Raw genomic sequence first — 56,796 nt, 5'->3', positions numbered from 1 at the left:
GCGTTCCGTGATGGTGTCGAGCTGGTCGTGATCGACCCGTACGCGGCCCGCCCTACCGGGTGCGCGGACAGCAGTCGACAAGTGGCACCTGAGCGCCGTCGCGAACCTGATGCTCACCCAGGTCCGGCAGCGGAACAGTCGGCGGCTCCACGGCCGCCGCGGTGTCTCCTCCGACAGGGTCTGGGCCTCCCGGACCTGTTGCTGACCGGCTACCAGCACCTCACCCCCAAGCAGGGCCGAGATGGACGAGACCACCCGCCTCGCGTTCCCGATCGAGACGTTCTGGCCGGCCGTGCTCGTCGCGCTCACCGACGACACCAACGCGCGCACCGAGGGCTTCAACCGGATCATCAAACAGACCAAGCGGGTCGGCTGTGAACTCACCAACATGGACAGCTACCCAGGGCGCATCATGGTCCACATCGCCTCACCCCAAGGCAGAGAAGAGCATGAAATCAGGTACCGCCCCGCCCAAGTGCGGAGAGCCCGTGACGCCGTGTTCAGGGCGCTGGTGCTGGCGCGGTCATCGAACTGAGCTCGACCCGATTACGGTGCTGGAAGAGTCGGGCCTACTGGCGCCGGCCTACCCTGAGATCAAGCGGCGGCTGCCGGTGCACGCGAAGGACGTTTCCCAACAATGGATCTCGGCCGTGGGCGCCGACCATGCAAATCGGTTTGCTGACCGACCATTCGGGGTTTGTGCTGATGCTTGAGGAGTTCGAGGGGAACAAGACGAGAGACGCTCACGTTGATCCCCTGCTCCGCTGGTTCACGACCGCCCCCGGGCCCCTCGACGTCACGATCTTCGCGAACGGCGGCATCCCCAGGAGCCGTACGTGACCACGGCCCGGGCCAAAGGCTCACGAACGCTTGGACCTGCCCGACGAGCGCGTCTTCACCTAGCCTCGGTCGGCTGGGCCCACTAGCGAGATCAGGAAGACACCGGCAACTACCAGTACACGGCCGACCGGGCCCGGCGCACGCTCGAGGGCATCGCCGTGCAGGCCGCCAACGCCGAGAGAGCCGTCGTCATCGGGGTCCTACCACCGGCTGTCCCCGCCCGAGAAGTCCTTCCGGACACGGCGCTCCAGCTGCTGTGTTTCGCGCCGGCCGGCCGCCGCATCGCGTTCGTGACGTTGGGGCTGATCCAGTTCATCACCCCCAGACATGCAGCTGCTCTGCGCGCTGCAGCTGCTCCGTGAGCACGCTCCCCCGCGAGCGCTGGATCAGCGTCGCCGTCGTCTGGCTCGCCCTGCTTGTGCTTCCGGACGATTCGCTCCGCGGCCGAAGTTCAAACTGCGGAGCAGGCGCCGTCGACTTTTACCTCGGCTGACGATCAGAGTCACCTCGCCTCAGAGCAGCACACGACCTCCGTCGGCTACCACCACGCCACGGCGAACGACAGTGCGCTGTGGCCCACAGTCCATAAGCGCCTCGGTGACCGTGGTGCCCTCGACGAGCAGCAGGTCTGCCGGCGCGCCCACGGCCAGACCGGATACCGCATCCTCGGTCATGGCCACTCGAGGTCGTTGGCTCGCGTCCAGTACAGCGCGCCCGCCGCGCGTCGCAATGTCAACGGCGAGCTCGATGTCCTCATCGTGGGACCAAGCCGAGCGCAGGGCCAGCTGCCGCGTGCGTCGCAACAGGTCACCGTCGCCCCACGGCGACCACCCGTCCCGCATGCCGTCCTGACCCAGACCGCAGCGGATGCCGGTCTCGCGCAGCAGCGCGTGCGGGAGCGGCGCCGTCTCCATCGGGGCAATCGTCGTGACCGCGATGTCCGCTTCGGCCAACCGGCCGAGCAGTCGCTGGAGCGGTCGGGGTTCGAGGGTGGCGAGGGCGAAGGCGTGAGAGATGGTGACCAGCCCCTGCATACCGAGCGCTGTCACCCGGTCACACACCAGCTCGAGCGTGAACTCTCCGAGTGGTCCGCGCTCGTGCAGGTGCAGGTCAACTCCGACGTGGTGCTTCTGGGCCAGGCCGAAGACGATATCGAGGTGCGCTCTGGCGTCTCGCTCAAGCCCACAGGGGTCGATACCGCCGACCAGGTCGGCTCCAGCGGCGAGCGCTTCGTCGACCAGCTGCTCACTGCCGGGGTCCTGGAGGTAGCCGCACTGGGGGAAGGCCACGATCTCGAACGAGACCACCCCGGCCAGCTCGTCACGCACCGTAGCCATGGCCTCGAATCGCTCCAGGCGGCACTCGGTGTCGATCTGTACGTGTGACCGGATCGCCGTGGCACCAGAGGCGATGGTGCGCACGGCGGCGATACGCACCCGGTCGATGAGCGGCACCGAAGACTCTCGCCACACCCCTCGTGAGTCGGCGATCAGCTCTTCAAGGCTGTCACCGGCCGTGTGGGGTCGAAAAGCGGCACCCAGACCGCTCGAGTCGAAATGCTCGTGCACGGCGGCCAGGCTCGGCACCAGCACTCGCCCACCCGCCTCGAGGCAGACCAGACCCGAAGCCGGTGGGGCAGCCTGCGCAGCAGTGGGGGATATGCCGCCGATGCGCCCGTCGACGATCTTCACGTCTACGAGAGGCTCGTCGGGGTGTCGGCTCCAGAGCCGGGCGCCCCTGATGAGATCAATGTCGTGCACGGTGTGTCCGCCTTCGTGTTCCTGTTCGGGTGGGGTTCAAGGTCAGCGCAAGTGAGAGAGGAACGTCTTGGTGCGCTGGTGACGCGGATCAGCGAGCAGCGACCGCGCGGGGCCCTCCTCGACGACGACCCCTTCGTCCATGAAGTGCACAGTGTCGGCGACATCTCGCGCGAAGCCGATCTCATGCGTGACGACCACCATTGTCATGCCGTCGGCCGCGAGGGCCCTCATGACTTCCAGCACCTCCCCCACCAGCTCGGGATCGAGGGCACTGGTCGGCTCGTCGAACAGCATGATCTCGGGCGACATGGCCAAGGCCCTGGCGATGGCCACGCGTTGCTGCTGACCACCAGAGAGCTGGGAGGGGTACTTGTCGGCGTGCTTGGCCAGGCCGACCTTGCCCAGGAGGTCACGCGACAGGGCGAGGGCCTCGGTCTTCGGCACCTTCTTGACGCCGACCGGAGCCTCCATGACGTTCTCGAGTGCGGTCATGTGGGCGAACAGGTTGAAGTTCTGGAAGACCATCCCGCATCGCAGCCGCTGTCGCGCGACGAGCTTCGGGGGGAGCCGGTAGAGGCGGCCCTGCCGTTCGCGCACGCCGACCAGCTCGCCCCCGACCCAGAGCCGACCGCGTTGGATCGTCTCGAGCTGGTTGATGCATCGCAACAGAGTGCTCTTGCCGGAGCCGGAGGGGCCGATCACGCAGGCGACGCTGCCCCGCGAGATGGTCAGGTCGACGCCGCGCAGCACCTCAACGTCGCCGAACCTCTTGTGCACTGCCTCGAGACGCACGGCGTGGTTGCCGGTGTCGGTGTCGCTCATCTGAAACCTCCAGACAGCGCGGCGGTCAGGGTGCGCCGCCGAACCCTGCTTCGGGTGACTCCCGCGACCCCGGCCGAGAACTTCCTCTCGATGCGGTTCTGCACCAGCGTCAGTACCGTGACGATGAAGACGTACCACGCAGTAGCGACCGTCAGCAGCGGGATCTGAGCGAGGTTCTGGCTGTAGATGGCCTGAGCTGCCGTCAACAGGTCGGGCAGCGCGATGACGAGCACCAGTGCGGTGGTCTTGAGCATGCTGATCGTCGAGTTGCCGATCGGCGGCACGATGACCCGCATGGCCTGGGGCAGCACGATGCGGGCGAGCACCCGTCGGGGACTCATACCCAGGGCCTCCCCCGCCTCGAACTGTCCTTTCGAGACACTCAGGATGCCGGCGCGAACGATCTCCGCCGTGTAGGCCGCCTCGCAGAGGCCGAGCCCGAGCACCGCAGCCGTGATCTGGGAGATCAGCAGACTCGTGTCGAAGGTGATCCACTCCGGGCCGAAGGGGATGCCGAGTCCGAGAGTCGGCATGACCGCAGCCAGGTAGAACCAGAAGAGCAGCTGCACGATCAGGGGGGTGCTACGAAAGAGCCACACGTAGAGCTGGGCCGCAGTGCGCACGAGCGGGTTCTCCGACATGCGCATGACGGCCACAACCGTGCCCAGCACCAGCCCGACGGCCATGGCGAGCACGGTGAGCAGCAGTGTCATCCGCAGCCCCGCCAGGATCTGCGGGTCGAAGAGGTACTGCCCCACAATCGCCCACTCCATGCGCGGGTTGTTGACGGTGGCGTTCCAGAGCATCGCCGACATGACGGCCACCGCTACAGCGGCGGCCCATCGACCGGGGTGCCGAACCGGGATGGCGTTCTCAGGCTCCATCCCGGTCGTCAGCGACGGGGATGGAGCCTGAGACTCACGGGTTGGCATTGATCATGGCCTTGTCGATTGCGCTCGACGGCAGGTTCCACTTCTTCCAGATCGGCTGGTAGTCACCAGAGTCCATGACATCCTGCAGAGCCTTCTGCAAGGCGTCGCGCAGGGCGGGGTTCGTCTTCAGCACCGGCATCCCGATGACCGAGGGCTGCAGCTGCTGCTCGAGCATCACAACCTTGCCCTTTGACTTCTGGGCGGCGTAGGCGATCACGACAGCATCTCCGAGCTGGGCGTCGCTGCGACCGGTGACGATCGCATTGTTCGCCGTGGCGTCGTCGGTGAACACGAGCACATTGACGGCGGCCTTGCCCGCCTCGGTGCACTTGGTCGACTGCGCCTTGAGGTCGGCTTCGTAGGAGTAGCCCCGAACGGCGGTGACCCGCTTGCCGCAGAGGTCATCCATGGTCTTGATCCCCAGGGGGTTCCCGCCGGCAACGCTGATGCCCGTACCCGTCTGCCCGTAGTCGACGAAGTCCATCTTGGTGCGACGCTTCTCGTAGTCGCCCATCGTGACCAGTGCCGTGTCGAACCGGTTGGCCTCCAGACCGGCGAGGATGCCGTCGAAGTTCGTCGACACGAGCTCGATCTTGACGCCCAGGCGCTTCTCGAGGGCGTCAGCGAGGTCACGCTCGACCCCGATGATCGTCTTTCCGTCAATGTCGAAGTAGTGCATGGGCGCGTACGTGCCGCCGGAAGCGGCACGGATCGTGCCACTGGTCTTGATCGCATCAGGCAGCAGGGCGTGGAACTTGGCCGTCGACGTCGCGGTCGCCCCGGCCGCGGCGGGAGCGTCTTTCTGGACGACCGCACCACACGAGGTGAGGAGAAGTGAACCGAGCGCCGCGACGATGAGGGCTAGGCGTTGATGAGACATATGGTTCCTCTACTAGGAGGGGCGTGGTACGTCACGCCGCTAAGACTGCAACAGGTGTCCTGTATACAAGAATTTTTCGTTTGGTATACCCGATGACGTGCGTCACCGGGGTTCGTTACCGAATCGGAATCAAGCTGAGGGCGATCGCGCATCGACATCGATTTTGACTTCGGCCCTGCGAAAGTGAGTCCGAGGCGCACTTCGGCGACGTGCGGTGCCCGTCTCACTGGGGCGATGGTCGAGGTCGCCCTCGACCCACCTGCCATCGTGGGTAGCCCGGAGCAGGTGCTCAGATGTCCCCGAGTGGGTTGGTGGCTAACGAGCAGATCGATCCCTGGTGCCGTGACCAACCCGGAGTCGAAGGCGACATCGGCGCGGATGCAGACATTCGGCATCGCCGGCCCGCACCTGCCGCTCCGTGACCGTGAGCCAGCGTCGCTCTACGCTCGTGAGCTACCCCTCGGACCACCAGTGCCCGCGGACCATTCTCAAATGGGGAAGGGTCGACGGCCTCCGCTGGACGATGGCACTGACCGCCCCGCTGCGACACTGAAAGTCCTCGATTCGCCTTCCTGCCTGCAACTGAGCACGGTCTCGCGAACGGTGTGAGCATGACACCTCGAACCACCCGAGGGTGAGCACCAGAAACCTGTCTCAGGCACCAGTCGGCCCCAGCGAATCGCCCCCCTCCGCTCGAGTACGACGGCGGCGCGAAGCCCTTGGGCCTGGCTTGCGAGTACTAGCCTCAGCGCATCGTCATCCGAAACTGCGGGGCTTTCTTGGTCCCTGCCCACTTCTTCCGACCCGAAATGTATACCAGCGGTCCAGCTGCCCCCTGGCGAGGCGGGCACGATGGACGCTGAGACTGACGACGAGACAGCTTCCGGGCAGCCCGAGTTCTTCACCGAACCTGACTCGATGGGCGAGGTCTCGGTGCCCGGCGCGGCACTCTGTGGCGCCCAGCCAGCGCGCGCCGTTGCAAACTTCCCGGTGAGCGGGATAGCAACGCCTCCGAGCGTCCTTCAGGCCCTGACCGTGTTGAACGCGGTGGCCGTCGAGGTGAACGCCGAGCTCGCGGTGGTGCACGCCGATGTTGCGGCGAACTCGTGCTCCAGCCCGAACAGCACTGACGTTAGAGCGGACCTCTCTCAAGGTCAACGACGGCCACGGCCCAAGAAGGTCGCGATCGCTGATCCAGACCGGCGGATTCAGACCCCGACTGCACCCTGTATTGTGAAGAGCCCGGTGTCACGGGCGAATCGTGTCGTCCTGCTCTTCGATGATCTCGGCGAGGTCGTCGGGGAACAGGGTGTGGATGTCCTTCGTGTACTGAGTCCCATCGCGCGGGACGGTCACATCGGATCCGATCACTCGCATCGGGGCGCTGACGCCGGAGTTGATGGGAGGGCCTGTGCCGCACTCAGCCCACACAAAGGACGCGGTTGCGTCCTGCCGTAGGAGACGCACGGAACAGGTGCCGAGCGCTCCGAGGATGGTGGGCGTTTGAGCACCGATGACGGCGGCCAACCGCGCCTCCTCGCGCTGGATCGTGTGATCGGCGCGATCGGGTAGCTTGACGCCCGGGCTGCTGCAGGCGCTCAGCACCCCGACAGCGATCACCACTGTCGTCAATCGCGACCCGCGAACAAGACTGTGTCCCACGCGTGAAGAATGCCAGACCCCCCTGGCGATCCGCGAACAGCAAGAAATCCTCGTCGAGCGGGGGCAATGCTCCTCTCGCCGGCGGCCACGAAATAGCACCCGCTCGTGCCGCAGATCGAGCCGATTCGCGGCGCGTCGTGCAGCACCTTGGCGATGATGTGCTCATGGAGCGCCTTGTTGTCACGGCCACGAGGATGGTGGTTGTCGGTGCCCGTGTCGCTCTGGCGGGTTAGGGCGATTCTCGAGACAGCGCTTCTGCGCCGCCACCGGGCGCAACTCCGCTCGTCGTCCCCGACCCGTACGTTCGCACGCTCCGGGCTGGGGACTGCGCCACCGCCCACGCCGCTGTGTCCCCCACCCGTTGCGGGTGCGTTCGACCCACGCCGTGGGTGGGCGGAAATTTAGGCAGCGCCGCTAGAAAGACCGATCCGGGACCAACCTGGCTATTCGCTGAGAAGGATGCCGCCTAGCGCACGAAGTGACGGTTCGCGTCCGAGCTCTATATGGGAATACGCGAGGGCAGCTGCGAGTTCCGGGTTTCCCTCCTGGATGGCCTTGCAAAGGCCGTGATGCTCCCGGCACTGCTCTTCAGGGTCCCTGTCCTTTGTGAGCGCAAACAGCCACATGAGTCTACCTACAATAGGTACCATCACCTCGGCCAACATGCTGTTACCCGACAAAGTGACAATCTCTGCGTGCAGGGCAGTGTTGGCTTCACGAATTCTTCGTTCGTCTCCGCTGATCGTAGCTTCGTCGGCGTTGAGCAGTTGAGCATTCAGCGCGTCCACATCCGCCCCCGCCATAACCCTTGTTGCTGCTTGCCTCGCGGCCAGCACCTCGAGACTTAGGCGTAAGTCGAAGAGCTCATCCATATCCTTGAGCGTGAGCTGCCGCACGAGTGCGCCCCGTCGGGGTCGGGTCACTACGAATCCTTCGGCCTCCAACCGTCCGAGCGCCTCCCGCACCGGGATACGGGACACGCTGAGCTCGACTGACAGGTCACGTTCACGCAGTCGCTGTCCTGGGCCGAATCGACCCGAGATCACGCCTTCACGAATACCCAGATAGGCGTGCTCGGACATGGAGGGAGGAGCGGGTGGTTCAGTCACTGAGGGCGACACGCATTCCAACTCCTAGGTCAAGGGCTGAATCGTAGAGCAGACGCGCCGATTGCCAAGTCTTGAAGCCCCAGCCCGACAGGATCGTACAGTGTGATCACGTCTGGACTCTGCGTCCCCGGCGCAGTTCTGACGATGAGCGCGCTGAGGTCAAACCGTGCAAGCAACGGGTGGCCAGCCGGCAGCCGTCGAAGCGTCCGAGGTGGTCTGCACTCGGACGCCGTCTGTCGAGCCGCTAGTGCGGGGAGCGTGGCTGCACCGGGTCAGTACCTCAACGTGGTGGGCGCACGCCCCGGGCCGGACGGTCGAGCGGTCGATGGCGAGACAATCGCCCGAGCCAGCGTCTTCGTTGACAGCCTGCCCACCGTACTGGCGAAGTCGGGCGAGACGCTTGCGTTCGCGGAGGTAGGCGAGGGGGACGGTCCGAGCGTCGAGCTGGGTCGAGACGTTGCGCCGAGGGCGCACGCGCAACCGACTTTTCCCACTCGGGTCTCAGAGCGCCATGAGAGTTCCGGAGGTACGGTTCCGCGGGCGGCTGGTCCGTCCGCGCCATCCGATACGGATCCGCCACGACGCCCTCATGCAAGGCCACGTCCGCCGGCGTTTCAGCAGTTCAGGAACAGTTCAGGAGTGGTGGACGTGAAGGGACTCGAACCCATGACCTCTCGCGTGTGAAGCGAACGCTCTAACCAACTGAGCTACACGTCCAGGCGCCCCGAGAACCATCCTCGGGCGACGGGGGAACAATAGCCGGTTGAGCGCGGCCGTTGGTAATCGACCACCGCCGTCACCCGCCGGAACCGTTCGGGTCAGTCGATCCCGGGCAGCTGCTCGAGGGGTCCCTGGATCCAGTCGGGCACCAGCTCGGGCACGCCCTGCCAGGCGAAGTAGGCCCAGAACAACGCCCAGACGAGCGCCAGCGTCGCGAGCGCCACCAGGCCCCGCACCCAGATGGGCTGGGCCATGACCCAGTCGTTCCAGCGACCGACCTGTTTGCGCGCGAAGTCGAGCACACGCTGGGCGAACTCGAACTCGCTGCCGAGGATGACGAGTCCGAAGAACACGACGAGCCAGCCGGGCCCGGGGGCCGGCACCATGATGAGGCCGGCCACGGTGACGATGCCGCCGACCACCCCGACCGTGGCGCGGTAAGCGAAATGGGTGGCCGGGTTGCGGCGCAGCTTCGCCCGCCAGGCCCAGCGGTCCTCGTCGGCGTCAAGGGTGTGGTTGCGGTCGCTGTAGTCGACCGTCGTCTGCTGCGGTTCCTCGCTCACGGGTCAAGCCTCCGGTCGGCCTCGCGGCTAAAGATGTCTTGGAGACGGGCGGTCACCGGCCCGGGGGCCGTGAGCTCACGATCGTCGACCGCATGCACGGGCAGGATGTCCTTCGTCGTGCTGGTGATGAACACCTCGTCGGCCCGACCGAGCACCTCGATCGGCAGGGCCGCCTGCCGCACGTGGATGCCATGATGCTCGGCCCACTCGATGGTCAGCTCACGGGTGATGCCCGCCAGCGCGCCCGAGTCGAGCGGTGGGGTGCACACCTCACCACCCACGACGACGAAGATGTTGCTTCCGGTGCACTCGCACAGCTCGTCACGAGTGTTGGCGAACACCGCCTCGACGGCGCCGACCTCCCGTGCACGGGCCAGGGCGACGACGTTCTCGGCGTACGAGGTGGTCTTGAGCCCAACCACGGCGGAGCGTTCGTTACGGGTGAACGGCACGACCGTGACCTTGCCGGATGCCGGCGGGCGGGGCACCGGCGCCGCGAGCACGATGTAGGTCAGGGCAGCATCGTCGCGGTCGGAGCCCAAGGGGCCCACTCCCCCGGTGACGCTGAAGCGCAACCGTCCAAAGTCGATCACGGGGCCATCGAGAACGGCGGCGACCCCCTTGCCGATGACCTCCAGGTCGGGGTCGGGCAGGCCGAGGCCGCGAGCCGAACGCATGAGTCGGTGCTGGTGGCGGGTCAGGGCGAACGGCTCACCGGCGACGATCTTCACGGTCTCGAACACGCCGTCTCCCACGGTGACTCCGTGGTCGAGGGCGGACACCGACGGCCCGACGGGGTCGACAAGATCGCCGTTGACCCACACTCGCGTGCTGCTGCTCACCCTGCGCCTCCCCTGCGTCGGAGTGATCATGGTGTCACAGCGAGGCCGCCATCCAGGTACGAAGGCGGCCAGGTCAGGGGTGACTCAGGGGTGACTCAGGGTGAGGCCGGCGGTGACACCGGCGTGACTCAGCGTTGGCTCAGGCATCTCACGGGGTCACGGTGCCCGCCGCCAGTCCGACGAGGCGGGCCGCCTTGAGCTCGGTCTCGGCCCACTCGCCCTGCGGGTCGGAGTTCCAGGTGATGCCCGCGCCGGTACCGAAGCGCAGCCAGCGTTGGCCGGCCTCGTCGTGTTCGGCCCAGAAGGTGCGGATACCGACCGCGAGCTCGGCCTCGGACCGGTCGGCGTCGACCCAGCCGATCGCGCCGCAGTAGGGGCCACGGGCGGCGCGTTCAAGGTCGGCGATCGCGGTCAACGCGCTCGACTTCGGAGCGCCCGACACCGACCCGGGGGGAAAGGCCGAGGCGAACACCTCTGTCCAGGAGGTACCGCGACGCAGGTGCCCGCTGACGGTCGAGACGAGATGCACCAGCCCGGGGTGCTCCTCGATCACGCACAGCTCGTCGACCGACACCGAGCCGGGGTCACACACTCCCGAAAGGTCGTTACGCATGAGGTCGACGATCATGACGTTCTCGGCGTGGTCTTTCGGCAGCATCTGCTCGGCCGTGGGCGCCGTTCCCTTGATCGGGCGGGTCACCACCCGGTCTCCGCGGCGTCGGAGGAACAGCTCGGGCGAGGCGCTCACCACGTCGAGGCCGGCTCCAACGCAGCGGATCCGCGCAGCGTGCGGCGCGGGGTTGCCGGCCTGCAGAATCCGGTCGAGCCCGTCGAGGTCAGCCTCCGTGCCGAGAGAGTGGCTGACCACCCGGCACACGTTGACCTGGTAGACGGTTCCGGCCGCGATCAGCTCGCGTACCTGACCCACGGCCGCGACGTACGCGGCCTGGTCGAGCGAGCTGCTCCAGTGACGGTCGAGCTGGGACCAGCCCACCCGAGCGGGTCGTGGCGGCCGGCCGAGGCGCACCTCGGCGAAGCGAACGGCGGTGACCGCCCCCTCGAAGGTGGCCACCACGGCCCAGAACCCATCCCGCGAGACCGCTTCGAGAGCGTCGGAGCCGTAGCGCACATCGACGACGCCCTCAGCGTGACGGTCGGCGAAGCGGGCGTGGTCCACCTCCGTGATCCTAGGCCCGAGCCCCCTGCGCTCTCGGCGCTCTCACCTGTCGGGTCAGCTGTCGAGGGCCTTCTCGAGGTCGCCCGCGATGGATGCCGGGTCGGTGTTCGGGGCGTAGCGCTGCAGCACCGTGCCATCGCGCGCTACGAGGAACTTCGTGAAGTTCCAGCGGATCTTGTTGCCGATGAGGCCACCCTTCTGCGATCGCAGCCACTCGAAGAGCGGGTGGGCGCCGCTTCCGTTGACCTCGACCTTGGCGAACATCGGGAAGCTCACGCCGTAGTTCCGCTGGCAGAACTCGCCGATCTCGTGCTCGCTGCCGGGCTCCTGCCCACCGAACTGGTTGCACGGAAAGCCGAGCACCGTAGGGCCCCGACCCCGGTACGTGTCGTAGAGCGTCTCCAGGCCGGCGAGCTGGGGGGTGAAACCGCACTGGCTCGCGGTGTTCACCACGAGAACGACGTCACCGCCGTATTCAGACAGCGAACGGTTCTCGCCGTTCAGGGTGGTCGCGGTGAAGTCACCGAGAACGGCCACGGGAGTACCTCCTGGGTATCGGGGTCAGGGCTCTCATCACGGTCGTGACCTGTGATGCTGGTTCGGTGCGAGCGTCGTATCGGATGCCGCAGAGGGTGACCGGGCCCAGCGCCGACGGGCTGGTTCCGGTTGGCAGGTCCACCGGCAGGCCACTCGTGCTTGGGGTGCGTACGAGAGTGGCCACTCGACTTGGGGGTGCGTACGAAAGTGGCCACTCGACTTTGGGGGTGGGTCAGGTCGTGGCGTCGGGCTCCGGCTCGGGCGGAAGGTCAGACCCGTCGCGCTCGTCGCGGTCGGCCCACTCGATGAGAGTCGTGAAGTCGAAGACGGCCTCGTCGATGCCGGCGTGCAGGTCGCCGAGCTCGGCGAAGCGGGCCGGCATGGTCGCGATGGTGAAGTCGTCGGGATCTACGTCGCCCACCTCGTCCCAGCTGATCGGAGCGGAGACCGTGCCGCGAGGGTTGCCACGCACGCTGTAAGCGGCAGCGATCGTGTGGTCTCGAGCGTTCTGGTTGTAGTCGACGAAGAGCTGCTTCGGCGAGCGGTCCTTGCGCCACCACGTGGTGGTCACCTCACCCGGCATCCGCCGCTCGACCTCACGCGCGAAGGCCAGCGCCCCGCGCCGCACGTCCTTGAAGCCCCAGTCGGGGCGGATGCGCACGTAGACGTGCAGGCCGGAGCCGCCCGAGGTCTTGGGCCAGCCCACCGCGCCGATCTCGCTCAGCACCTCCTGCGTCGTCACAGCGGCTCGACGCACCACGTCGAACGGGCACTCGGGCATCGGGTCGAGGTCGATGCGCCACTCGTCGGGGGCCTCCGTGTCGGCCCTCCGCGAGTTCCAGGGGTGGAACTCGACCGTCGACATCTGCACCGCCCAGATCACGTCAGCAAGCTCGGTGACGCACAGCTCGTCGGCATGCAGGCCATACCTGGGGAAGTGCAGACGAACCGTCTCCACCCACGCCGGCGCGCCGGCGGGCAGCCGCTTCTGGTGCACTTTGGGACCGTCGACGCCCTTGGGGAAGCGGTGCAGCATGCAGGGCCGCTCGCGCAGTGCGTTCACGATGCCCGGGCCCACCGCGAGGTAGTAGTCGACGAGATCGCGCTTGGTCTCACCGCGTTCGGAGAAGTAGACCCGGTCGGGGCTCGACAGGCGCACCGTGCGGTCGCCGACCTCGATCTGCTCGGGTGGCGTGCTGCGGGAGGTGGCGGCCATGCGTCGATTCCACCACGGATGCCGGCCGCGGCGGGTGGGCGCGAGGCGTCGCTTACAGACGGACGCGGCCCCCGCGCGCAGTGCGACGGGGGCCGGGTCGAGACGACGTGTGGTCTCAGTCGCGCTGGGTCGCACTCACTCGTGAACGGGGCGCGGGATGCTGCGGTTGGCGATGCGGTTCTCGGCGTCGATCATCCAGGCCAGCTGCTCCAGGCGCTCGAGCACGGTGTGGATGATGTCGGCGGTGGTGGGGTCGGCGGAGTCGATGACCTCGTGGATGTCGCGGGCCGTGCCGACAACCGCGTAGAGGGCCGCCGTGATCAGGTCGACCGTCTCGGCCGTGTCGATCTCGTCGGCGGGGTAGGGCGCGAGACTGGTCTGCGCGGCGATGGTCGCTGCGCGACCGTCGGGGGTGATGTAGACGGCACGCATGCGCTCGGCGACCTGGTCGGAGAAGGCGCGGGCGGCGTCGACGACCTCGTCGAGCACGAGGTGGGTGTCGCGGAAGTTCTTGCCCACCACGTTCCAGTGCGCCTGCTTCCCCTGCAGGTGCAGGTCGATCAGGTCGACGTGGAGACGCTGGAGGTTGTCGGCGAACTCCTGCGACGCGCGGAACGGCGGCTTCGCCTCGTGCTTCTTGGGGCTCTTGCGGGCGGTGGGCTTGATCGTGTCGGTCATCGAGATCCTCCTGATCGTCGGTCGGGCTAGGTCTGCAGCCAACCACGTTTTCTGGATCAGTTCCAGAAAGGAGAGCCTTACTCAACGAGCGCCACCACAGCGCGGTGCAGCCCTTGCGTGCCTCAGGGTGAGGGTCAGGGTGATGATCAGGGTGATGATCAGGGTGATGTTCGGGGTGGGCCGAGGGAGTCGCGCACGACAGGTAGGCACGGCAGCCAGCGCAGCCCGGTGGTGGCAGTGGTCAGGGTCGTGGTGATGGTGATGGTGGTGGTGGTGGTGGGCATAGCGGGCATGGCGGGGTCACGGTCGGGGCAGAGCAGCTGCTCGGCGGCCGCCCGACCCATCTCGAGGTAGGGCAGGCGCACCGTCGTCAGCGCCGGGCGAAGCGACGACGCCAGGCCGATCTGGTCGTCGTAGCCGATCACCGACACGTCATCGGGCACCCGGATGCCGGCCTGGGCCAGCGCGAGCAGCACCCCGACCGCCATCCGGTCGTTACCGCAGAGGATGACGGTCGGCAGCGGCCCGGTCGCGACGAGCCGGCGGGCGAGGGCGTGCCCTGCGTCGATCTCGTAGGGGCCGTGAACCAGCGTCTGGCGACGCGGGTCGAATCCGGCCGCTGTCAGGGCCAGGCGGTAGCCGGCCAGCCGCTCGACCGTGGCCCACGAGTCGGCCTTGCCGGCCAGGAAGGCGAAGTCGCGGTGCCCGGCGTCGATCGCGAGTCGGGCCGCGGCCTCGCCCCCCGCCTGCTCGTCAGGAAGCAGGGTGGGCAGCCGGGGCGGCAGCGTCAGCCGGCCGGGGCGACCCGGGTGGCCCGGGTGGCCCTCGAAGCAGTTGAGCAGCACGACGGGCAGGCGCCAGGCGCCGTCCGGCAGTGAGACGGCGCGGGTTCCCGAGGTCGCCAGGATGATGGCGTCGACCTGTCGGTCGATCAGGTCGTCGACCGACTGCCGCAACCGGTCGGGGCATCCTCCGGTGGTGACGAGCAACAGGCGCGATCCGAACTCGTCTGCCACGTCGTGGGCCCCGGTGACGGCCGGATCGGCGAACGAGCGCTCCGGGGTCTCGTGGGTGATGAAGCCGATCGTCGCGCTCCGTCGGGTCCGCAGGCCTTGCGCCGCCCGGTTCGGCCGGTAGCCGAGCGCCGCCACCGCGTCGTGGATCCGTTGCCGGGTCTGAGCCCCGATCGACTGGCCGAGGGTGTCGTTGACGACGAACGAGACGGTGGCCCTGGAGACGCCCGCCCGACGAGCGACGTCGGCCATCGTGGGCCGCCGGGGGCTGGGGTCGGGCCGGTTGCCGTCCATGCGCGCACTGTAGTGCGGCGGTCGGGCCCACGCCTGAGATCAAGTACCCTGATCAGCGCGCCGAGAACGCTCCCGGCGGGCGTCGCGCCGCCCGTGGGTCGCACGCTTCTCACCCACCCCCAGCGTGATCTACTTTCCCGGTGGGTGAGCGAACAACCGGTTCCGCCACGGAACCCAGTGCCGAAGGGGCCAGGATGAGCGGAAACGCAACGTACCGTCACACGAACGCGGCGGTGCTGTCCGTCTGCGCGGTCGACGCCCCGGTGGTGGTCACCTCCGACGACTTCGACCGGCAGCTCCTCTCGACCTATGAGCGCGTGGGACTGAAGCCCGGGATGCTCGCGAAGCTGGCCGGCATCCACGAGCGACGCTGGTGGCCCGAGGGCGTCAGCTTCACCGAGGGTGCGGCCACTGCGGGCGCGAAGGCCCTCGCCGAGGCGGGCGTCGACCCGTCACGCGTCGGTCTCATGGTCAACACGTCGGTCTCACGGGAGCACCTCGAGCCCTCGGTGGCCGTGGAGATCCACCACAACATGGGCATGCCGACGAGCTGCATCAACTTCGACCTCGCCAACGCGTGCCTCGGCTTCGTCAACGGCATGCAGCTGGCCGCCTCGATGATCGACTCGGGCCAGATCGACTACGCCGTGATCGTCAACGGGGAGAGCTCACGGCACACCCAGGAGGTCACCATCGAGCGCCTGGCCGGCCCCGATGCCACCGCCGAGGATGTGATGTCGCAGTTCGCCACCCTGACCCTCGGTTCCGGGGCGGCCGCGATGGTGCTGGGTCGGGCCGACCTGCACCCCGAGGGTCACCGCATCGTCGGCGGCGTAACGCGCGCGGGCACTGAGCACCACAACCTCTGCGTCGGTGACCTCGAGTGGATGCGCACCGACACCCGGGGCCTGCTCGACGCGGGCATCGCCCTGGCCAGCGACACGTGGAACGACGCCAAGGCCGAGTTCGAATGGTCGAACATGGACCGCTACGTCGCTCACCAGATCTCGCAGGTGCACACCAAAGCCATGTGCAAAGCTCTCGACATCCCGGCCGACCGGCTGCCGCTGACCTTCCCCACGCGCGGCAACATGGGCCCGGCCGCGATCGCCTTCACCCTCGCTACGCAGGTCGACTCGCTGAGCCCCGGTGACCGGGTCGTGCTTCTTGGCGTCGGCTCGGGCCTCAACGTGTCGTGCCTCGAGATCGCCTGGTGACGAGGGCGTCAGACGCGGCACGACTGCCCCCTCCCCTGGTGGGAGTCGACCCTGCGTGGTCGCGGCTCGTCAGGGCCGTCGACGCCGAGGGCATCGCTCGCACCTGGCACCTGCTCGACAACGGCGTCACCCCCACGATCGGCACTCTGCTCTGCGTGCACGGCAACCCGACGTGGTCGTTCCTCTGGCGGCGGTTCATCGCCCAGGCACCGCCCGGGTGGCGCGTCGTAGCCGTCGACCAGCTCGGGATGGGCTGGTCGGAGCGCACCACGCCACGAACGCTCGCCCAACGGGTCGATGACCTCGGCTCCCTGACCGAAGCCCTCGGCCTGACCGGGCCGGTCGTGACCCTGGCCCACGACTGGGGAGGCCCGATCTCGCTCGGGTGGGCACTCGAGCATCGTGACCAGCTGCGGGCGGTCGTGCTGACCAACACCGCCGTGCACCAGCCCGCGGATGCCGCTGGGCCCGCCCTCATTCGTCTCGCGCACACCCCGGGGGTTCGCCAGTCCAGCTGCGTCGCGACGCCCACCTTCGTGCGCGCCACGACCGCCTTGTCTCGCCCGGCCCTGCCACGAGAGGTGCGTGACGCCTTCGCCGCGCCGTACGCCTCCGCCTTCCGCCGCCAGGCCGTCGGTGACTTCGTCGCCGACATCCCCTTCGACCCAAGGCACCCGAGCGCGCCGCGGCTCGACGACATCGCGGCTCGACTCTCTGAGCTCGCCGACGTGCCCGCGCTGCTGCTCTGGGGCCCCCGCGACCCGGTGTTCTCCGACGTCTACCTGCGTGACCTCCGCAAGCGGATGCCGCACGCCGATGTGCACCGCTACGAGGGGGCCTCGCACCTGGTCACCGAGGACGCCCCGCTGGCCGCCACCCACGTGTGGCAGTGGCTCGCCGATCTCGCCGACCTGCCCGAGGCCGACAGGGAAGCCGACGCATCCGACCCACCGCCGACCGACCAGTCGGCCGGCGAACCCCTCTGGGCGGCGCTCTCGGCCCGGTCGAACGACCACGCCACGGCGATCGTCGAGCTCGGTGCCCACGAACGGAGGGTGTCGTTCGCCCAGCTGGAGTCGACCGTTCGAGACCTTGCGGCGGGACTGGTCGGCGCAGGCGTGCGCCCGGGCCACCGGGTCGCCATGCTCGTCCCGCCCGGCGCCGACCTGAGTGCGGCGGTCTACGCCTGCTGGCGCGTCGGCGCGTCCGTTGTGGTCGCCGACGCCGGCCTCGGTGTGCGCCGAATGGGTCGCGCCCTGCGTGGCAGCGCCCCCGACCACGTCATCGGCATCGCCAAGGGTCTCCTGCTCGCCCGGGCGGCTGGCGTGCCCGGCCAGCTCATCGCGGCGGGACCACTCGACCGCGCCACGATGGCGCTGGTGGGCGCCGCTCACAGCCTGGCCGACCTCGCCCGCAGCGGACGGTCCACGCCACTACCGGCACTCCCTTCGCCGGACGGCGACCCCGAGATGGCGGTGCTGTTCACCTCGGGCGCCACTGGCCCACCCAAGGGTGTCGTCTACCGCCAGGGTCAGCTGCGCGCCCAGCTCGCCGCCCTGCGCACGACCTACCGCCTCACGACCGAAGACCGTCTGGTCGCCGCGTTCGCTCCGTTCGCTCTCTACGGGCCGGCGCTAGGGCTGGGCTCGGCGGTGCCCGACATGGACGTCACCGCTCCCGACACGCTGACCGCAACGGCCCTGGCCGACGCCGTGTCGGCGGTCGACGGCACGGTCGTCTTCGCCTCACCCGCCGCGTTGCGCAACGTCGTGGCCACGGCCCACGACCTGACCCCGCAGCACCGGCATGCACTCGCGGGGGTGCGACTGCTCATGTCGGCCGGCGCACCGGTACCCGCCTCCTTGTTGCGTGCGATGACCGAAGTGCTGCCGGCGGCCGAGGCTCACACGCCGTACGGCATGACCGAGTGCCTGCCCGTCGCCGACATCTCGCTCACCGAGATCGAGGCGCTGGGCGCCGGCGACGGGGTGTGTGTCGGTCACCCGGTGGCGGGGGTCACGGTGGCGGTGATCGCCCTCGACGCGGACGGACGCGCCGTCGGCGATCCGGCCGTTACGGCAGGTGTCACCGGCGAGGTCTGCGTCAGGGCAGCCCACCTCAAAGACCGCTACGACCAGCTGTGGGCGACCGAACGAGCGAGCCGCCACAGTTCGGGCTGGCACCGCACGGGCGACGCCGGGCACCTTGACGACGACGGTCGGCTCTGGGTGGAGGGCCGCCTCGTGCACGTCGTGACCGGCCCCGACGGGCCGGTCACTCCGGTCGGCCCGGAGCAGCGCATCGAGGCACTCCCCCAGGTAGACACGGCGGCCGTCGTGGGTGTCGGTCCCGCTGCCACCCAGCAGACGGTGGTGGTGGTCGTACGCTCCGGTACCGCGCCGCCCGGCGAGCCCAGAGACGGGCTGGCTGCCCCTGACCTGTCCGCCGCCGTGCGGGCGTCGGCCGGGGTGCCCGTGGCGGCGGTACTGGTGGCTCGGGCCTTGCCCGTCGACATCAGGCACGCCTCGAAGATCGACAGATCTCGTGTATCTGACTGGGCCACAAGCGTTCTCGTGGGCAAGCGAGCGGGTCGACCGTGAAGGTTCTCGTGACCGGCGCCAGCGGGATGCTGGGGCGACAGACGGCGCTGGCGCTCGCCGCCCGAGGTGATGACGTGACCGTGCTGCAGCGACATCCGTCGGGCCTGCCCCTGCCCGAGGTGCTCGCCGACGTGGCCGACCGTGCAGCCATGAGGGCGGCCGTGGCCGGTCACGATGCCGTTCTGCACCTGGCCGCCAAGGTGAACGTCACCGGTCGCTGGGCCGACTACGAGCGGGCCAACGTTCAGGGCACCGCGTCGGTGGTCCAGGCGTGCGCCGCGTCCGGGGTCGAACGGCTGGTCCACGTGTCGTCGCCGTCCGTCGCCCACTCCGGCGCCTCCCTCGTCGGAGTGGGGGCCGAGGTGGCCGACCCGACCGGGGCCCGGGGCCACTACGCCCGCAGCAAGGCCTACGCCGAACAGGTGGCGCTCGGCGGCGACGGAGAGACGCTCGCGGTGGTCGCCATCCGGCCGCACCTGGTCTGGGGCCCCGGTGACACCCAGCTGGTGGGTCGCCTCGTCGAGCGGGCCCAAAGCGGGCGCCTGCCGATCATCGGTTCGGGAGCCGCCCTCATCGACAGCACGTACGTCACCAACGCCGTCGATGCCCTCGTTGCCGCCGTCGACCGTTGCCGCGAGGCGCACGGCCAGGCCCTCGTCGTGAGCAACGGAGAACCGCGGCCGGTCGGTGAGCTGATCGCCGACATCTGCCGTGCGGCGGGCGCCCCGACACCGACGCGCCACGTGCCCTTCCCCGCTGCCGCCCTGGTCGGCGGCCTCGTCGACGCGATCTGGGCCACGCGGCTCGCGCTGCCGTTCGGCGGCTCCCCCGGCGACCCGCCCCTCACCCGGTTCCTCGCCGAGCAGCTGTCGACAGCCCACTGGTTCGACCAGCGCCGAACCCGCGAGCTGCTGAAGTGGACGCCCGCCGTGAGCCTCGAGCAGGGGCTCGCTGAGCTGGCCGACTCCTTCGGCACCACCTGACCGCCGGCTGAATATTCGCTGACGGTTTTCCTTGACCCCGACCCCGCGAGTCGGGACCCTCATCGAGTGAGGACATCCCCACCCGACCAGAGGAGACGAACATGAGCGGTGGTCTTGCGACGTACAGAGGAAAGCGTCGCGCAGCATCCTTCGCATCGGTTGCCGTAGCCACGACAGCCCTTCTTGCGAGTGGCGGCACGGTGACCGTAGCGGCCGATGCCACGACGTCCTCGCCCGCCAGGGCCGCGTGCTCGACCGCCCCGGCGGCAGCCGGGGCCGATGCCAGGGTCATGGCCGGTTACGCCGGGGTCGACCCGAACTCCATGTCACTGGCCCAGTCGAAGACGTGGGACGCCGCCCTCCAACAGCGGGTCCAGCAGCGTGGCCTCGCCACGAGGGCAGCTACCGCCAAGTTCAAGACCATCACGATCGACGTGCGGGTGCACGTCATCACCCGGAACAACGGAACGGGCGGCGCAACGCCCAAGATGGTGCTCGACCAGATCAAGGTGCTCAACCGCGCCTACGCCGGCAAGACGGCATCCGGCTCGGCCTTCACCCCGTTCCGGTTCGTGCTCAAGTCGTACGACGTCACGCCCAACACCAACTGGTACAACTGGTCGGACAGCGATGACAAGCCCGCCAAGAAGGCGTTGCACCGGGGTGGCTACGACGACCTCAACATGTACGTCACGGGGCTGAGCGACGGCCTGCTGGGCTACGCGTACTACCCCCAGGACCAGGTCGGCTTCCGCGATGGCGTCGTGCTGCTGAACGAGAGCCTGCCCGGCGGGAGCGCCGCCCCGTACAACGAGGGCGACACGGCCACCCACGAGATCGGGCACTGGCTGGGCCTCGCCCACACATTCGAGAACGGCTGCTCGAAACCTGGCGACTTCGTGGCCGACACTCCCTACCAGGCCGATGGTGACAACATCTTCTACTGCGACGAGTCGCTGAACACCTGCCAGCAGCCGGGCAAAGACCCCGTGCACAACTTCATGAGCTACGGCGACGACCCCTGCCTCGACCAGTTCACCGAGGGACAGTCGTTGCGGATGCTGCTCAGCTGGCTCGCCTACCGCGACCCGGCCGTGTGACCGGCTGCGGGCTCGTCAGGTGAGGCGGGCGGGTAGCAGGCAGAACTCGTTGCCCGACGGGTCGGCGCACACCCGCCACGGAAGGTCTCCCCAGTCGGGATCCAACCGCTGACCGCCACGGTCACACACCTCCTTCAGCACGCACTCCAGGTCGTCGGAGGGTTCGAGTCGCACGTCAAGATGCAGCCGGTTCTTGACGTGCGGCTTCGGCCCCGGTTCATCGCCGAACTGCAGCAGCAAGCCGTGTCGTGACGGATGCCGCAAGGTCTCCGCCGCCTCGCCGGTGCCCGCCACCCATCCGGTCAACCACGCCCAGAAGCCGGCGTCGCGCTCGGGGTCGCTCGAGTCGACCGGCAGCGCCGCGATCGGACCCGTGTCGACGTAGGCCGGCCGGGGCGCCATGACGCGGAACGGGTTTCCCTCGGGGTCTGCCAGCACCACCCAGGGCGAGTTCTGCTGCCCGATGTCGAGATGGCTGGCACCCTGGCTCAGAAGGCGATCGACGACACGCGCCGGTTCGCGGCCCCCACACAGGTCGAGGTACAGCCGAAGCCCGTCCCCCGGCCGCTCGGCCACACGTTGGAAGCACAGGTCGAGGTCCGGCCCGTCCGGCACCCGCAACCGGGTCTCGTAGCATTCTGGGGTGTCGGTCAGCTGCTGGGTCCCCAGGGCCGCCTCCCAGAAGCGGCCCAGGCGTTGCGGTTCCAGGGCGTCGAAGACGAGGTTCTCGAGGTACACGGACTCACCGTAGATGCTCGGTTGCCCCGATCTGCCGCCTAGGCTGGCTCGATGGTTCCGGACACCCACCCCGATGTCCTTCGCCTTCGGGAGGCGAGACCGTCCGCAGTGTCGGACGCGGTCGCAGCAGTCGCCGACCCGGCCGTGGTCGTCACGGTGACGGCACTGCTGGTGTCGGTGCGGTCCGCGGCCTCGATGTGGTCGGGGCTGGGCTGGGCTCTGGTCGCTACCGGCTTCTGCGTCGGCCTGCCGTACGTCGCGCTCCTCGTGATGTTGCGACAGGGCAGGGTGGCCGATCGCCATCTGCTCGTTCGCGAGCAGCGCCGCGCGCCACTGGCGGTCGCTGCCGTCTCCGTCGTGACCGGGTTTCTGCTTCTGCTCGTGCTGAACGCCCCGAAGCCGCTGGTCGCCCTCGTGGCGGCCATGCTGGCCGGCCTGGTCGTCATGTCGGTCGTCACGCACCTGTACAAGGCCTCTTTCCACACTGGGGAGGTCGCAGGGTCTGCTGGTGTGCTCGCCCTCACCTTCGGCCCGCTCACTCTCATCGGGATGGCGCCCCTCACGGTGCTGGTCGCCTGGGCACGCGTGCGATCCGGTCGGCACACCATAGGTCAGGTTCTCGTGGGTGGACTGGTCGGGGCGGGCTCGTCACTGCTCGCCTACCCGCTGCTGGCCTGAGCCGGCGACCGGGTGCCTCGTCGGGCGCGGGAACACCGAGCACCGGCTCCGGCGTTGCCCCTCCCATGAGCGAACTGATGCAGGCAGTCTGGAACGGACAGGTCATCGCAGAGTCAGATGACACGGTGGTCGTCGAGAACAACCACTACTTCCCCACATCGGCTGTGGCCGAAGGGGTGCTGCACCCCACCGACTCGCACACCGTGTGCCCGTGGAAGGGCACCGCGTCGTACTACTCGGTGACGGTCGACGGCGAGACCAACCCCGATGCGGCTTGGTACTACCCGGAGCCGAAGGCGAAGGCGGAGTCCATCCGCGACCGGGTCGCGTTCTGGCGTGGCGTCAAAGTCTCCCCCAAGGTCTGATCAAGACGGGCCCTCGGTCTGGCGAACGGCCAGCCGGCGGCGTCACCGTCATGTAAGGCGCAAACCTCTGGTGGGCACCTCGCCCTGACAGCACCATGTCGGTATGCCCGATGTGACTGTGTCGCCCCGCGAGCGTCCCGCCGCTTGGCCCCGATTCAGCAGCCCGCTCCGTTCGACCGCCTTGACGGCGCGACTGGGGCGGATGCTCGCAATCTTCTTCGGCACCTGTTTCGTCACAGGCCTGCTCAGCCACTACCAGTATCAGCCGTGGGCCTGGCTGCCTGAGCCTGCGAGCCCTGTCTGGCTCTACCGGGTGACGCAGGGCACGCACGTGATCACCGGCATCGCGACCCTTCCACTGGTGCTGGTCAAGCTGTGGTCGGTCTATCCGAACCTGTTCCGCTGGCCGGCCGTCACGTCTCTGAAGCACGCAGCCGAACGACTCTCGGTGTTCGTGCTGGTCGCATCGGCGCTGGTTCAGCTGACCACCGGCTTCCTCAACGTGCTCAACTGGTACGCCTGGCCATGGGACTTCGTCGCTGTCCACCGCTTCCTGGCCTACGTGCTGATCGGCTCGATCCTGCTGCACGTGGGCCTCAAGCTGCCCGACATCCGTTACGGTCTCCAGGCCCGGCTCCCACAGGCTGATGTGCTGACCGAGACCCCTTGGGACCAGAACCCCTTGGCGCACAGCAACGCCGGAGAGGTGCCACCACCGCCGACACCAGCCCTGACTCGAAGAGGGGTGTTGGTCGCCGCCGGCGCCGGGGTCGGCGCGGTGGTGGTCACGTCGATCGGCCAGACCGTGGCGCCGCTCGAGCCGGTCGGGCTGCTCGCGGTGCGCCAGTGGAACAAGGGGCCCCAACGGGTGCCGGTCAACACCACCGCCCAACAGGCCGGCGTGCAAGCGGTAGCAGTTGACCAGCGTTGGACGCTTCAGGTGAACGGTCGCACGCCGTTCACGGTGACGCTCGCCGAGCTCGACGACCTCGCTCGGTCGGAGGCCGACCTGCCGATCACCTGTGTGGAGGGATGGAGCGTCGGCGCCCACTGGCGCGGCATCCCCCTGCTCGACCTCGTGGCGCGGGCGGGCGGCGATGCCGGCTCGCGGGTCGAGGTGATCTCCCTGCAGCAGGGCAGCCAGTTCGCGCGGAGCACAGTGCTGGGCCCTCAGGTGTCAGCGGCTCTGCTCGCCACCCACCTGAACGGCGAGCGACTGAACCTCGACCACGGATACCCACTGCGCCTGATCGCGCCCAACCGGGCCGGCGTGCTCAACACCAAGTGGCTGGCCCGGATCGAGGTGGTCTGAGATGAAGGCATGGCGCATCTCCTTCGCGGCCTCCGGCATCCTGCTCGGGCTCTTCGGGGTCTTTCGGCTGCTCACCGAGGTACCGGTCGGCAACCTGGTCGTGCTGGCCGGCTGGATGATCGGCGCCGTCGTGATCCATGACGGCATCCTGTCGCCTGCGGTGATCGCGGTCGGCTGGTTCATCGGGCGCGCCGTTCCGGCCCGGGGCCGCCGGTACGTGCAGGGGGGCCTGATCGCAGGCGGCCTGATCACCGCGGTCGCGATCCCCTTGATCCTTCGTGCCGGGCAGGAGCCGCCCAGCAAAGCCATCCTGCAGCAGAGCTTCGGGGGCAACCTGACGATCTTGCTCGGCCTGGTCGCGGCTGCGAGCCTGGTGCTCTACGCCCTGCGTGTCGCCCGTGACACCCGCAACACCCGTAGCGCCAAGACTGCTGCCGGGGCCGAGCCGTCGCCCGAGCGCCTCTAGCCCCAGTCCCGAGCCGTCGGCAGGTGGCGACGGGCTCGGACTACCGACGCCGGCCGGTGACCCAGTCGTATCGGTTGTCGTCGTCGACGATGGGTTGCCCCGCCCGCTTCCCGACCCCAGCCCCGCCGTCAACGGGCAGCACGGCACCGGTCACATAGCTGGCTCCTGACGAACACAGCCAGAGCACCAGGTTGGCGACCTCCTCCGGCAGGCCGGGCCGGGCCAGCGGCAGCGTGGGGATTCGTTTCGAGAGGCCCTGCGCCATCGAGGGCGGCAGCGGCTTGGGCTGGGTGTCGATCAACCCAGGGCTCACGCAGTTGACGAGGATCTCGTGTGGTGCCAGCTCGATCGCGGCCACCCGTGTGAAGCTCTCGGTGGCCGCCCGGCTGCTGGCGTAGGCGGCTGCACCGGCTGACCCCACGCTGCTGACACCCGACGAGAAGTTGACGATCCGTCCACCCTCGCCCTGCGTGATCATGATTCGGGCGGCGGCTTGGGTCATGAGAAAGGTGCCACGACAGTTGACGGCGTAGACGGTGTCCCACACCTCCACCCTCTCTTCGAGCAGGCTGGCGTGTGGCGCGACTGCGGCATTGTTGACGCAGACGTCCAGTCTGCCGAAGTGAGTGACGGCGGCGTGCACCACGTCCTGCGCACCGGCTGCCGTGCTGATGTCGGCGACGACCGGCAGCACCCGGTCGCCGTGCGGGGAACACGTCTCGCGCAAGCCCGCCTCATCGCGGTCAGCGGCAACCACCCGCGCGCCGGCGGCCACGAACGAGGCAACGATGCTTCGACCCACTCCCCGGGATGCACCGGTGACCACAGCTGTCCTGTTTGAGAACTCGTAGCGAACATCCATGGTGGGTTTCCTGTCTTGGGATCGGCGCGGTGCTCGGCCTGCGCCCTCCTTCACCGTCAGGAAGAGAGCTCAGCACCAAGTGATGTTGAGCGACCGTAGTCTGATTGTCGACAATCGGCAACGACTGGGAAGAAGTATACGAAGGGCCGAAGATTCTCGTTCACAACCGTTGACTGATTGTCGACAACCGACCTACAGTCACTTCTCATAGTCGCTGTGCTCGACCAGGGTGAGAGAGCAGCCACGCCAGCAGCACCACCATCTCAGGAAGGCGGGCCTCGCTGCCATGACCGGCAACGACGATGGGTTCCTCTTGCAGACCGAGGGATTGAGCAAGCACTACCCGGTGCGACGTACCCCCCTGGAGCAGGCTCGACGCGAGCCCGAACAGGCCCTCAAGGCGGTCGACGGCGTGAGCGTCGGGGTTCGCGCCGGCCAGACGCTCGGCGTCGTCGGCGAGACCGGGTCAGGGAAGAGCACCCTGGGCCGACTGCTGCTCAGGCTCGAGACACCCACCGGCGGCGACATCCGCTACGAGGGAGAGAGCATCCTGACCCCAACCCGGCAGCGGTCCGCGCAGCTGCGCCAGCGAATCCAGATCATCCTGCAAGACCCGTACTCGACGCTCAACCCCTACCAGTCGGTCTCCAAGTCCATCGAAGAGGTCTTGGTCGTGCACGGCGACCTGTCGCGCTCAGGCCGTCGCGACGAGGCCATCCGTCTGCTCGAGACCGTCGCCTTCCCAGCCGACCTCGCCGACCAGCGCCCCGACCAGCTGAGTGGAGGCGGTCGTCAGAGAGTGAGCATCGCCCGCGCCCTGGCGGTTCGGCCCCGACTGATCGTGGCCGACGAGCCCGTCTCTGCGCTCGACGTCTCCGTTCAGGCTCAGGTGCTCAACCTCTTCGAGAAGCTCCGCGCCGAGCTCGGCCTCGCCTACGTGTTCATCACCCACGACCTCGCCGTGGTCCGTCGCCTGAGCGACCGTATCGCCGTGATGTACCTGGGCCGGGTGGTCGAGGAGGCATCGACCATCGACCTCTTCCGCCGACCCCTGCACCCGTACACCAAGGCACTGCTCGACGCGGCTCCTGACCTCGACACGACCAGACAGGCGCGCACTCCGGCGCTCACCGGTGACATGCCCAACGCCATCACTCCCCCGTCGGGCTGTGTCTTCCACCCGAGGTGCCCACAGGCGATGGACATCTGCCGGCGCGTGGTGCCCGTCACGATCCGTCCATCGCCGGAACGAACCGTGGCCTGCCATCTGCACACCGGGCCACCGGCCACCCACAACGAGCTGCCCACCCCCAACCCTGCGGAGGAACCCCACCCCTAGACCCCGCTGTCAATCCGGCCCCTCGACGGCCTCGACGGCTTCGACGGCTCCCTCGGGACCACCGCTCTGACGCCCACCCAGCACCCCCACTCGCTCACAAGGAGACCAGCATGACAACTCAACTGCCCGGACTGGACAACTCCAGTCGTCGGTGGCGCCGCACAGGTCTGGCCGCCGCAGTGGTCGGCGCGCTTGCGCTCAGCGCGTGCAGCTCGGACCCCGGCACGCCCAGCACCAACCCAGGAACCGGCGGTGCCGGTGCCAGCGAGGTCGACACCCTCATCATCGCCAACCCGGTGAAGGTCGACACCCTCGACCCGCAGGTCGCCTCGGTCAACGAGTCGATCTGGCTCGACCAGAACCTGTACAGCGGCCTGGTGCAAGCCGACCCGGAGGGAAAGAAGATCGTTCCCGACCTCGCCACGGACTGGGAGGTCTCGAGCGACGCCCTCACGTACACGTTCCACCTGCGCGACGCCAAGTTCTCGGACGGCTCCCCGGTGCTGGCCTCCGACGTGAAGTTCTCCATCGACCGGGCCAAGGCCTACGACGGCGGGTGGGGGTTTCTGATCACCGCGGTCAAGGAGGTGAGCGCGCCCGATGCGAAGACGGTCGTCGTGAAGCTCTCGAAGCCCCACGCCCCCCTGTTGGCCGACCTCGCCATGTACGCCTACTCCGTGCTCCCCGAGAAGCTGGTGAAGGCACAGGGTGACAAGTTCTTCACCAAGCCCGTGGGCAGTGGTCCGTTCGCCGTCAGCACCTACGCGCCGACGTCGGAGATCGACCTGGTCCGCAACGACAACTACTACGGCACCGCGCCCAAGATCAAGAACGTCAAGATCAAGATCATCACGAACGACAACGCGCGAGTTCTGGCCCTGCAGAGTGGCGACGTCGACGTGATCGAGAACCCCCCGGGCAACCTCACCAAGCAGATCGAGGCGAACCCGAAGCTGCAGGTCGACCTCTTCCCGTCTACCCGCGTCGACTTCATCCAGATGAACACCAAGGACAAGCACTTCTCCGACGTGCGGGTACGGCAAGCCGTCCAGGCGGCCGCTGACCTCAAGCAGATCAACAAGCTGGCGTACAGCGACACCGGCACCCCGGCAACCTCGTTCATGCCGTACAAGATGCTCTACTGGAACGACCAGCTCCCTGAGCCGACGGTCGACCTCGCCAAGGCCAAACAGCTGATGGCCGACGCCGGGTTCCCCAACGGCTTCAGCACCAACCTGGTGACGGTGAGCGGCGACGCAGCCGGACAGGCCCAGGCGGTGTCGCTGAAGGACTCGCTCGCCAAGATCGGCATCGACGTGAAGATCGAGTCGTACGAGCTCGTCACGGCGTACGACAAGGAGCGCAACGGCGAGTACGGCCTGGGCGAGCGCTACTGGACCAACGACATCATCGACCCCGACGAGGTCGTCACCTTCGGCGTCGTCGTGGATGCCGGGTCCAACTCCTTCAACACCAGCTGGAGCGACCCGACGGCGACGAAGCTCGCCAAGGATGCACGGTCGGAGCCGGACGTGGCCAAGCGCGAGGAGATGTACCGGCAGATCCAGAAGATCGTCTACGACCAGGTGCCCTACCTGCCGATCAACTACCCCCCGTTCCGGTACGCCAGCGGCAAGTGGGTCAAGGGCTTCAAGGCCTCACCGTTGGGCAACTACAACGACTCGCTCCTGACCTTGACGGTCGACAAGCACTGACAACCATGACGAATCAGGAACGGAGGACACCATGGCCTGGATAGCGATCATCGGCCGACGGCTGGTGCAGATGCTGCCGATCATCTTCGGCATCACCATCGTGTCCTTCGTCCTGATCCGGATGGTGCCGGGCGACCCGGCCTCGCTCATCCTGGGCAACCACTACACCCCGGAGGCGGCGACGCAGATCCGCCTCAACCTGGGTCTCGACCAGTCAGTCCTCTCCCAGTACTGGATCTTCGTCACCAACGCGTTGAGCGGGCAGTTCGGGCATTCCTACTCCCTGAACGCCTCGGTCGGGCAGCTGGTCTCGGACGGGCTCGTCCCCACCCTGTTCCTCATCGCCCAGGCCGGGCTCTTCACGGCGGTCATCGCCATCCCCACGGGGCTCTACGTGGGGCTGCACCGGGGCGGCATCGCCGACCAGGGCAGCCGGGTCTTCCTGTTGATCGGCTACGCCCTTCCGAGCTTCCTGCTCGGGGTTCTGCTCATCCTCGTGTTCGGGGTCAAGGTGCCGATCCTGCCGATCAGCGGCTTCGGCGACGGATTCCTCGAGCACGTGCAACACCTGATTCTGCCGTCGATCACGATCGCCATCCCGTTCTCAACCGTGCTGGTGCGTTCGCTGCGCGCCAGCGTGATCGAGACGCTGGACGCCGACTACGTGACGACCGCACTGCTCAAGGGAGTGTCGTGGCGCCGGGTGGTCTCACGCCACATCCTGCGCAACGCCGGCATGAAGGTCGTCGTCGTCTTCGGGGTCAACCTGGCCTTTCTCGTGGGCGGCACGGTCGTCATCGAGAACGTCTTCTCGATCCCCGGCCTGGGCTCGCTGCTCGTCAACTCGGTCTCGACCCGCGACTACCCGGTGGTCCAGGGTCTGACCCTGCTCTTCGCGCTGTTCGTCCTCGCAGCCAACCTGCTCACCGACCTGGTCCACGTGGCCATGGATCCCCGACTCGCGGCGGCCTAGACCATGACCCTCACCCTTTTCGGACGACCGTCCACCCGAACCACTCCCCGTCGCCCGCTGCTGCCCGGGCTCAGCGGAAACGTGTCGCTGGCGCTCGGCGTCGCGATCCTGCTCGTGATGATCGTCGTGTGCTTCGGAGCTCCGCTCTTCACGTCGTACTCCCCGATCGCCGTGGACGCCACGAACCCCCTGGCCCCGCTCTTCTCCCCTGGCCATTTTCTGGGCACGGACGAGTACGGCCGAGACCTCTGGACGCGCGTCATCTACGGTGGCCGCTACGACCTCGCCATCGCGTTCGGCGCCACCGCTGTGACCCTGGTGGTCGGCACCGTGGTCGGGGTGGTGTCTGCGCACATCGGCGGTCGGACCGACGCCGTCGTCATGCGTATCGTCGACCTGTTCTTCGCCTTCCCGTTCATCGTGCTCGTCATCGCGATCATCGCTGCGCTCGGGACCAGCCTGATCAACCTGTTCATCGCCCTGTGGGTGGTCAGCTGGGTCAGCTACGCGCGCATCTCCCACGGGCAGACGCTCTCGGCCAACCAGTACGGCTACGTCGTGGCGGCGAAGGCGCTCGGGTTCTCCCACCTGCGGATCCTGTCGCGCCACCTGCTGCCGAGTGTGCTGCCCGGTGTGATCATCTTCGCCATGGTCGACGCCGTCGGCAACGTGCTGCTGGGCGCTTCGCTCGGCTACCTCGGGGTCGGCATCCCCGAGCCCACCCCGGAGTGGGGTTCGATGATCTCGTCGGGTCAGAACTTCATCCTGTCGAACTGGTGGCTGTCGCTGGTGCCCGGAGCCGCGCTGGTGGTGCTGGGCGTGGGCCTGAGCCTCGTCGGTGACGGACTGTCAGACCTGTTGAGGACCAAGCGATGAGAACCGACCACACCGTGACCGCCCCTCAGGCAGCCGTCCTGCTCGAGGCCAACGACGTCTCCGTCACGATCCCGACCTCCGGGGGCATCGTCACCCCCGTCGACCATGTGTCACTGACACTGCGGTCGGGAGAGGTGCTCGGCATCGTCGGCGAGACCGGCAGCGGCAAGACCGTCACCTGCCGGTCGCTGCTGGGACTGATGCCCTCGGCCCAGGCCCGCCACACGGGGTCGGTCACCTACCCCGGGGTGATGGACGAGAACGTGCTCGATGCCGGGCGGGGTGTCATGCGCAAGCACTGGGGCACCTACATCTCCATGATTCCGCAGAACCCGATGACCTCGCTCAACCCGGTGCACCGCATCGGCGACCAGATCGCCGAAGCCATCGCTGCGCACTCGTCGATGCCGAAGTCGCAACGGTTCGAGCGGATCGTCGAGCTGATGACCAGAGTGGGTATTCCGAACCCGCAGAAGCGAATGCGCGACTACCCGCACCAGTTCAGCGGCGGCATGCTGCAACGCACCCTGATCGCCATCGCGTTGGCCGGTGACCCTCGTGTTCTCATCGCCGACGAGCCGACCACCGCGCTCGACGTCATCATCCAGGACCAGATTCTCAGCCTGCTCGTCGACCTGCAGCGAGACCTGGGTACGAGCCTGGTGCTGGTCAGCCACGACCTGTCCGTGATCGCCCAGGTGTGCGATCGCGTCGCTGTCATGTACGGGGGTCAGGTGGTCGAGCTCGCCGAGACGGCCACGCTCCTGCACACCCCACGGCACCCCTACACGAATGCGCTCCTGAAGTCGCTTCCTGGCGCAGTGCCGCGCGACCAGCCGCTCACCGCGATCTCTGGCTCTCCACCGCGCCTCATCGACCTTCCCGACACGTGCCGGTTCCTGCCCCGCTGCACGTTCGCCGACGAAGGCTGCTCGACGTGGACGACGGAGCTGCTGGTGGCCGGCGCTGCAGGCTCGCCGGCCGGTGTCCGGTGTCGCAGGCACCAGGAGATCGACCTTCAACCCCCGTCCCGGTCGGGCCAGGAGACACCGCCCCGATCGTCCCTGGTGGAACCCATGGACTTCTGGGCAGCCCGCTGAACGTCTCACACCCAAGACATCGTCAAAGGAGAAACCGTGTCAGAGAAAAAGCTTCGCGTCGGCGTTATCGGCACCGGTCGCTGGGCCACCCGCTCGCACATTCCCGGCTGGCAGCGTGACCCGCGCGTAGAGGTGGTCGGGCTCGCCGACACCGACGCGGAAGCCCTCGCCAGCGCCGGGAAGGAGTTCGGGATCGAGCGGCTCGAGAGCGACTACCGCCGTCTGGTGGAAGACCCCGACATCGACGTCATCGATGTGGTGACGGGCGACCAGATGCACTTCGAGGTCTCGTGGGCCGCGCTCGAGGCGGGCAAGCACGTGTTGTGCGAGAAGCCGGTGCACTCGGACTATCACCAGGTCATCGCGGCAGCCGACCTGGCCGAGAGCAAGGGCCTGAAGACCAAGCTCGGCTTCACGTTCCGCTACGCCCCCGCCACCATGTACGCGGCCGAGCTGATCGCCCAGGGCTTCATCGGGGAGCCCTACATGCTCAACGCCTTCGAGCAGAACAGCCAGTGGCTGGACCCGCAGACTCCCCTGCGACAGCTGCGCACCACCGACGACGACGCAGAGATCGCGGTGTCCTCCATCGAGGGGTACGGGGCGCCCGTCATCGACATCATGCACTGGTGGATGGATGCCCCCCTGGAGTCGGTCGTGGGCACCATGCGCAACTTCGTGCCGAACCGAGTGGTGCGTGAGACCGGCGAGATGACGCGGGTGAACATCGACGACGGTGACATGTGGATCGCCGAGTTCGGTGGTGGCCGCCTCGCCTCCGTGCAGTCCTCGTTCGTGACCGTCGGGAACTATCCGGGGATCGAAGTGCGGATCTACGGGTCCGAGGGGGCGATCATCGTGCGTCTGGTCGAGGAGGCCGGCATCTGCCAGACGATCAGGACGGCCACGAAGGATTCCGTCGAGTTCGTCGAGCGCGACATTCCCGAGCGCTTCTTTCCCGCCGGTGGCACCTCGAAAGAGCCGTGGCCCTTCCTGTTCTACTCCAACGTGCTGCGTGACTTCACCGATGAGATCCTGGGAGGCGGACCCGTCAACCAGGGTGACTTTCGTCAGGGCGCCCTGGTGCAGCAGACGATCAACGCGTTCGAGCAGGCCCATCGCACCCGCGCCTGGGTGGACTTCCCGCTCGCCGCCGACGGGCGCTGACGTCACGATAGAGCCCATCGACCTGCCTTCGCGACAACAAGGAACTTCATGACCACTTCTGCCATCACCGCCCCTGGCCCCGGGAACAGGCAGCGCGCGGTGCTGCAGCACCGCTCACTGCCCGAGTCGGTTCACGACATTCTCCGGTCCCAGATCCTCAGCAACGAGCTGCCGGCCGGGACGCCCCTGGTGGAGCTGAACCTGGCGGCGGAGTTCGGCGTCTCCCGCACGACCGTTCGCGCTGCACTGCGCGAGCTGCAGACCGAGCGGCTGATCGAGGTGCAGCCGAGACGCCGCACGATCGTGTCGCGGATGTCGGCCGAAGACGTGGCCGAGGCCTGCTACACCCGGTTCGTGCTGGAGTCGGCGTCGCTGACTGACGTGTGGCACCTGGTGCGGCCCGGTCTCCTCGCGGACATGGGCGACGTGGTCGACCTGATGCAGCTCGCGGCCGACACAGACGACGTGTCGGGCATCGTCGAGCTCGACACCGAGCTGCACCGGCTCATCATGGACGCCAGCGGGCATCCGCGCCTCGTCGAGCTGTGGTCGACGCTGAACGGGCAGATGGGTGCGCTGATGCGCTCGACCCTGGATCGCCAGGGCATGTCTTTGGACGAGACCGTGGCCATGCATCGCAAGCTGCTGACCTCGTTCCGGCGCAAGGACCCGACGGTTGCGGTCGCCGCGCTGCGCGACCACTACGTGGGGTCCACCCATGCCTGATCCGATGAGATGGGGCGTGCTGGGAACGGCGAACATCGCCGCGAAGGCGTTCCTCCCCGCGCTGCGCGAAGCGGGCGGAGTGGCCACCGTGGTCGGCAGTCGCTCGGAGAACCGCGGCCAGACATGGGCCGCCGAGAACGGGGTGACGCGCGCCGGCACCTACGAGTCTGTAGTGGCGGCTGACGATGTCGACGCCGTGTACGTGGCGCTACCCAACGACCAGCACTCCGTCTGGGCGGCCGCCGCCCTCGCAGCGGGCAAGGCGGTGCTCTGCGAGAAGCCCATTGCCCTGAACGCCGCTCAGGCTGAGCACCTGGTCGCCGCGGTCGGTCCTGATGACCTGCTGTGGGAGTCGTTCGTCTTCGCGTTCCACCCCCAGACCACGTTGCTGGAGCGCCTCGTGGCCGAGGGACGCATCGGTGACCTCACCGAGATCGTGTCGGAGTTCCACTTCGACATCACCGGTGCCACCGGGAACATCCGCCTGAGCCGCGAGCTCGGTGGCGGGGCGCTGTACGACGTCGGGTGCTACCCCCTTCGCCTCGCCCGACACCTGTTCGGTTCGGAACCGGTGCACGCTGCGACCGCGCTCACCCCGAGCCCCGGCGGAGTAGAGCTCGACATGGCGGCCGTCGTCGACTTCCCGCAGTCACGGCGGTTGATCATGTCGGCCGGTATGCGCCGCCCGATGTCGACCTTCACCCGCATCGTCGGTACGACCGGTGAGCTGCGAGTGACCAACCCCTTCCACCCCACCGCCCGCGACACGGTCGAGCTGTGGGTTGGTCGGGAACACGTCGAGACCTGGCCGGCAGCCTCCGGCTCGGCGTTCCGGCACGCCATCGACCACATCAACGCCGTCATCCTCGGCCAGGCGACGGCGCAACACACCGCCGTGCAGGATGCCGTCCAGCAGGCTCGGTCGCTCGACCTCGTTCGCGCCGCCGCCACGACAGGAGAAGCACGGTGACCCGACCCACCCAGCTGCCCGACCGCCCCTCGGTTCTCATCTCGACCCCACTCGAGCCGGCGCTGGTCGAACGGATCAGGCAGAGCGCCGACGTCGAGGTGCTCTACGCGCCAGAGCTGCTCCCCGTGCCCCGGTACGGCAACGACCACGGCGGGACGCCACCGACCCTCTCGCCGGCCCAGGAACGTGAGTGGCTGCAGATGCTGGCGACCGCCGACGTGGCCTTCGACTTCGACTGGCGCGATCCTGCACAGCTGCTGACCAACGCCCCCAGGCTGCAGTGGGTGCAGGCGACCAGCGCGGGGATCGGGGGTTTCGTGAAGCGGTACGGCCTGGATGGTGGCGAGCTCACGCTCACCACCGCCGCCGGCACGCACGCTGCACCGCTCGCCGAGTTCGCCGTCACCGGCGTGCTGCACTTCGTCAAGGACGTGCCGCAGCTGGTCTCGCGCCAGCGTGAGCACCACTGGGAGCGACACGTCAGTGGTCAGCTCGCCGGTCGACGAGCCACCGTGGTCGGGCTCGGCTCCATCGGACGCCAGGTCGCCACGGTCTTCCATGCGCTCGGCGTGCAGGTGACCGGCGTCGGTCGCTCGGGCAGCACGTACGACCTGCCGAACGGCGTAGCCACCATCGACATCGAGAACCTCGACGACGTGCTGGAGGCGACCGACATCCTCGTGCTGGCGGTTCCCCTGACGCCCGAGACCCAGAACCTCATCGACGCCTCGAGGGTGTCCGCGCTCCCCGCGGGAGCCATCGTCGTCAACGTTGCACGGGGGCAGGTGATCGACGAGAACGCCCTGACCGAGGCGCTCTCGGCCAGGAAGCTGGGCGGCGCCGCGCTCGATGTCTTCGACGTCGAGCCGTTGCCGTCCGCCTCACCGTTGTGGGACCTGCCGAACGTGCTGGTCTCACCGCACTCGGCCTCCACCGCCGCCGTCGAGAACGAGGTGCTCACCGACCTGTTCATCGACAACTTCCGTCGACTTCGGGGCGGCGAGCCGCTCCGGAACGTCTACCAGGCCGGCCGAGGCTACTGAGGTGGCCCTCGAGACCGACGGCGAGGGGGCAGATCGCAGCCAGGCACACGACTGGGGCGATCTCGCCGACGACGGGTCGGCGACGAGCCTGCTGGAGCAGGCGCTGGCTGTGCTGCCCCGCGACGTCGAGTTCGCTGACGTGAGGCTCGTCGAGGCGGAGGAGCTTCGCGCCTACCACCGCCACGAGGGTGACCCCGACGAGCGCCGGGAGTACAACGTGGGGATCGGCGTGCGAGTGCTGGTCGGCGGCGCCTGGGGCTTCGCGTCCCGCCCCTTGGGAGCGTCCGGCGACCCGGCGGCGGCAGCTCGGCGAGCCCTCGCCGTCGCTCGGGCCGGTATCGGCGTCGGCGCTCGCTCGCGTCTGCCGGCTCGCGAGGGCATCTCGGGTCGCTATGCCACCGAGGTCAGGCTCGACCCGTTCGCGGTGGACGACGCGAGCCGTCACGGCCTGCTCGCAGACGTGATGGCCACCATGACCGGTCCGGCCGCCGTTCGAGACGCCCAGGCCGGGGTCAACGCGAAGCGACAGCATCGGCACTACGCCGACACCGAGGGCTCCCGCCAGCACCAGCACCTGATGGAGTCGGGCGCGATGATGGTCGCCACGGCATCCGACGGCCACGACATCCAGCGACGCAGCTACCCGAACTCCTTCCACGGCGACACTGCAGGGGCCGGCTGGGAGTTCGTGCTCGGCCTCGAGATGGTCGCCAACGCCGGCCGCGTCGGCGAGGAGGCGGTCGCGCTGCTGACGGCGCCGGTCGCGACACCCGGCCGCGCCGACCTGGTGATCGGTGCCCAGCAGGTGTCGCTGCAGATCCACGAGTCGGCAGGGCACCCCCTCGAGCTCGACCGCATCCTCGGCGACGAGCAGAACTTCGCGGGAACCTCGTTCATCGGTGTCGACGACGTCGGCCGGCTCCGCTACGGCTCAGCCGCCGTGAGCATCACCTCCGATCCCACCGTGCCGGGCACCCGGGGCAGCTTCGCGTTCGACGACGAGGGGACCCCCGCCTCTCGCACCCCGTTGGTCGTCGCAGGCATCGTGCACAACACCCTGTCTTCGCGTGAGTCGGCTGCTCGGGCCGGCCTGCCGGTGACCGGTGCGGCCCGCTCCGACGGGTGGGCCTACCTTCCGGTCTGCTTCTCCACGCACGTGCACCTCGAGCCGGGGCACGGGTCGTTGAGCGAGCTGCTCGAGCGCCTCGGGACCGGCTACTACCTGGACGACAACCACAGCTGGTCGATCGACGACCGCCGGGTCAACTTCCAGTTCGGAACCGAGGTGGCCTACGAGGTGAAACGCGGACGCAGAGGTCGGTTGTTGAAGAACTTCAGCTACGGCGGGGTGACCCCCCAGTTCTGGGGCTCGGTCGAGGCCGTGGCCGGCCCGGAGGAAGTTCGCAACTTCGGCTACCCCTGCGGCAAGGGCGAACCCAAGCAGTGGGGTTTCCTCAGCCATGGCGCGGCCCCCATCCTCGTTCGTGACCAGCGGATCGGGGTGGCCTGATGGCGACAGCCCCGATGAGCGATGACGCGTTCGGGCCTGCCGTCGACCTCGACGCCGCGCTCGAGACCCTCACTGCGGTCGTCAGCGGTTCGGGTGCCGACGAGTTCGACGCGTTCCTGACCGGCCGCAACGGGCAGTACACCCGGTTCGCCGGAGACCGCATCCACCAACCGCAGGACATCGTCGAGGTGCAGGTGATGGTGCGGGCGGTCGTGAACGGCCACGCGGCGCGCGCCTCCACGAGCAGCCTGGCCGGTGCCGCGCAGGCCGCGGCGTCGGCCGCCTCGTTCGCGAGGGCGATCGCCGCCGGCTCGTCTGCGCCCGGCGGCCATCGGGTCGCGACCCGTCAGACCTTCGGTACCGGACCGGTCGGGCCGCCGCGTTCGTTGCTCTGGTTCGACGACACAGCGGCGTTCGACGAGGCCGCCCGGGTCGAGCAGGTGCGGGCGGCGATGATCGCCGCGGGGGTGGGTGGCGCCACCGTGGCCGGCATGTTCGGGCGGGCGGCCACCTCGCTCGTGACGGCCACGAGTGGCGGCGTCGAACGGGCGACGCTCGCCACGGAAGCGCTGGCGAGCTGTACCTTCACCGTCGACGACGGCACGAGCCACTTCGTCGACGTCGGGCGATCGAGCTCGCGCCTGCAGCTCGGACTCGCGATCGAGGCCGGCCTGCAGCAGGCCGCAGCGAGCACGGGTCGAGGTGACCTGGAGCCGGGCGTCTACACGGTGGTGCTCGGCCCGGAGGCGACGGCGGAGCTGCTCGAGTTCCTCCCCAGCTTCGGCTTCTCCGGAGAGCTCGCCGCAGCAGGGGTCGGGCTCTGGACGCGGTCTCGTGGCCAGCAGGTGGCCACTGCAGCCGTCGACATCGCCGACGACGCTCTGGCCGACATCGGCCTGCCGGTCGGCTTCGACATCGAGAGCGTGCCCAAGCAGAGAGTGCAGCTGCTCGACCACGGCGTCGTCGACTCCCCCGTGCTCGACCTCCACACGGCTCGCGTGCTCACCTCCTCCCTCCCCCGGTCTCGGTCCACCGGTCACGCGCACATCGCCCGCGAGGAGGTTCCGGAGACGCGAGCCGCGAACATCGTGATGGCGGCGGGCACCTCGACCGAGGCCGAGCTGATTGCGGGTGTCGACGAGGGTGTCTACATCCAACGGTTCTGGTACACCCGTCCGGTCGACACCACGGCCACCACCATCACGGGGGTGACCCGCGACGCCTGCTTCGAGATCAAGGGTGGGCGCCTCGGCCGCCCGCTTCGTGGCATGAGGTTCACCCAGTCGGTTCTCGAGGTGTTGGCCTCGGTCGACGGGGTCGGTGACCTCCGGCGCTCTTCGCCGGTCATGAACGTCTGGAACGGCGCCATCACCGCTCCTGCCATCCGGGCGCACGGGTTCCGCCTTGGCGCCGCCCCGACTCACTGATCTGTCCTGACGACCCCAGACCGCCTGACCCCGAGGAGTGGAATGACCCTGCTGTGCAACCGCGACCGCCTGGTGACCCAGGTGCTCACCGGCGAGGTGTGGCCCGCGCTGGGTGACCGGCACGGGTATCGCACCGATGCCGACGGGCACCCCTTCCTGCTGCCCGGCATGGGCGCCGTCACTCTCGGGGTGCACCCCGGCGACCCGGCGACCGGCTACGCCGCCGACCACCTGGAGCCCGGCCTTTCCGTGCGTCACCGTGACGAGCGGGCGAACATGGCCCTGCAGTTCCTCACCTGTGTCGGAAACGCGGTCACCCTCCGCTCCGGCCCCTCGGCGGGAGCCGTCGGGCGGGTCATCGGGCAACACGCCTACGTGCTGGTCGATCTCGCCGAGGAGGCGCTCGCGGGAGTCACCGTGGGTGACACCGTGACCGTGCACGCCCGGGGTCAGGGACTGAGGCTGACAGAGCATCCCGACATCGTGGTCAAGAACACCGACCCGGGCCTGCTCGACCTTCTCGGCATCGACACCGGCGCCGACGGGCGACTGCGGGTGCCCGTGGCCACGCGGGTACCCGCTGCGGCTGTCGGGGCGGGCGCCGGGATGTACTCCGAGTTCGCGAACACCGACCTGATGGGGGCCTACCCCGGGCAGAAGTCGGATCTCTCGCTGGGCCTGGAGGGGCTGCGGGTCGGTGACCTCGTAGCGCTGGACGACCAGGACCACCGGTTCGGCCGTGGACACCGACCCGGGTTCACGACCATCGGGGTGATCAGCACCGGTCACTGTCGGCTGTTCGGTCACGGCCCGGGCCCGAGCACCCTGCTGTCGGGCCCGGCGTCGGCGTTCGACGTTCGCATCGACGACGCAGCCAACCTTGCCTCGGCCCTGACCACGATGGGAGACCTCTCATGAACACCCCCACGCTCGTGGCCACCAACGTGGCCGGCGTCGTCGAGCACCCCGGTCTCGACAACAACCCGTACCTCATCGATGTCGATGGGCGCCCCTACGTGCCCATCGGTGACGGAGGGGTTGTGCTGGGAATCTCACTCGGAGACAGCGTCTTCGCCTTCGACACCGATCACGCCAGCGCCGCGGTGTCGCTGGTCCATTCCGACCCGGCCGCGCGGTACGCCCTGACCGCGTTCGCCTGCCTGGGCAACGCGGTGACGGTGCGCAGCGGCGCCGCCGCGGGCGCCGGCGGCGTCGTGCTCGGCAAACGGGGCGAGCAGGGTCGGGTGCTGGCCTGGTTCCCGCCCGAGACCCTGGCCACCATCGTCCCCGGCGACGCCATGTCCGTGCGGGCCTACGGTCAGGGGGCCGGTCTCTCAGGGGCACTCGCCGAGCGGGGGGCCGAGCTGCTCAACGTCGACCCCGGCATCCTGCCTCGGCTCGGGGTAACCATCGGCGATGCACAGGTCTCGGCGACGGTGCGCGGTGTCGTCGGCTCGGAGGTCGTGGGGAACGGGCTCGGCCGGCCGGCCCACCAGTGGGACCTCGACCTTCAGGTTGACGCGAGCAACGCCGACCGGCTCGGGTTGCATCGCCTGGCGATCGGTGACCTGGTGGCGGTCGCCGATCTCGACGTGCGGCGCAACGCCGGGTACCGCAGGGGGTGGGTGACACTCGGAGTCGTGGTGACGACGACGAGCCCCCGCCCCGGCCACGGGGTGGGCATGATGCCGATCTTCTCGGCCCCACGAGCGACCGTCGAGCTCGAGGTGCGACCCGACGACCATGTTGGAGTCAGCGCGAGCCTGCTCACCGAGCTGGCCGGCCGGTGACGCTGAAACGGGGACTCGCTGCCCCCAACTTCGCCGTAGACCCCCACGACCTCGTCGAGCTCGGGGTCGCGGCTGAGAAGGCGGGCTTCGACGGGTTCTTCCTCTGGGACCACATCCTGTTCAGCAACGACGGTGTCGGCCCCGACATCCTCGACCCCTGGCTGGTACTGGCCCTGATCGCCGACGCGACCGAACGCATCACGATCGGCACGATGATCACGCCGATCTCTCGCCGACGACCCGCGGTGCTCGCCCGGCAGACGGCCACCCTCGACCGGATCAGCAACGGCCGGCTCGTGCTGGGCGTCGGCATCGGCTCGCCCGCCCAAGGGGACTTCGCCCTCTTCGGCGACGAGGCGGATGCCGTGATCCGCGCCGAGATGCTCGACGAGGGGCTCACGGTACTCGAGGGGCTCTGGACCGGGGAACCCTTCACGCACCAGGGCAAGCACTACACGGTCGACGGGGTGAGCTTCACCCCGACACCGGTGCAACGGCCGCGAGTTCCCATCTGGGTCGGCGGCACACTGCCACGCAGACGGCCCATGCTCAGGGCGGCCCGGTGGGACGGCGCGGTGCCCATCACGTGGGCCGACGGCCGACTGGCCCGACCCTCTGTCGAACAGATCGCCGGCGTTCGTGACCTCGTGGCCGACCACCGTGAGCCCGGAGCCTCTGCGTTCGACCTCGCCGTCTGGGCCGAGGTGACCGATGACCCCCGGCAGCTGATGACCGAGCTGCCCGACTACGTGGACGCAGGTGCAACGTGGTGGATCGAGACGGCGAAGCCCGAACCCGGCTGGCACGCCGAGCTCGTCGAGCGCATCGGGGCCGGCGTCTGAGTCAGGTTCTCACTCAGGGTCTGAGCCGACCGATGGCGCCGTCGCGTGCTCCCGGCCTGGGTGACCATGACCATGACGGGGGTGCCCGGTGTCGCAGGTTGCGGTGAGTCTGGCCGGTCTGCGGGCCATCGAGGCGCTCTCGGCTCATGGGTCGATCTCTGCGGCCGCCGTCGCGCTCGGGTACACCCCCTCTGCCGTCTCACAACAGATCCTCAGGCTGGAACGCGATCTTCACCAGAGTCTGGTCGAGCGTGGCGGCCGGCGCGCGACCCTGACGCCACCCGGCGAGATCCTGGCCCTGTCGGCCCGCCGCATCATCATCGAGCTCGAGAGCATGAACGCCACGCTGCAGGCGGCGGCTCAGACGGTGACGGGTACGCTCACCGTCGCCGCCTTTCCCAGTGCCGCCAGAGGTGTGCTCCCCATCGCGATGAGCCGGCTGCTGGCTCGCTGGCCACAGCTCGAGCTGCGGCTGCTGGAGGTCAGCTCGCATCGGGCCGTAGACCTGGTGGCCGGTGGAGGTGCCGACCTCGCTCTCGCGCACGACTGGATCGGCGTGACCATGGACGTACCGACTGACGTGCAGACCCGACACCTCGGCGACGATGTCTCCGACGTACTGGTGAGCACGGCTCACCCACTGGCCTCCAGCAGCGACGTCGCCCTCCAGGACTTCGTGAACGACCCGTGGCTGTTCGAGCCCGGTTCGGTGGCCCACGAGTTTCTGCTCCACGCCTTTCGCGAGGTGCCGGACCGGGTGTCGCTCGGACACATGATCAGTGAGTACGCCACGCAGGTGGAGATGGTCGGCGCTGGTCTCGGAGTGGCCCTCGCACCCCGGATGGGACGGGGCCTGCTGCCCAACACCGTTCGGGCGGTGGCGGTGCGGTCACCACCACTGCGCCGGGTCTTCGGGGTGTGGAGGTCGTCGTCGCAGGGACGTCCGGCGATCGCGGCGGCCCTGGCAGAGCTCGAGCGAACCTGTCGCCCACCGGCCGATCAACCCAGGTAGACGATCGCGTCCAGCTCGACCTTGACCTGGCGCAGCCCCGCGACCACCGTCGTTCTCGCCGGAGGCGTGTCGTCGAAGAACTCGGCATAGGCCCGGTTGAACTCCTCGAAGTCGGAGCCGTCGGCGAGGTAGGCGGTGATCTTGACCGAGTCTTCGAGCCGTGCGCCCGCCGCGGCGACGATCGCCGAGAGGTTGCGCAACGTCAGCCGGGTCTCGGTGGCCACGTCGGCAGGTTCGTAGGTGCCGTCGGCGCGGCGAGGCACCTGCCCCGACACGAACAGGAAGTCGCCCGCCCGAACCGCCTGCGAGTAGGGGCCGGCGGGTGCCGGCGCGTCGGCTGCGCTGATGGCCTGCTTCATTGCTGCTCCGTTCTGTCACCGACTGTTCGCCGGTGCCCAGGATCATTGGGCGGTTGGGTCAGGACTCCCCGCGCAAGGCGGCCGTCATGCGTTCGAGAGCGGCGGCCCACTCCCGTTCGTCACGGGCGTAGCAGATGCGAAAATGGTTGCTCCCCGATGGCCCGAACTGGTAGCCGGGGCTGACCACCACGCCGGCCTTCTCCTGCAGAACCCTGGCCGCCTCGAGGCCTGAGATACCGAGCCCGGACACGTCGGGCCAGAGGTAGGCGGTTCCCGACCCGGCGGCGACGACCAGGCCCGGCACGGTGAGCAGCTGCTCGATCGTGGTGCGCCGGATGTCGTGCAGCTCCGCTACGCGCTTGGCCACGAAGTCACCGTCGTCGACGAGCCACCTGGTCAGCACGTGCTGGGCGTAGGCCGGTGCCCGGAGGCAGAGCATCGCAAGAGTCTGTTCGACAGCGTCGATGACGGGCGCCGAGCTGACGACGACCCCGACACGGTAGCCGCTCAGCGACTCCGTCTTCGAGCCTCCCAGCAGGGTGATGGTGCGGTCGGCCATTCCCGGTTGGGCCGCCAGATGGGTGTAGGGGACGTCGTCGTAGACCAGACGAGCGTAGAGCTCGTCGATCAGCACGAGGAAGTCGTCGCGAACGGCCAGCTGAGCCAGGCGGGCCACGGAACCCGGGCTGAGCACGGTGCCCGTCGGGTTGTTGGGGTTGGAGGTGATGAACAACTTGATGCCCGTGCTGCTGTACAGGTCGAGCTGGTCGAGGTCGGGCTGCAGACCTGAGGTGGTCGAGACGAACGGAAGCCGACGTACCTCGGCGCCCAGGAAGGCCAGCATCCGTTCGACGAACAGGTACTCGGGATCAGCGAGAACGACGACGTCACCTTCATCGACGACGGCGCTCAGCACGGCGAAGAGGGCACTCTGGGTGCCGGCCGTGATGGCGATGTTCCTCGACGGGTCGATCTCGACACCCATCAGTCCCGAGACCGAGCGGGCACAGGCTCGGCGCACCTCGTCGCTTCCGCGATACGCGGTGTAAGCCGTCGTGCCGTCGGCGGCCGCCGCGGCGAACGTGCTGATGGCCCAGTCGGGCGGAGGAAACCGCACGGTGTCGAAATGCGTGGTGTCGAGAAGCCCGCCTCCGGCACCGTTCAGGCCCAACGAGAGGTCTGCCTCCCTGACCGTCATGCCCAGCTGCTCGCGGCGCCCGGGCAGATGCGTCCGTTGAAGCCGCTGCGATTCGACGGCTCGCTCGGAAAGGTTCATTGAGGTGGTCCTCCGACATGGGTTAAGAGCAGGCCCGGATGACTTCGAGTGGGCCTGCGATGCTCTCGCCGAGTATCGCTGGCTCGGTCACCGGCGAACAAGCGCGAGTCCTTGGTGGTTGGCGTTAAGTTCGACTTCACATCGTCCAAGCGACTGCTTCCGGCCCTGTGACCGGCCCTGTGACCGGCCCTGTGATCGGCCCTGTGATCGGGCACCGCCCGCTGGCCGAAGCGGCATCCAGGGTGACGTCAGCCTCGTTCGTACAGCGCCCGGGTGCCGCAGTCGCGAAACCCGAGCCGTTGGTAGAGAGTCCGCGCAGGGTTGTCGCACCCCACCGCGAGCCACGTCAGGGACGCGCCCCGCTTGGAGATCGCCGTCAGCGACCGAGCGATGAGATGGGCGCCCAGACCGCGCCCGCGCCAGGCGGGCACGACCCCGACCTCCTCGATCCAGTTCTTGGAGATCGTGACGAACCCTGCGACGTGCCCGTCGCGGTCAAGGGCGACGCGCGAGTCCTCAGGCTGGAAACCGCGCTGTTCCCGCAGCCACCGGCCCCAGGCCTGGGCGCTGCTGGCGTCGTAGCCGGGCTGGTCACAGAACGAGGCGGTGTACGCGTGCTGGAAGGCCTCAGAGGTGTCGTCGGTGAAAGGGATCGTGAGGATGTTCTCGGGTAGGCGCACGTTGGGGATGGCCCGCATGGGGTGGCACATCACGGTCTCGGCCAGAACCCGCCGCAGACCGAGTCGCGAGAAGAGCCGCTCGGCCTCGGGGCTCATCGAGTCCATGACCAGGCTGACCGGCCCCCCGGAGTGCTCATCGACCCAGGCGGCCAGCTCCTCCCCGATGCCCCGCCCCATGACGGCCGGATCGACCAGGGCGGCGGCGATGCGCTCGCCGGCACCGTTGCGCCCGACCGCCGCCGCGGCGACGATCTCGCCGAGCTCATCCCGGCCACAGATCGCCGTGTTCGTCACGAACACCTTCTGCAGGTGCTCGGGGTCGGCGACGTCCGGCAGGCCGCCGTCGCGGTCGAGGCAGGCCTGACCCAGTCGCACGAGATCGTCGACATCGTCAGGTGTCGTCGACGACCAGTTGAGGTGGCTCACAGGTGGGGACCACACCCCCAGCCCGCTGGGCTCGCTACCGCTGTTGGGCTGCTCACGCTGCACACTCTAGGGTCCTGCGCACCGAGAGGGCGGGTAGCGTCGCCTCATGGCGAAGAAGCAGTGGTCTGACCTGACGACCGGCCAGCAGAAGATGATCAGCGTGGCCGGCGCGGCGGAGGCGATTCTGACGGCAGCGGCGGTGTACGACCTGGCTCGGCGTCCGGTCGGCCAGGTCCGGGGTCGCAAGTCCCTGTGGGTGCTGGCGTTCTCGGTCCAGCCTTTCGGGCCGATCGCGTACTTCGCCCTGGGCAGGCGCTGAACGCCGGTGGGCAGGTGGGCAGGTGGGCAGGTGGGCAGGTGGGCCATGACACGAAACTCCCAGCATCGCGTGCGAGGGTCGAAGCTCACTCTTCGGACCACCACTAAGGGGTAGGTGACGGGCCTTGTCGCTGCTGGGGACTCCCTTGGTCGTCGTGCTGGCGTTGGCGGCGATCCTGGTTCCACTGGTCACGGTCTGGAGCTGGAACCGCCTGCGTGGTTCGCGGGTGGCCCGTCACTCGACCCGGCTGGGGCTGTTGCTCGTCGGGCAGCTGGTGACGGTCGCGCTGGTCGGGGTGCTGGCCAACGACTACGGCCAGTTCTACACCTCGTGGAGTGGCCTGTTCGGCCAGACGGCCCGCCCGACGGTCACGACGTTTGGCGCCAAGGCAAGTGCCGCCATGAGCTCACGCCACCCGCAGGCCACCCTGGGCCCGGCCACCAGCCGCATGCAGGTCACCGGCAACACCGGCTGGAACACCCCCGCGCAGTGGGATGCCGGCGGAAAGGTCGTTGCGGTGCAGATCACCGGCTTCCACTCGAAGCTGGCTGCTCCTGCGGACGTGTACCTGCCCCCGCAGTACTTTCAGTCGGCATACGCCCACCAACGGTTCCCCGCGGTAGAGGTGATGACCGGCTACCCCGGTTCTGCCCTGAACCTGATATCCCGGATGAACTATCCGCAGGCGGCGCTTGATCTGGTGAGGGCGGGCAAGGCCAAGCCGATGATCTACGTGATGCTCTCCTCCACCGTGGCCCCACCTCGTGACACGGAGTGCACCGACGTTCCCGGCGGGCCCCAAGCAGAGACGTTTCTCTCCACCGACCTGACCGAAGCCGCCCAGCACGCGTTTCGGGTGCAGCCGGGTCACTGGGGCGTGATCGGAGACTCCACCGGCGGCTACTGCGCCGCCAAGCTGACCATGCTGCACCCCGGCATCTACGCCGGCGGAGTGTCCTTGTCGGGCTATTATCACGCCCTCGACGGAGGTACGGCCGGCGACCTGTTCCATGGTTCCTCGGCTCTGCAACACGCGAGCGACCTGCGGTGGCGACTCGGGCACCACGTTGCCCCGCCCGTCTCCCTGTTCGTGACGATCGGCCGAGCCGAAGACAGCGACGGGCAGGGTTTCGGGGCGACCATGCAGTTCGTGCGTATGGTGAGGCAGCCGATGCAGGTGACCCTGCTGGTCGAACAGAACGGCGGCCACAACTTCACCACCTGGGATCGTGAGCTACCGCGGGTGCTGTCGTGGCTGTCCGCCAAGGCCAACACCAGCACTGCGGCGACCACCTCTTCGACCTCCTTGGTGGCGGCCGCCGCCAAGGAGGTCGCACCGGGGTGAACGATCTTTGCCAGGCGGACGGTGACCCTGAAGTCGGCGGCGCACGACAACGGCCCCTGATCTGCGCTTCCGCAGGTCAGGGGCCGGTTGGTGGTGGGCGATACTGGGATCGAACCAGTGACCTCTTCCGTGTCAGGGAAGCGCGCTACCGCTGCGCCAATCGCCCAGGTGTCAACAAATGATGCTGTTCGAGGTGGAGACGGGATTTGAACCCGTGTACGCGGCTTTGCAGGCCGCTGCCTCGCCTCTCGGCCACTCCACCGTGTCGGCAAGGTTCTGCTCGATTTGCCTCCGAGCGGACAACCGGGCTCGAACCGGCGACCTCAACCTTGGCAAGGTTGCGCTCTACCAACTGAGCTATGTCCGCGGAAGCACCAGCGGCGTAACTGCTCCGCTCGGTGCGAGGTCGACATTAGCCGATCACCCGACGAGACACCAAACCCGATGCCGGGGTGTCGTCTGCGACCTCGCAGGTCAACGTTCGTCGGCCTTCGTCGGCGTGCTGCGCCGTTCGTCGGCGTCCTGGGACCCGCGCAGGCCGTGCGCGAGCTCCCGTTCGATCGCCTCCGCCAGGGCCGAGCGCTCGAGCTTGGCGAACTGCTGGTCCCGGGCCCGCTGACGGGCCTCAGGATCGTCTGTCAGAGCCGCGGCCTTGACCTCGCCGGCTCCGCCCGCCGGCTGGTCATCGGTTGGACGCTCGGAGCCCGTCGGGGCGTCGGGAGCCACGAAGACGGCCCGCACCCGAGCCCAGATGCGCTCACTGAGACCCTCGTGCAGCTCGACCGGCCACACGATGCGGGTCGCCGCGTTGAGCCCGGCCCCGATGAGGATCGCGATGGCAAGCGTGTACAGCCAGATCAGGAGCACGATGGGGGTGCTGAGGGGTCCGTAGATGGTCGAGCCTCCGAGAGAGGCCTCGAGCGCCATCCGCACCACGACCGACGCGAGCAGCCAGATCGCCAGTGCGAGCAGGGCGCCCGGGGTGTCACGCCACCACGTGCCGCGCCGCGGTGTGGCGATGTGGTAAAGCGTGGTGAGGCCGGAGATGCTGAGCAGCACCACGAACGGCCAGTAGACGATCGTCACGAAACCGAGCTGGTCGGGCAACCAGTCACCGATCAGCTCGGGCCCGATGAGCACGAGCGGCAGCACCACGATGATGACGACCATGCCCAAGGTGTAGAGCGCGAGACTGAGGGCTCGCATGTGCACGATCCCGCGAACGTCCTTCTGCCCGTACATGATCGAGATGGTGTCGACGAACACGTTGAGCGCGCGCGAACCAGACCACAACGACAGCAGGAAACCGATCGAGACCAGCTCGGCCCGGCCCGTCTTCAGCACGTCCTGGATCGTCGGCAGCAGGATGTCGACGATGGTCGAGTCGGTGAGGAACTGGGACGCGTAAGCCCGAATGTGCTCGATGACCTGTTGCACGGTGTCAGGCCCCACCAGGCTCCCGACGAACCCGACGGCGCCGAACAGTCCGAGCACCAGGGGTGGCAGCGAGAGCAGCATGAAGAACGCCGCCTCAGCGGCCAGACCCGTCACCCGGTAGTCCAGGCAGACGTTGAAAGTGTGCAGCGTCAGCCGAGCGACCGGCATCCCGCCCGGGATCCGCTCGATCACAGCGCGACCGCGGCTCTTGAGAGTCATTGCCCTCGAGGCTATCCGTCCGCAGCCGTAGGGGGGCGCTCCTGCACCCGGTGTGGGACTGGACCTGGCCGCGGCGTCCTACAGTCACTGGGGTGAGCACCCCCCAGCCCCACAACCAGCCCCCACCCTTCAGCGGGCGCGACCTGCTCACCGAGGACCCGGCCCTGCTCGAGGCCCTGCGTCGAAGCGGCGGCGAACCCTCCCCCGAGCTCGTGCGTTGGGGCCGTCTGGCGGGCTCAGCCTCCGCACAGGAGCAGGGTCGCCTCGCCGACACCCATCCGCCCGTGCTGCACCCCTTCGACGCCCGCGGCAACCGGGTCGACGAGGTCGAGTTCCATCCCGCCTGGCACTGGCTGTTGGCGCAGTCGGTTGGAGCCGGCCTCACCGCCGGCCCGTGGACGGCGCCTTCTGACACCGGCGCGCACTCCCGACGCGCCGCGGGGTTCATGCTCTGGTCACGGGTCGAGGCCGGACACCTGTGCCCCGTGTCGATGACCTACGCGGCGGGCTCGGCGCTCCGTCACGACGAGTCGCTCTCCGCTCGCTGGCTCCCGCGCCTCGCCAGCCGGGAGTACGACCCCCGCATGATCCCGCTCACCGAGAAGACCGGCGCCCTGGCCGGCATGGGGATGACCGAGAAGCAGGGTGGCTCCGACGTACGGGCCAACCTCACCCGGGCGCTCCCGGTGGCCGAGGGGCCGGTGCCTGGAGACGCCTACCGGCTCACCGGTCACAAGTGGTTCTGCTCGGCACCGATGAGCGACATGTTCCTCGTGCTGGCCCAGGCGCCCGGTGGGCTCACCTGCTTCGTCGTGCCCCGGGTGCTCGACGACGGGACGCGCAACCCGTTCGCGCTGCAACGGCTCAAGGACAAGCTCGGCAACCGGTCGAACGCGTCGAGCGAGGTGGAGCTCCACGACACCTGGGGTAGTCGTCTCGGCGACGAGGGGCGCGGCGTACGCACCATTATCGACATGGTGGGGGCGACGCGGCTCGACTGCGTGCTCGGCTCGACGGCGACCATGCGGGATGCCGTGTCGCGCGCCGTCCATCACGCGCGGAACCGCTTCGCCTTCGGGGCCCTGCTCGTCGACCAGCCGCTCATGCGCAACGTGCTCGCCGACCTGGCTCTCGAAGCCGAGGCGGCCACACTGCTGGCCATGCGACTGGCGCAGGCGTTCGACCGTGGCGAGACCGACCTGGCCCGCCTGGGTGTGGCCCTGGGAAAGTTCTGGGTCTGCAAGCGCACCGCGCCTCTCGTGGCGGAGGCCCTCGAGTGCCTGGGCGGGAACGGCTACGTGGAGGAGAACGGCCTCGCCCGCCTCTACCGCGAGGCCCCGCTCAACTCGATCTGGGAGGGGTCGGGCAACGTCAACGCCCTCGACGTGATCCGAGCCCTGTCTCGCGAGCAGGCGGCTCTGGGGGCCCTCACCGCCGAGCTGCACCGGATGCGGGGCCGTAGCAACGAGCTCGACAGGTTCACTGAATCGGCGCTGCAGCAGGCCCGCTCACTCGACCCCGCGTCACCGTCAGCCGCGTTCGAGGCTCGCCGAACGGTCGAGGCTCTGGCCATCGCCCTCCAGGGCGCGTTGGTGGTGGAGCACTCCCCCGCCGCCGTCGCTGACGCGTTCGTGGCGGCCCGCGTGGTCGGCGCCCACGGACACACCTTCGGCACGCTTCCCGCCGACCTGGCGTCAGCGGCATCCGAGCTCATCGCGCGAACGGGCTGAGCGGGCTGACCGGCGCGAGGGTGAGCCCACCGGTCAGCTCTCGGCCAGCCGCGCCTTCTCTGCCTCGACGTCGAAGTCGGCCGCCGGCCACTGGAGGTCCATGGCGCGCAGGGCCTCGAGCAGCAGCTGCTGCACCGCGAGACGGGCGTACCACTTGCGGTCGGCCGGCACGACGTACCACGGCGCTCCCACCGGGGACGTCTCGTCGAGCACCGCCTGGTAGGCCACCTGGTACGCGTCCCAGTGCAGCCGCTCGTCGACGTCTCCGGGGTTGTACTTGTAGTACTTGTCGGGCCGGTCGAGGCGCTCGGCGAGCCGGTCCTTCTGCTCGTTCTTGGAGATGTGGGTCATCACCTTGATCACGGTCGTCTCAGCGTCGGTGACCCGGTGTTCGAAGTCGTTGATCTGCGCGTAGCGCTTCGACCAGACCGGCTCGGGCACGAGGTCGTGCACTCGCACGATGAGCACGTCCTCGTAGTGCGACCGGTCGAACACGCCGAGCTCACCGGGCTCCGGCAACGCCTTCTCGATGCGCCAGAGAAAGTCGTGGGCCAGCTCCTCCTTGGTCGGGGCCTTGAACGCCGTCGCCTTGACCCCCTGGGGGTTCACCGAGATGACGTGGCGCATGATGCCGCCCTTGCCGGAGGTGTCCATCCCCTGCACGACGAGCAACAGCGCGCGTTTCGAGCCGGCGGTCGACTCGGCGAACAGCCGTTCGAGCAGGTCGGACAGCTCGGCCTCGGACGCCGCGAGGGCGGCCTTGCCCTCGAGCTTGTCGCCGGAGAAGCCGGGGGTCGAGCGGGTGTCGACGTCGCTGAGCACGAAGCCCTTCGCGGCGCGCAGCGCAGAGCCGAACTCGGCGATCTCGGTGACCGCCTCCTGCTCTGCCTTGGCGATCGCCACATCGGACTCGATCTTCTTCTGGCGCGCCTTGACCGACTTCTTGTCGTGCTTCTTCTTCTTACCCATGGCCTCATGATGCCGGAACGGGGCCGCCCGCTGCGGGATGCCGAGCTCGAGGGTTCGGCGAGCAGGATGGACAGACATACTGACGGTATGCGACTTCTCGTCTCCGGCTCGTCCGGGCTCGACCCGTTGGCCGAGCTCGACCGGGCAGCCCTCTTCGCTGCCTATCGGCCGCCCGCGAACGGCAGTCCCGACGCGGGGTGGCTGCGCTGCAACATGGTGACCTCGCTCGACGGTGCCGCCACCGGTGCCGACGGCAAGTCGGGCTCGATCAACAATGCGGCCGACCATGCGGTCTTCGAGGTGCTGCGCGCCGCGAGCCACGCTGTCGTCGTCGGAGCGGGCACCATTCGGGCAGAGGGCTATCCGCCGCTCTCGGTCGCCGAGCCGCTCGTCGGGCTACGGCGCGCCCGAGGCCTTCCTGACGCGCTGCCGCTCGTCGCGGTCACCCATCGCGGTGAGGTCCCCCCTACCCTGCGGGGGTACCGTGACGGCTCGGCCCTCATCGCGATGCCCGGTCGCGCGCCCGGACTCGCCCGCGCCAGAGACGATCTCGGCGAAGCAAACGTGCTCGTCTGTGGGGGCGAGTCCCTCGACCTGAGAGACCTGGTCGACCAGCTGCACGCCCGCGGGCTGACCCAGCTGCTCACCGAGGGCGGCCCGTCACTGCTCGGTTCCTTCATCGCGGCCGGGCTGGTCGACGAGCTCTGTTACACCATCGCTCCCCATGTCGTCGGGGGCGAGCATCCCCGCACGGTCGGCGTCGACGGCACCTCGGCGACTCTCGAGCTGGCGCTGCTCGTGGAACAGGACTCGACGATCATGGGTCGCTGGTTCGTGCAGCGATAGTCGCGCGGCAGTCGAACCGCTCACACCACGTCAGAGCTCACAGAGTGGCCACGAACTCCGTCACGACCCGCTCCCAACGCTCTGGGTCGATGTTCCACTCCTTGCAGTGCCGCGCCACCTGCCAGCGTTCGAGACGAACCAGGTCGGGTCGTCGTGCAGCGAGCTGCGCAGCCGGCCCGATGGGCACGAAGTCGTCGCCTTCAGAGGCGATCAACAGCACTCGGTGCCGCAGCTCGGCAGCACGCGCGACCCAGTTGGTCAGGGCCACGTCGACGGGCTCGACGACGCCGACCAGGCGTTTCGAACCCCTCGACGCCATCAGCCGCTGGGCCAGACGCACCAGCGGTGGGGGAAGGTTGTGGGTGCACGCGTGGTGGGTCAGCACGTCGCCCCAGTCGACCACCGGCGAGTCGAGCACGACCCCCACCACGTGGTCGGCGAGAGCAGAACGCGAGAGCAGCTGGAACACGATCGCGCCGCCCATCGACCATCCGAACAGCACGACCCGCCGGGCCCCCTGGTTGACGGCGTACTGCAGCGCCGCGTCGACGTCGCGCCACTCCGACAGCCCGAGGTTGTAGCGCCCGTCCGGGCCCTTCGGCGCGTCACGGTCGTTGCGGTACGCGACGACGAGGCTGGTCCACCCGGCGTCGCGCAGCACCGGCACGGCCCGGAGTGTCTCCTCCTTGCGCGCTCCCCGGCCGTGCACGAGCACCGCCCAGTCGCCGTTCTGGCGCTGACCGTCTGCGCTGTCGCGCACGCCGAGGCCATCGGCGGCCATCGGCTCGTCGGCGGGCCGCACGAGCCAGGCAGGCATCGGGCCCAGCTCGGAGATGATCGTGACGTCCTCGTCGGGTAGGCCGAGGCTCACCCGGGGGCGGTCGCTGTAGTAGTACTGGTTCCACCGGGCCGGGCCCACCGACAGCTCACCCCGGTCGATGCCCAGCAGGTGCCTCGTCACGGTCAGGGCGTCGCGCTCGATGACCTCGCCGACCCGGGCGTGACCACGACCGCCGTCGAGCCACAGGCCGTACCGACCCGGCACGACCGTGTCGGCACTGACACCGAGGGTGATGGTCAGGTCGTCGTGTGCGGTGATGGCCACGTCGTCGGGCATCAGCTCGTCAGGGGTCAGCACCCGCCTCGCGATGTAGGCCCCGGTGGCGATGGTGGCCGAGGCCACACCGAGCAGGCCTCCGGTGCCGGCCGCGAGCGCCGCCAGCGCCGGCCGCGTGACGAGCTTGCTCTTCTGCACTCGCTCACCCTCGCAGACGAGGCCGGATGCCGGTCAGCCGGCCGGGAGGATGTCGGAGAGGTCGTACGACACCGGCTCCTCCAGCTGCTCGTACGTGCACGAGCGAGGTTCCCGGTCGGGGCGCCACCGGTTGAACTGCGCCATGTGGCGAAAGCGCGCCCCTTCCATGTGCTCGTAACGCACCTCGACGACCCGCTCCGGGCGCAACGGCGTGAAGGAGAGGTCTTTGCCGGAGTTCCACCGGCTCGTCTCGGAGGCCCGTGGGGTGCGGGTGCCCTCCTCCTGCTTCGCCCACGCCCAGGGGTGTTCGTCGAACGAGGTGACGAGCGGTTGCAGCTCTGCGAACAGCTCCGTGCGTCGGGCCATCGGGAACGAGCCGATGACCCCCACTGAGGCCAGCGAGCCCTGGTCGTCGTAGAGGCCGAGCAGCAGCGAACCGATGGCGTCGGGCCCGCTCTTGTGAACCCGGTAGCCGGCCACTACGCAGTCGGCCGTGCGGGCATGCTTGATCTTGAACATGGTTCGCTTGCCCTGCAGGTAGGCGCCGTCGAGAGGTTTGGCAATCACCCCGTCGAGACCGGCCCCCTCGAACTGCTCGAACCACTCCCCTGCAGTCGTGGCGTCGCGCGTCGCCGGCGTCAGGTGGATCGGGGCGGTGGCGCCGGCCAGCGCCTCCTCGAGACGAGCGCGGCGCTGCTCGAACGGCATCCCCGTCAGGTCGTCGTCACCGAGCGCCAGCAGGTCGAAGGCGATGAAGCTCGCCGGGGTCTCGCCCGCCAGCAACGCGACCCGGCTCGCCGCCGGGTGGATGCGCTGTTGCAGCACCTCGAACTCGAGTCGGTCGCCCACCACCACGACGATCTCGCCGTCGACGACGCAACGCTCGGGCAGGTTGGCCCTGACCGCCGCGACGACCTCGGGAAAGTAGCGGGTCATCGGTTTGCCGTTGCGCGAGCCGATCTCGACGTCGTCGCCGTGTCGGAAGATGATCGACCGGAAGCCGTCCCACTTCGGCTCGTACGACAGCGCCCCTGTCGGGATCGACGGGACGGCCTTGGCGAGCATCGGGGCGACTGGCGGCAGCACGGGCAGGTCCATGGTGCCCATTCTCTCCGGTTCGAGGTAGTCAACGGCGGCAGGGCGCGGCCGAGTACCTCGAAGGAAGCGATGCGGACCGGCTCAGGGCTGCTCGTCCCAGTTGGCCGCGTTCTTGCGGCTCGGCTGCACCCGAGGTGGCTCGCCGGTCATCTTGGGGAAGTCGGGTGGGAAGTTCTTCTCCGGCAGTCCCCGCTCGAGGTCGGCATCCCAGAGCGCCATGGCGGCGGAGAAGTCGCCCACGGCCGCTCCGATGCCGTGCCACGGGTCGCCATCCGCGGCATACCGGCCGGGCACCGAGCGCACGGTGAAGTCGGCGGGCACGATGTCGCGCACCTCCGACCAGGCCAACGGCGTCGACACCGGCGCGCCGGGCAGCGGCCGGGGGCTCCACGCTGACGCGATGGTGCGGTCGCGGTTGGCCTGGTTGAAGTCGACGAACACCTTGTCGCCGCGCTCCTCCTTCCACCACGCGGTGGTGACCAGCTCGGGCAGGCGGCGCTCGAGCTCGCGGGCGATGCCGATGACGCCGTGCCGCACGTCGAGGAACTCCCGTTCGGGCTCTATGCGGGAGTAGACGTGCAGGCCCCGGTTGCCCGAGGTCTTGACCCAGGCAGTGAGGCCGAGCTCGGTCATCAGCTCACGCAGCACCACCGCGGCCTCGACGACGTCGGCGAACGGACGCCCCGGCTGCGGGTCGAGGTCGATCCGCACCTCGTCGGGGTTGTCGAGCGAGTCATCGGCCACATCGGCCGTCGCGCTCTCACTGACCGACACCGGCCACGGGTGGAAGGTGATCGTGTTCATCTGGATCGCCCACACCGCCGTGGCCACCTCGTCGACGACGAGCTGGGGATGCCGACGACCCGAGGGATACGTGACGACGACCGTGCGCGCCCAGGCCGGCACCCCCCGCGGCGGGTTCTTGGAGTAGAACTCCTCCCCCTCGATGCCGGTCGGGAACCGCTGAAGGGTCACGGGGCGAGCCCCGAGGGCGCCGAGCAGGGCGGGCCCGACCGACACGGCGTACTCCGCGAGCTCGAGCTTGGTGATGCCGCAGTCGGGCCAGAGCACGCGAGCCGGGCTCGAGACCCGCACGTCACGGCTCCCGCCGTCAGGGGTGGGCACCTGGAGCACGGTCGCGTCGGCCATCCGCCCACCCTAGGTCGGGATCGGGTCTGATGGCGGCCACAAGGTTCTCGTAAGCCGGCTGGGGTCGGCGCCGGGCACAAACCGAGGCGGCTTCGCGTTGCCAACAACATGAGAGACAAGACCGCAGACCGCAAGACCCACGCCGTCGAGCGCACCGACGCGGAGTGGCGCGAGACTCTCACCCCGGAGGAGTACCGCGTGCTGCGCAAGGCCGGCACCGAAGCCCCCTACCGTGGTGAGTACACCGACACCAAGACCGAGGGCGTGTACTCGTGCCGGGCGTGCGCAGCCGAGCTGTTCCGCAGCGACACGAAGTTCGAGTCGCACTGCGGCTGGCCCTCCTTCTACTCCCCTCTCGCCGGTGACTCGGTGGAGTACATCGAGGACCGCGCCCTGGGCATGAAGCGGGTCGAGGTGCGCTGCGCCAACTGCGGCTCGCACCTCGGCCACGTCTTCGAGGGCGAGGGCTACGACACCCCGACCGACCAGCGCTTCTGCATCAACTCCATCTCGATGCGGCTCACCCCTGACGCGTCCTGACCGGCGCTGGGCGGCCAGCCGGATGGCACGGCCGACTCATGACAGATGTCGTGGGTCGGCTGTGCCGCGCCGACCTATGGTCACGTCATGGAGACCGAACAGACCAGAGTCAGCAGCACTGAGCGTGAGCGGGCCCTCGCAGACCTGTTGACGCACTTCGAGGCCGGGCGCCTGCACTCGTTCGAGTACGAGGACCGACGTGGCCGCGCCGGCGATGCCACCACCGCAGCCGAGCTGGACGCCCTCTTCAGTGACCTGCCGCAGGTGGATGTCGCACCCGGCGCAGACGTCTCGCCCGCTTCGCACGACCGGCACGCAGAGACCCCGGTCGCTCATCGTGGTGGCCGCTGCTCGAGCCACGGGGCCGCCTACTCCTGGGCGCCCCTGCTCGCCACCGCCCTGTTCTTCGTCACCAGCTCATGGGTGTGGTTCCTGATGATCCCCGCCGCTGGGTACATCGCCAGGTCAGGCCTGGGGTCTCGGCGCGAGAACCACAGGTTCACCTCATGAGCGACGACGCGCAGGTCCGCATCGGAACCGCCGAGCGCGAGCAGGCCCTGACGGCGCTGACCGAGCACCACACGGCCGGTCGCCTCGACGCCGATGAGTTCGAGGACCGCAGGGGCCGAGCCAACGACGCCATCACGCAAGGTGACCTCACGGCCCTGTTCGTCGACCTGCCAGGCGGCAGGCCGGCCTTCGGGTCCCCCTCCGGCCCATCAACAGGATCGACAGGCTCGACGGGTTCGACCGTCTCGGCACCGTCGCCGACCGGGTCGACTCCGGCGCCGATGAACCGCGCCGACAGAAGAGGCCAGCCGCGCGGAGATCGCACCGACGGCATCCGGGGAGGTCAGCAGAACCGGTGGCGCGGTGTGGTGGCGCTCTCGCCCTTCGTGGCCCTGGCCCTCTTCTTCATCACGAAGTCGTGGCTCTGGTTTCTGCTCGTGCCGGTGGCGGGGATCGTCGCGGGGACCTTCGGTCGCGACGACGACTGAGCCGCGCAGGCGAGCTCAGCGCAGGCGCGCGACGAGTGCGCCGGCCTCGACCTTGGGCCCGGTGTAGAAGGGAATCTCGGTGCGTACGTGCAGACGGGCGCGTGAGGCACGCAGGTCGCGCATGAGGTCGACGATGCGATGCAGCTCGTCGGCCTCGAAGGCCAGCATCCACTCGTAGTCGCCCAGGGCGAACGAGGCGATCGTGTTGGCGCGCACGTCGGGGTAGTCACGGGCCATCTGCCCATGCTCACGCAGCAGGTCGCGGCGTTCCTTGTCCTCGAGCAGGTACCAGTC

The 56,796-nt window shown here is 68.6% G+C and carries 56 protein-coding genes, 4 tRNA genes and 1 pseudogene (1 of these 61 cut by a window edge); 33 read left to right on the top strand and 28 right to left on the bottom strand.

What is annotated here, in order from left to right; all coding sequences use genetic code 11:
- Positions 1-55 precede the first annotated feature (55 nt).
- The 3 genes and pseudogenes from BA895_RS25000 to BA895_RS24070 all read left to right on the top strand — a co-directional run.
- A pseudogene (locus BA895_RS25000) lies at positions 56-205 on the top strand (ISL3 family transposase); the annotation flags it as partial.
- Positions 206-241: 36 nt separating this feature from the next.
- Positions 242-535, top strand: a complete 294-nt coding sequence (locus BA895_RS21635; protein ID WP_070193947.1) for a hypothetical protein — start codon at positions 242-244, stop codon at positions 533-535.
- Between the two features lie 128 nt (positions 536-663).
- Complete coding sequence (locus tag BA895_RS24070) at positions 664-840, top strand: hypothetical protein (protein WP_175442411.1); 177 nt, start codon at positions 664-666, stop codon at positions 838-840.
- A 512-nt stretch (positions 841-1,352) separates the two neighbouring features.
- Here the strand turns inward: BA895_RS24070 and BA895_RS21625 are convergent.
- The 14 genes from BA895_RS21625 to BA895_RS21560 all read right to left on the bottom strand — a co-directional run bounded on the left by BA895_RS21625 (position 1,353) and on the right by BA895_RS21560 (position 15,045).
- Positions 1,353-2,600 (bottom strand): amidohydrolase family protein, encoded by a 1,248-nt coding sequence (locus tag BA895_RS21625; RefSeq protein ID WP_083283647.1) that lies wholly within the window; start codon positions 2,598-2,600, stop codon positions 1,353-1,355.
- Between the two features lie 42 nt (positions 2,601-2,642).
- Positions 2,643-3,422: an amino acid ABC transporter ATP-binding protein gene (locus BA895_RS21620; protein ID WP_070193945.1), complete on the bottom strand. Its 780-nt coding sequence runs from the start codon at positions 3,420-3,422 to the stop codon at positions 2,643-2,645.
- Entirely contained in the window at positions 3,419-4,306 is an 888-nt protein-coding gene (locus BA895_RS21615) for an amino acid ABC transporter permease (RefSeq protein ID WP_070193944.1), read from the bottom strand. Before BA895_RS21615 ends, BA895_RS21620 begins: the two co-directional genes overlap by 4 nt.
- 34 nt (positions 4,307-4,340) lie before the next feature.
- Entirely contained in the window at positions 4,341-5,234 is an 894-nt protein-coding gene (locus BA895_RS21610) for an ABC transporter substrate-binding protein (protein WP_070193943.1), read from the bottom strand.
- A gap of 1,248 nt (positions 5,235-6,482) precedes the next feature.
- Complete coding sequence (locus BA895_RS21605; protein WP_139142822.1) at positions 6,483-6,896, bottom strand: hypothetical protein; 414 nt, start codon at positions 6,894-6,896, stop codon at positions 6,483-6,485.
- A 443-nt stretch (positions 6,897-7,339) separates the two neighbouring features.
- On the bottom strand, positions 7,340-7,978 hold the full coding sequence (locus BA895_RS21600; protein WP_070193941.1) for a GntR family transcriptional regulator: 639 nt from the start codon (positions 7,976-7,978) through the stop codon (positions 7,340-7,342).
- 667 nt (positions 7,979-8,645) lie between these two features.
- Positions 8,646-8,722 (bottom strand) — tRNA-Val (locus BA895_RS21595).
- A 101-nt stretch (positions 8,723-8,823) separates the two neighbouring features.
- The gene (locus BA895_RS21590) at positions 8,824-9,288 is read right to left on the bottom strand and encodes a TIGR02611 family protein (RefSeq protein ID WP_070193940.1); all 465 of its coding nucleotides are present in this window, start codon (positions 9,286-9,288) and stop codon (positions 8,824-8,826) included.
- Positions 9,285-10,130 carry an aminotransferase class IV gene (locus tag BA895_RS21585; RefSeq protein WP_254666600.1) on the bottom strand — a complete coding sequence of 282 codons (846 nt, stop codon included), beginning with the start codon at positions 10,128-10,130 and terminating at the stop codon, positions 9,285-9,287. Before BA895_RS21585 ends, BA895_RS21590 begins: the two co-directional genes overlap by 4 nt.
- Before the next feature lie 148 nt (positions 10,131-10,278).
- A complete protein-coding gene (locus tag BA895_RS21580) occupies positions 10,279-11,307 on the bottom strand; it encodes an anthranilate synthase component I family protein (RefSeq protein WP_175442410.1) in 1,029 nt (342 codons plus the stop codon).
- A gap of 54 nt (positions 11,308-11,361) precedes the next feature.
- Complete coding sequence (locus tag BA895_RS21575) at positions 11,362-11,844, bottom strand: glutathione peroxidase (protein ID WP_070193937.1); 483 nt, start codon at positions 11,842-11,844, stop codon at positions 11,362-11,364.
- A 232-nt stretch (positions 11,845-12,076) separates the two neighbouring features.
- Positions 12,077-13,060: a non-homologous end-joining DNA ligase gene (ligD, locus tag BA895_RS21570; RefSeq protein ID WP_070193936.1), complete on the bottom strand. Its 984-nt coding sequence runs from the start codon at positions 13,058-13,060 to the stop codon at positions 12,077-12,079.
- Between the two features lie 135 nt (positions 13,061-13,195).
- Positions 13,196-13,738 carry a Dps family protein gene (locus tag BA895_RS21565; protein WP_070193935.1) on the bottom strand — a complete coding sequence of 181 codons (543 nt, stop codon included), beginning with the start codon at positions 13,736-13,738 and terminating at the stop codon, positions 13,196-13,198.
- A 158-nt stretch (positions 13,739-13,896) separates the two neighbouring features.
- A complete protein-coding gene (locus BA895_RS21560) occupies positions 13,897-15,045 on the bottom strand; it encodes a LacI family DNA-binding transcriptional regulator (protein WP_070193934.1) in 1,149 nt (382 codons plus the stop codon).
- Positions 15,046-15,239: 194 nt separating this feature from the next.
- Here BA895_RS21560 and BA895_RS21555 point away from each other — a divergent pair, with 194 nt between their 5' ends.
- The 4 genes from BA895_RS21555 to BA895_RS21540 all read left to right on the top strand — a co-directional run bounded on the left by BA895_RS21555 (position 15,240) and on the right by BA895_RS21540 (position 20,945).
- Positions 15,240-16,262 (top strand): 3-oxoacyl-ACP synthase III, encoded by a 1,023-nt coding sequence (locus BA895_RS21555; protein WP_070193933.1) that lies wholly within the window; start codon positions 15,240-15,242, stop codon positions 16,260-16,262.
- A gap of 38 nt (positions 16,263-16,300) precedes the next feature.
- Positions 16,301-18,862, top strand: a complete 2,562-nt coding sequence (locus tag BA895_RS21550) for an alpha/beta fold hydrolase (RefSeq protein ID WP_254666599.1) — start codon at positions 16,301-16,303, stop codon at positions 18,860-18,862.
- On the top strand, positions 18,859-19,845 hold the full coding sequence (locus BA895_RS21545) for an NAD(P)-dependent oxidoreductase (protein ID WP_070193932.1): 987 nt from the start codon (positions 18,859-18,861) through the stop codon (positions 19,843-19,845). Before BA895_RS21550 ends, BA895_RS21545 begins: the two co-directional genes overlap by 4 nt.
- 290 nt (positions 19,846-20,135) lie before the next feature.
- Positions 20,136-20,945 carry a zinc metalloprotease gene (locus tag BA895_RS21540; RefSeq protein ID WP_175442409.1) on the top strand — a complete coding sequence of 270 codons (810 nt, stop codon included), beginning with the start codon at positions 20,136-20,138 and terminating at the stop codon, positions 20,943-20,945.
- Between the two features lie 15 nt (positions 20,946-20,960).
- Here BA895_RS21540 and BA895_RS21535 read toward each other — a convergent pair whose 3' ends face one another.
- Entirely contained in the window at positions 20,961-21,683 is a 723-nt protein-coding gene (locus tag BA895_RS21535) for a VOC family protein (protein ID WP_070193930.1), read from the bottom strand.
- A gap of 51 nt (positions 21,684-21,734) precedes the next feature.
- Here BA895_RS21535 and BA895_RS21530 point away from each other — a divergent pair, with 51 nt between their 5' ends.
- The 4 genes from BA895_RS21530 to BA895_RS21515 all read left to right on the top strand — a co-directional run bounded on the left by BA895_RS21530 (position 21,735) and on the right by BA895_RS21515 (position 24,504).
- Positions 21,735-22,361: a hypothetical protein gene (locus BA895_RS21530; protein WP_070193929.1), complete on the top strand. Its 627-nt coding sequence runs from the start codon at positions 21,735-21,737 to the stop codon at positions 22,359-22,361.
- A gap of 77 nt (positions 22,362-22,438) precedes the next feature.
- Positions 22,439-22,726, top strand: a complete 288-nt coding sequence (locus BA895_RS21525) for a DUF427 domain-containing protein (RefSeq protein WP_070194048.1) — start codon at positions 22,439-22,441, stop codon at positions 22,724-22,726.
- A gap of 202 nt (positions 22,727-22,928) precedes the next feature.
- Positions 22,929-24,038, top strand: coding sequence for a molybdopterin-dependent oxidoreductase (locus BA895_RS21520; protein WP_070193928.1), 1,110 nt, complete (start codon positions 22,929-22,931; stop codon positions 24,036-24,038).
- A 1-nt stretch (position 24,039) separates the two neighbouring features.
- Positions 24,040-24,504, top strand: a complete 465-nt coding sequence (locus BA895_RS21515; protein ID WP_070193927.1) for a hypothetical protein — start codon at positions 24,040-24,042, stop codon at positions 24,502-24,504.
- 40 nt (positions 24,505-24,544) lie between these two features.
- Here BA895_RS21515 and BA895_RS21510 read toward each other — a convergent pair whose 3' ends face one another.
- On the bottom strand, positions 24,545-25,366 hold the full coding sequence (locus tag BA895_RS21510; protein ID WP_083283643.1) for an SDR family NAD(P)-dependent oxidoreductase: 822 nt from the start codon (positions 25,364-25,366) through the stop codon (positions 24,545-24,547).
- A 286-nt stretch (positions 25,367-25,652) separates the two neighbouring features.
- Between BA895_RS21510 and BA895_RS21505 the strand changes: the two genes are divergently transcribed.
- The 15 genes from BA895_RS21505 (at position 25,653) to BA895_RS21435 (ending at position 41,856) form a co-directional block, all read left to right on the top strand.
- A complete protein-coding gene (locus BA895_RS21505) occupies positions 25,653-26,705 on the top strand; it encodes an ABC transporter ATP-binding protein (protein WP_070193925.1) in 1,053 nt (350 codons plus the stop codon).
- Positions 26,706-26,815: 110 nt separating this feature from the next.
- Positions 26,816-28,420, top strand: a complete 1,605-nt coding sequence (locus BA895_RS21500; RefSeq protein ID WP_083283642.1) for an ABC transporter substrate-binding protein — start codon at positions 26,816-26,818, stop codon at positions 28,418-28,420.
- A 31-nt stretch (positions 28,421-28,451) separates the two neighbouring features.
- Positions 28,452-29,393, top strand: coding sequence for an ABC transporter permease (locus tag BA895_RS21495; protein ID WP_070193923.1), 942 nt, complete (start codon positions 28,452-28,454; stop codon positions 29,391-29,393).
- A 3-nt stretch (positions 29,394-29,396) separates the two neighbouring features.
- Complete coding sequence (locus BA895_RS21490) at positions 29,397-30,269, top strand: ABC transporter permease (protein WP_083283641.1); 873 nt, start codon at positions 29,397-29,399, stop codon at positions 30,267-30,269.
- Complete coding sequence (locus BA895_RS21485) at positions 30,266-31,369, top strand: ABC transporter ATP-binding protein (protein ID WP_070193922.1); 1,104 nt, start codon at positions 30,266-30,268, stop codon at positions 31,367-31,369. Before BA895_RS21490 ends, BA895_RS21485 begins: the two co-directional genes overlap by 4 nt.
- Before the next feature lie 36 nt (positions 31,370-31,405).
- Positions 31,406-32,536, top strand: coding sequence for a Gfo/Idh/MocA family protein (locus tag BA895_RS21480; protein ID WP_070193921.1), 1,131 nt, complete (start codon positions 31,406-31,408; stop codon positions 32,534-32,536).
- 48 nt (positions 32,537-32,584) lie between these two features.
- Positions 32,585-33,262: a GntR family transcriptional regulator gene (locus tag BA895_RS21475; RefSeq protein WP_070193920.1), complete on the top strand. Its 678-nt coding sequence runs from the start codon at positions 32,585-32,587 to the stop codon at positions 33,260-33,262.
- Positions 33,255-34,232: a Gfo/Idh/MocA family protein gene (locus BA895_RS21470; protein WP_083283640.1), complete on the top strand. Its 978-nt coding sequence runs from the start codon at positions 33,255-33,257 to the stop codon at positions 34,230-34,232. Before BA895_RS21475 ends, BA895_RS21470 begins: the two co-directional genes overlap by 8 nt.
- Positions 34,229-35,275 carry a D-2-hydroxyacid dehydrogenase gene (locus BA895_RS21465; protein ID WP_217493964.1) on the top strand — a complete coding sequence of 349 codons (1,047 nt, stop codon included), beginning with the start codon at positions 34,229-34,231 and terminating at the stop codon, positions 35,273-35,275. The genes BA895_RS21470 and BA895_RS21465 overlap by 4 nt, the downstream gene beginning before the upstream one ends.
- A gap of 1 nt (position 35,276) precedes the next feature.
- The gene (locus BA895_RS21460) at positions 35,277-36,785 is read left to right on the top strand and encodes a TldD/PmbA family protein (RefSeq protein ID WP_083283639.1); all 1,509 of its coding nucleotides are present in this window, start codon (positions 35,277-35,279) and stop codon (positions 36,783-36,785) included.
- A complete protein-coding gene (locus tag BA895_RS21455) occupies positions 36,785-38,212 on the top strand; it encodes a metallopeptidase TldD-related protein (RefSeq protein ID WP_217493963.1) in 1,428 nt (475 codons plus the stop codon). The genes BA895_RS21460 and BA895_RS21455 overlap by 1 nt, the downstream gene beginning before the upstream one ends.
- A gap of 42 nt (positions 38,213-38,254) precedes the next feature.
- The gene (locus tag BA895_RS21450; RefSeq protein ID WP_070193918.1) at positions 38,255-39,130 is read left to right on the top strand and encodes a DUF4438 domain-containing protein; all 876 of its coding nucleotides are present in this window, start codon (positions 38,255-38,257) and stop codon (positions 39,128-39,130) included.
- Positions 39,127-40,002, top strand: a complete 876-nt coding sequence (locus tag BA895_RS21445) for a DUF4438 domain-containing protein (RefSeq protein WP_070193917.1) — start codon at positions 39,127-39,129, stop codon at positions 40,000-40,002. The genes BA895_RS21450 and BA895_RS21445 overlap by 4 nt, the downstream gene beginning before the upstream one ends.
- Entirely contained in the window at positions 39,999-40,844 is an 846-nt protein-coding gene (locus tag BA895_RS21440) for an LLM class flavin-dependent oxidoreductase (RefSeq protein WP_083283638.1), read from the top strand. The genes BA895_RS21445 and BA895_RS21440 overlap by 4 nt, the downstream gene beginning before the upstream one ends.
- Before the next feature lie 88 nt (positions 40,845-40,932).
- Positions 40,933-41,856 (top strand): LysR family transcriptional regulator, encoded by a 924-nt coding sequence (locus tag BA895_RS21435; protein ID WP_083283637.1) that lies wholly within the window; start codon positions 40,933-40,935, stop codon positions 41,854-41,856.
- Here the strand turns inward: BA895_RS21435 and BA895_RS21430 are convergent.
- The 3 genes from BA895_RS21430 to BA895_RS21420 all read right to left on the bottom strand — a co-directional run bounded on the left by BA895_RS21430 (position 41,844) and on the right by BA895_RS21420 (position 44,597).
- Positions 41,844-42,215, bottom strand: coding sequence for a RidA family protein (locus BA895_RS21430; RefSeq protein WP_070193916.1), 372 nt, complete (start codon positions 42,213-42,215; stop codon positions 41,844-41,846). The genes BA895_RS21435 and BA895_RS21430 overlap by 13 nt on opposite strands.
- Positions 42,216-42,273: 58 nt before the next feature.
- Positions 42,274-43,413, bottom strand: a complete 1,140-nt coding sequence (locus tag BA895_RS21425; protein WP_254666598.1) for a pyridoxal phosphate-dependent aminotransferase — start codon at positions 43,411-43,413, stop codon at positions 42,274-42,276.
- A 326-nt stretch (positions 43,414-43,739) separates the two neighbouring features.
- Positions 43,740-44,597: a GNAT family N-acetyltransferase gene (locus tag BA895_RS21420; protein WP_070193914.1), complete on the bottom strand. Its 858-nt coding sequence runs from the start codon at positions 44,595-44,597 to the stop codon at positions 43,740-43,742.
- 106 nt (positions 44,598-44,703) lie between these two features.
- Between BA895_RS21420 and BA895_RS21415 the strand changes: the two genes are divergently transcribed.
- A complete protein-coding gene (locus tag BA895_RS21415; protein ID WP_070193913.1) occupies positions 44,704-44,916 on the top strand; it encodes a PLDc N-terminal domain-containing protein in 213 nt (70 codons plus the stop codon).
- 124 nt (positions 44,917-45,040) lie between these two features.
- Positions 45,041-46,261 (top strand): esterase family protein, encoded by a 1,221-nt coding sequence (locus BA895_RS21410; protein ID WP_139142821.1) that lies wholly within the window; start codon positions 45,041-45,043, stop codon positions 46,259-46,261.
- 91 nt (positions 46,262-46,352) lie between these two features.
- Here the strand turns inward: BA895_RS21410 and BA895_RS21405 are convergent.
- The 4 genes from BA895_RS21405 to BA895_RS21390 all read right to left on the bottom strand — a co-directional run bounded on the left by BA895_RS21405 (position 46,353) and on the right by BA895_RS21390 (position 47,917).
- Positions 46,353-46,427: transfer RNA gene (locus tag BA895_RS21405), tRNA-Val, on the bottom strand.
- Between the two features lie 25 nt (positions 46,428-46,452).
- A tRNA-Cys gene (locus BA895_RS21400) sits at positions 46,453-46,523 on the bottom strand.
- A gap of 32 nt (positions 46,524-46,555) precedes the next feature.
- Positions 46,556-46,628, bottom strand: a tRNA-Gly gene (locus tag BA895_RS21395).
- Between the two features lie 107 nt (positions 46,629-46,735).
- Positions 46,736-47,917 (bottom strand): YihY/virulence factor BrkB family protein, encoded by a 1,182-nt coding sequence (locus tag BA895_RS21390; RefSeq protein WP_070193911.1) that lies wholly within the window; start codon positions 47,915-47,917, stop codon positions 46,736-46,738.
- Positions 47,918-48,009: 92 nt separating this feature from the next.
- On the opposite strand from BA895_RS21390, the gene BA895_RS21385 reads away from it, so the two are divergent.
- The gene (locus BA895_RS21385; protein WP_070193910.1) at positions 48,010-49,647 is read left to right on the top strand and encodes an acyl-CoA dehydrogenase family protein; all 1,638 of its coding nucleotides are present in this window, start codon (positions 48,010-48,012) and stop codon (positions 49,645-49,647) included.
- Between the two features lie 33 nt (positions 49,648-49,680).
- Here the strand turns inward: BA895_RS21385 and BA895_RS21380 are convergent, their stop codons facing one another.
- The gene (locus tag BA895_RS21380) at positions 49,681-50,694 is read right to left on the bottom strand and encodes a PPK2 family polyphosphate kinase (protein ID WP_371327743.1); all 1,014 of its coding nucleotides are present in this window, start codon (positions 50,692-50,694) and stop codon (positions 49,681-49,683) included.
- Positions 50,695-50,703: 9 nt separating this feature from the next.
- Between BA895_RS21380 and BA895_RS21375 the strand changes: the two genes are divergently transcribed.
- The gene (locus tag BA895_RS21375; protein ID WP_070193909.1) at positions 50,704-51,462 is read left to right on the top strand and encodes a dihydrofolate reductase family protein; all 759 of its coding nucleotides are present in this window, start codon (positions 50,704-50,706) and stop codon (positions 51,460-51,462) included.
- Positions 51,463-51,499: 37 nt separating this feature from the next.
- Here BA895_RS21375 and BA895_RS21370 read toward each other — a convergent pair whose 3' ends face one another.
- The 3 genes from BA895_RS21370 to ligD (BA895_RS21360) form a co-directional block, all read right to left on the bottom strand.
- Positions 51,500-52,717 (bottom strand): S9 family peptidase, encoded by a 1,218-nt coding sequence (locus tag BA895_RS21370; RefSeq protein WP_070193908.1) that lies wholly within the window; start codon positions 52,715-52,717, stop codon positions 51,500-51,502.
- Between the two features lie 33 nt (positions 52,718-52,750).
- Positions 52,751-53,815 (bottom strand): ATP-dependent DNA ligase, encoded by a 1,065-nt coding sequence (locus BA895_RS21365; protein WP_070194040.1) that lies wholly within the window; start codon positions 53,813-53,815, stop codon positions 52,751-52,753.
- Between the two features lie 81 nt (positions 53,816-53,896).
- Complete coding sequence (gene ligD, locus BA895_RS21360) at positions 53,897-54,964, bottom strand: non-homologous end-joining DNA ligase (protein ID WP_070193907.1); 1,068 nt, start codon at positions 54,962-54,964, stop codon at positions 53,897-53,899.
- Positions 54,965-55,072: 108 nt separating this feature from the next.
- Here ligD (BA895_RS21360) and msrB point away from each other — a divergent pair, with 108 nt between their 5' ends.
- From msrB to BA895_RS21345, 3 genes are all read left to right on the top strand, one after another.
- Positions 55,073-55,504, top strand: a complete 432-nt coding sequence (msrB, locus tag BA895_RS21355) for a peptide-methionine (R)-S-oxide reductase MsrB (RefSeq protein WP_070193906.1) — start codon at positions 55,073-55,075, stop codon at positions 55,502-55,504.
- An 87-nt stretch (positions 55,505-55,591) separates the two neighbouring features.
- A complete protein-coding gene (locus BA895_RS21350; protein ID WP_070194039.1) occupies positions 55,592-56,014 on the top strand; it encodes a DUF1707 domain-containing protein in 423 nt (140 codons plus the stop codon).
- Positions 56,011-56,502, top strand: a complete 492-nt coding sequence (locus BA895_RS21345) for a DUF1707 domain-containing protein (RefSeq protein ID WP_070193905.1) — start codon at positions 56,011-56,013, stop codon at positions 56,500-56,502. Before BA895_RS21350 ends, BA895_RS21345 begins: the two co-directional genes overlap by 4 nt.
- 15 nt (positions 56,503-56,517) lie before the next feature.
- On the opposite strand, the gene hemQ is transcribed toward BA895_RS21345, so the two are convergent.
- Positions 56,518-56,796, bottom strand: the 3' end of a protein-coding gene (gene hemQ, locus BA895_RS21340) for a hydrogen peroxide-dependent heme synthase (RefSeq protein WP_070193904.1). The gene runs 423 nt beyond the window's last position; 279 of the gene's 702 nt are visible here — the last part of the coding sequence; its start codon lies off the right edge, out of view; the stop codon is at positions 56,518-56,520.

The organism is Humibacillus sp. DSM 29435 (genome assembly GCF_001758225.1).
Taxonomy (GTDB): Bacteria; Actinomycetota; Actinomycetes; order Actinomycetales; family Dermatophilaceae; genus DSM-29435.
The sequence above is the reverse complement of the archived record's forward strand: the minus strand, read 5'-3'. Positions and strand labels throughout refer to the sequence as shown.

Coding starts and splice junctions, on each gene's coding strand:
- BA895_RS21635 (WP_070193947.1), top strand. CDS start 242: ATGGACGAGACCACCCGCCTCGCGTTCCCGATCGAGACGTTCTGGCCG.
- BA895_RS24070 (WP_175442411.1), top strand. CDS start 664: ATGCAAATCGGTTTGCTGACCGACCATTCGGGGTTTGTGCTGATGCTT.
- BA895_RS21620 (WP_070193945.1), bottom strand. CDS start 3,422: ATGAGCGACACCGACACCGGCAACCACGCCGTGCGTCTCGAGGCAGTG.
- BA895_RS21615 (WP_070193944.1), bottom strand. CDS start 4,306: ATGGAGCCTGAGAACGCCATCCCGGTTCGGCACCCCGGTCGATGGGCC.
- BA895_RS21610 (WP_070193943.1), bottom strand. CDS start 5,234: ATGTCTCATCAACGCCTAGCCCTCATCGTCGCGGCGCTCGGTTCACTT.
- BA895_RS21600 (WP_070193941.1), bottom strand. CDS start 7,978: ATGTCCGAGCACGCCTATCTGGGTATTCGTGAAGGCGTGATCTCGGGT.
- ligD (WP_070193936.1), bottom strand. CDS start 13,060: ATGGCCGCCACCTCCCGCAGCACGCCACCCGAGCAGATCGAGGTCGGC.
- BA895_RS21565 (WP_070193935.1), bottom strand. CDS start 13,738: ATGACCGACACGATCAAGCCCACCGCCCGCAAGAGCCCCAAGAAGCAC.
- BA895_RS21560 (WP_070193934.1), bottom strand. CDS start 15,045: ATGGACGGCAACCGGCCCGACCCCAGCCCCCGGCGGCCCACGATGGCC.
- BA895_RS21555 (WP_070193933.1), top strand. CDS start 15,240: ATGAGCGGAAACGCAACGTACCGTCACACGAACGCGGCGGTGCTGTCC.
- BA895_RS21540 (WP_175442409.1), top strand. CDS start 20,136: ATGGCCGGTTACGCCGGGGTCGACCCGAACTCCATGTCACTGGCCCAG.
- BA895_RS21530 (WP_070193929.1), top strand. CDS start 21,735: ATGGTTCCGGACACCCACCCCGATGTCCTTCGCCTTCGGGAGGCGAGA.
- BA895_RS21525 (WP_070194048.1), top strand. CDS start 22,439: ATGCAGGCAGTCTGGAACGGACAGGTCATCGCAGAGTCAGATGACACG.
- BA895_RS21520 (WP_070193928.1), top strand. CDS start 22,929: ATGCTCGCAATCTTCTTCGGCACCTGTTTCGTCACAGGCCTGCTCAGC.
- BA895_RS21515 (WP_070193927.1), top strand. CDS start 24,040: ATGAAGGCATGGCGCATCTCCTTCGCGGCCTCCGGCATCCTGCTCGGG.
- BA895_RS21510 (WP_083283643.1), bottom strand. CDS start 25,366: ATGGATGTTCGCTACGAGTTCTCAAACAGGACAGCTGTGGTCACCGGT.
- BA895_RS21505 (WP_070193925.1), top strand. CDS start 25,653: ATGACCGGCAACGACGATGGGTTCCTCTTGCAGACCGAGGGATTGAGC.
- BA895_RS21500 (WP_083283642.1), top strand. CDS start 26,816: ATGACAACTCAACTGCCCGGACTGGACAACTCCAGTCGTCGGTGGCGC.
- BA895_RS21495 (WP_070193923.1), top strand. CDS start 28,452: ATGGCCTGGATAGCGATCATCGGCCGACGGCTGGTGCAGATGCTGCCG.
- BA895_RS21490 (WP_083283641.1), top strand. CDS start 29,397: ATGACCCTCACCCTTTTCGGACGACCGTCCACCCGAACCACTCCCCGT.
- BA895_RS21485 (WP_070193922.1), top strand. CDS start 30,266: ATGAGAACCGACCACACCGTGACCGCCCCTCAGGCAGCCGTCCTGCTC.
- BA895_RS21475 (WP_070193920.1), top strand. CDS start 32,585: ATGACCACTTCTGCCATCACCGCCCCTGGCCCCGGGAACAGGCAGCGC.
- BA895_RS21470 (WP_083283640.1), top strand. CDS start 33,255: ATGCCTGATCCGATGAGATGGGGCGTGCTGGGAACGGCGAACATCGCC.
- BA895_RS21455 (WP_217493963.1), top strand. CDS start 36,785: ATGGCGACAGCCCCGATGAGCGATGACGCGTTCGGGCCTGCCGTCGAC.
- BA895_RS21450 (WP_070193918.1), top strand. CDS start 38,255: ATGACCCTGCTGTGCAACCGCGACCGCCTGGTGACCCAGGTGCTCACC.
- BA895_RS21445 (WP_070193917.1), top strand. CDS start 39,127: ATGAACACCCCCACGCTCGTGGCCACCAACGTGGCCGGCGTCGTCGAG.
- BA895_RS21430 (WP_070193916.1), bottom strand. CDS start 42,215: ATGAAGCAGGCCATCAGCGCAGCCGACGCGCCGGCACCCGCCGGCCCC.
- BA895_RS21425 (WP_254666598.1), bottom strand. CDS start 43,413: ATGACGGTCAGGGAGGCAGACCTCTCGTTGGGCCTGAACGGTGCCGGA.
- BA895_RS21415 (WP_070193913.1), top strand. CDS start 44,704: ATGGCGAAGAAGCAGTGGTCTGACCTGACGACCGGCCAGCAGAAGATG.
- BA895_RS21390 (WP_070193911.1), bottom strand. CDS start 47,917: ATGACTCTCAAGAGCCGCGGTCGCGCTGTGATCGAGCGGATCCCGGGC.
- BA895_RS21380 (WP_371327743.1), bottom strand. CDS start 50,694: ATGTCTGTCCATCCTGCTCGCCGAACCCTCGAGCTCGGCATCCCGCAG.
- BA895_RS21375 (WP_070193909.1), top strand. CDS start 50,704: ATGCGACTTCTCGTCTCCGGCTCGTCCGGGCTCGACCCGTTGGCCGAG.
- BA895_RS21365 (WP_070194040.1), bottom strand. CDS start 53,815: ATGGACCTGCCCGTGCTGCCGCCAGTCGCCCCGATGCTCGCCAAGGCC.
- ligD (WP_070193907.1), bottom strand. CDS start 54,964: ATGGCCGACGCGACCGTGCTCCAGGTGCCCACCCCTGACGGCGGGAGC.
- msrB (WP_070193906.1), top strand. CDS start 55,073: ATGAGAGACAAGACCGCAGACCGCAAGACCCACGCCGTCGAGCGCACC.
- BA895_RS21350 (WP_070194039.1), top strand. CDS start 55,592: ATGGAGACCGAACAGACCAGAGTCAGCAGCACTGAGCGTGAGCGGGCC.
- BA895_RS21345 (WP_070193905.1), top strand. CDS start 56,011: ATGAGCGACGACGCGCAGGTCCGCATCGGAACCGCCGAGCGCGAGCAG.